We start from the raw sequence: 55,703 nt of genomic DNA, 5'->3' as shown, positions 1-55,703 counted from the left end.
TCTGCGGCCGGTCATCGCGCTGCTCGTGATCAACCTGATCTTCACGTTCAACCCGGCCTTCAACATCGCCTGGCAGGCGCACATCGGCGGCCTCGTCGGCGGTCTGATCGTCGGCTACGCCATGGTCCACGCCCCGCGAGAGCGTCGGGCGCTCGTGCAGTACGGGACCTGTGCGCTGGTTCTGATCGCCGTGCTGGTCACCGTCGTCGTCAGGACCGCGCAGCTCACCTGAGCCCGGTTGTCCACGGATGATGACCGGGGTTGTCCACAGCGTGTGCCGGATCTTGTGCATCCTGTGGGGAACAGCTGTGCCCCTTGTCGTCAACCCGGGTTTGACCAGGAGGGACAAGGGGCGAACAGGTGGTCGAGTGGAGTCGATCCAGTCACACCGGCGTCAACACTCAGTGGGTTATCCACAGATCATGCGACCTTTTCCACGGCTGTGGAAAATCGCCGAAAGTCTGTGGATAACTCAGTGGATAGCTCAGGGCAGAGCTACTTCCACGGCTACTTCCACAGCCGCGGCAGGGCTACTTCCACTGGGTGGAGACGCCGAAGCCTCCGGCGATGAAGCCGAAGCCCACGACGATGTTCCAGTTGCCGAGCGCCTTGATGGGCAGCGTGCCGTCGGCCACGTAGAAGATGACGATCCAGACGAGCCCGATGAGGAACAGCGCCAGCATTACCGGTGCCACCCAACCGCGGTTGGTCAGCTTGATATTGGCTGCCTGCTTCGACGCCGTCGGCGGCGTGTAGTCGGCCTTCTTGCGGATACGTGACTTCGGCACGAGGGTCTCTCCTGTCGATGCGCTGCGTGGCCGCGCAGAGTACGTGGGCTGGCTCCGGAGCAGCGTACAAGGGGAAGTTGTGGGGATTCCCCGTGCTCCTCCGGGCGTCCGTTAGCGTAGTGCTTCCGTGGCGTCGAAGGAGATAAGGGTACGTTGAGCAATTCCGTCGACCCTGCCAAGAGTTCCGCCCGTGGGCGCCTGCGGCCCGTGCGGTTGCTCACCATTGGCGTTTTCGCGCTCGCCGGCCTCATCTTTTTCACCAGTTTCAATACGGCCAAGGGCACCAATATCCGGACGGACGGGTCCCTGCTGAAGCTCTCGGACCTCATCCAGGAGCGCAGCCGCAAGAACAAGGACCTGGAAGCGGTCAACGGCGGGGTCCGCGGCGACGTCGAGCGCCTCGCCGAGCGCGACAACGGCTCCACCAAGGCCGACGACGAGAAGGTGGACGCCCTGGAGAAGGCGTCCGGGACGAAGAAGCTGAAGGGCGAGGCGATCTCCGTCACACTCGACGACGCCCCGCCGAACGCCGCCCCCAAGCTCCCCGGCTACCCCGACCCCCAGCCCAACGACCTGGTCATCCACCAGCAGGACCTGCAGGCCGTGGTGAACGCCCTGTGGCAGGGCGGCGCCAAGGGCATCAAGGTCATGGACCAGCGCCTCATCTCCACGTCCGCCGTCCGCTGCGTCGGCAACACCCTGATCCTCCAGGGCCGGGTCTACTCACCCCCGTACAAGATCACCGCGGTCGGGGACCCGGAGAAGCTGAAGCAGGCGGTCGCGGCCTCGCCCGAGATCCAGAACTACATGCTGTACGTCAACGCGTACGGGCTCGGCTGGAAAGTGGAGGACGACGGGGCGATGACTCTTCCCGGTTACTCGGGCACAGTGGATCTCCACTACGCGAAGCCCGTGAACTAGCCATGGAGTAGCCGCCGTACTGGGGGGCCTGTGTCGGTACGTGTCGCCATCAGGACATTCAGCGAACTCTGCATCACCGTCGGCGCCGTGATCGTGCTGTTCGTCGCGTATGTGCTGTTCTGGACCGGTGTGAAGGCTGACAGCGCCATGGGCAGCCAGATCGACGACCTCCAGGACCAGTGGGCGAAGCGGCCGGTGGCCAGTGCGGCGCCCGATGACCGGACCAGTGCGGCGCCGCCGGAGCAGGGCCCGTACAAGGATGGCAAGCCCTTCGGTGTGATGTACATCCCGCGGCTTGGTTTCACGTGGAACAAGCCCGTCCTCCAGAACACGAAGGTCGACACCCTCAAGAAGGGGCTCGGGCACTACGCCGGCACGGCCCGGCTCGGGGAGAAGGGGAACTTCGCGGTCGCCGGCCATCGGCGCACGTACGGCGACCCGTTCAAGGACTTCCCCAAGCTCAGGCCGGGTGACCCGGTGGTGCTCACCGACGGGACCACGTGGTTCACGTACGTCATCGACACCAAGCCGTACAAGACGCTGCCCAGCGATGTCGGAGTGATCGACCCGGTGCCGCGCAAGTCCGGTTACCAGGAGCCGGGGCGCTATCTGACGCTGACGACGTGTGAGCCGGAGTGGGGCCACAGTCACCGTCTGATCGTCTGGGCGCATCTCGATGCCACTCAGCCTGTGGAGGCAGGCAAACCGAAAGCGCTACGCCGTTAGTCTGGTGCCGTAATCGCAGAACGGTGGAAGGGGAGCCCGGCATGTACGGCTGGATCTGGCGGCATCTGCCGGGGAACACCTGGGCGAGGGCGGGGATCTCGGTCCTGCTGATCCTGGCGGTCGTGTATGTCCTCTTCCAGTACATCTTCCCCTGGGCCGAGCCGCTGCTGCCCTTCAACGATGTGACGGTGAACGGCCAGTGAGCACCCGAAAGACCCGCATTCTCGTCGTCGACAACTACGACAGCTTCGTCTTCAACCTCGTCCAGTACCTGTACCAGCTGGGTGCCGAGTGCGAGGTGGTGCGCAACGACGAGGTGACGACCTCGCACGCGCTAGGGGGCACCTCCCGCTCGAAGAGTGGGGGAGGGTTCGACGGCGTGCTGCTCAGCCCGGGTCCCGGCGCCCCCGAACAGGCCGGTGTCTGCATCGAGATGGTGCGGCACTGCGCGGCGACCGGTGTGCCCGTCTTCGGTGTCTGCCTCGGCATGCAGTCGATGCAGGTGGCGTACGGCGGCGTCGTGGACCGCGCGCCCGAGCTGCTGCACGGCAAGACCTCGCTCGTCGGCCACGGGGGCAAGGGCGTCTTCGCGGGCCTCCCCGACCCGTTCACGGCCACCCGCTACCACTCGCTGGCCGCGGAGCCCGGCACCGTACCGGAGGAGCTCGAGGTCACGGCGCGCACCGAGGACGGCATCATCATGGGCCTGCGCCACCGTGAACTGCCCGTCGAGGGCGTGCAGTTCCACCCCGAGTCGGTGCTCACCGAGCACGGGCACCTGATGCTCGCGAACTGGCTCGTCGAGTGCGGGGACAAGGACGCGGTGGCCAGATCGGCCGGGCTCGCGCCGGTCGTGGGCAGGGCCTCGGCGTGACCGCGTTGCGCCCCGAGCAGGACGGTGAGGCCGGCGGGTTCGAGGACGCCGTGCGTCGCCTCGACGACCCGCTGAACGACCCGTTGCCGGGGCAGCACCCGTCGCCGTGGTTCCGGCCGTCGGGAGCGCAGGAGCAGGACCCACAGCCGGAGCCCCAGCAGGAGCAGCGGCCGGCCGCGGAGGCGAAGCGCCGCCCCGAGCCGGAGCCCGAGTGGTACGACCCGCAGGGGTACGCCCAGAACTGGTACGGGGGCGGGCGTGAGCAGGCCCCGGAACCGGCCGCGCCCGTAACCGCGCAACACACCCCGGAGCAGGCCTCTGAGCCCGCCTACGCCCCCGTACAGGAAGAACCGGAGCCCGAGCCCGTCGAGCCGGTGCGGGACGACGAGACCGTCGCCCTGCGCACCGCGGACACCCGGCGAATAGTCGAGACCGCGCCGCCCACCGGTGGGCGGGCCGCGCGCAGGAAGGCCGCCAAGCGGGGCGGCGGACGGCACTCGGCGGCGGTGACCGCCACCGAGCAGGAGCCGGAGGCGGGAGCGGACGGCAAACCGCTGTCCCGCGTCGAGGCGCGCGCCGCGGCGCGTGCGGCCAAGCCGGGTGCCGGGGTGATCGCGAGCCGGGCGGTCGGCGAAGTCTTCATCAGCATCGGGGTGTTGATGCTGCTGTTCGTCACCTACCAGCTCTGGTGGTCGAACATAAGGGCAAACAACATCGCCGGCAGCGCCCGGCACAGCCTCGAGGACGACTGGGCCAACGGCAAGCGCAAGCCCGGCGCGTTCGAGCCGGGGCAGGGTTTCGCGATCCTCTACATCCCGAAGCTGGACGTCGTCGTGCCGATCGCCGAGGGCATCAGCAAGCCCCAGGTCCTCGACAAGGGCATGGTCGGGCACTACGACAAGGACAGCATTCCGACCGCGATGCCGGACGCGAAGAAGGGGAACTTCGCGGTCGCGGGACACCGCAACACCCACGGTGAGCCGTTCCGCTTCATCAACCGTCTCGAACCGGGCGACCCGATCGTGGTCGAGACGCAGGACAAGTACTACGTGTACAAGATGGCGAGCATCCTGCCGCAGACACCGCCGTCGAACACGGCCGTGCTCAACCAGATCCCGGCGGGCTCCGGATTCACCAAGCCGGGCCGCTACATCACTCTGACGACGTGCACTCCGGAATTCACCAGTACGTATCGAATGATCGTCTGGGGCAAGATGGTCGAGGAGCGTCCGCGGAGCAAGGGCAAGCCGGACGCGCTCGTCGAATAACCGGGGACCACCGGGCACCAGGCATCGGGCAGTACGGCGCACAGAGACGGGGCATGACGCAGTGGCAGCGACGACCGACCATGGGGAAGAAGCCGCACCGAAGGGCCCCTCGCATTCGCCCTCACCCCGGCGCGGCCGGATCGCGACCGCCGTCAGCGTCTTCGGTGAACTGCTCATCACCGCGGGCGTGATCCTCGGTCTCTTCGTCGCCTATTCACTGTGGTGGACGAACGTCGTCGCCGATCGTGCGGCGGGCAAGCAGGGCGACAAGGTCCGCGACCAGTGGAAGGGCAGCAGCGGCCCCGGCGCCCTGGACACCAAGAACGGCATCGGCTTCCTGCACGTGCCCGCGATGAGCAAGGGCGAGGTGCTGGTCGAGAAGGGCACCGACACCAAGATCCTCAACGACGGTGTCGCCGGCTACTACACGGACCCCGTGAAATCGGCGCTGCCGACGAACGGGAAGAACGGCAACTTCTCGCTGGCCGCGCACCGGGACGGGCACGGCGCCAAGTTCCACAACATCGACAAGATCGAGAAGGGTGACTCGATCGTCTTCGAGACGAAGGACGACTGGTACGTCTACAAGGTCTACAACACCCTCCCGGAGACCTCGAAGTACAACGTGGACGTCCTGGACCGGGTGCCCGAGGAGTCGGGGAAGAAGAAGGCCGGGAAGTACATCACGCTGACGACGTGCACGCCGGTCTACACGTCCACGTACCGGTACGTGGTGTGGGGCGAGCTGGAGCGGGTCGACAAGGTGGACAGCGACCGGACGCCGCCGAAGGAACTGCGCTGACCGGCTGCGCCCACCAACTGCGCTGACCAACGCACTGCGCCCGCTGTACGGAGTCCGTACAGCGGGCGCAGTGCGTTGCGGCGGGGCATCAGCCTCCGAGGTTGCCCCCGAAGATGCCGCCGTTGTCGTTACCGCCGTTGTCCCCGCCGCCGCCGACCGTGGTCAGCGTGACCGTGGTGTTGGCGGGGTCGGACGCGGTGTTGGCCGCCGGGTCCTGCGTGATGACCCGGGCCTCGTCGCTCTGGTCGGCGCCGTCGGCGAACTGGACGTTCTTGAAGCCGGCGTCGTTCAGGATCTTCTTGGCGTCCTTGACCTTCTGCCCGACCACGTTCGGAGCAGGGGTCTGGGCGCCTTCCTTGGCGACCTTCAGCGTGACCGTGGAGCCGGGCTCCGCCTGGCTGTCCGCGGGGAGGCTCTGGGCGAAGACCTTGCCGGGCTCGGCCGCGGTGCTCTCCTCCTCGGTGCAGCTCGCCTCCAGCTTGCTGTCCTTGAGCTGCTGGGTGGCCTCGTCGCAGGAGAGGTTGCCGCCGGCCACGTTCGGGACGGTGACGAGCGCCTTCTTCTTCGCGACGGTCAGGGTGATCTCGGTGCCCTTTTCGACCTTGCCGCTGGAGGGGTCCTGCTTGGTCACCGTGCCGGGCGTCCGCTCGGACTCCTCGGTCGTCCGGGTGACGTTCTCGAAGCCCTTGTTTTTCAGCTCGGAGCGGGCCTCGTCGTACGAGAGGCCTGTGACGTCCGGGATGGAGACCTTGGGAGCGCCCGTGGAGACCGACACCGTGACCGTGTCGTTCTTGTCGACCTGGGTGCCGGACTCCGGGGTCTGCGAGCAGATCTGGCCCTTGGGGTAGTCCTCGCAGGGGCCCGACTTGCTGGAGTCCAGCTTGAGGTCGCGGTTCTCGGCCATCTTCTCGGCCTCGTCGACCGTCTTGCCGACGAAGTTCGGGGCCTTGAACGACTCGTTCGCCACGCCCCCGCTGCCGAAGATCTCCCTGCCGATCAGGACGGCGCCGACGAGCACCAGGATGCCCGCGAGCACCAGGAAGATCGTCGACGTGCGGTTCTTGCCCTGTCTGCGCCGGTCGGACCGCTCGTCGTAGCCGAAGCCGCCGTCGTCCGGGTTGGTCGGCGGCAGCATCGACGTCTGGCCCGCACCGTTCTGCGGGCGCAGCATCGCGGTCTGCTGGTCGTCGGGGTGGCCGCCGCCGTAGCCGACCGCGCCCATGGCGGCGGTGGCGGCGACGGGCTGGCCGTCGAGGCAGGCCTCGATGTCGGCGCGCATCTCGTCGGCCGACTGGTAGCGGTAGTCGGGGTCCTTGGTCAGCGCCTTGAGGACGATCGCGTCCATCTCGGGCGTGATCTCGGAGTCGAAGACCGACGGGGCCTGGGCCTCCTCGCGGACGTGCTGGTACGCGACGGCGACCGGGGAGTCGCCGACGAACGGCGGCCGCACGGTCAGCAGCTCGTACAGCAGGCAGCCCGTCGAGTACAGGTCGGAGCGCGCGTCGACCTGCTCGCCCTTGGCCTGCTCCGGCGACAGGTACTGCGCGGTGCCGATGACCGCGGCGGTCTGCGTCATCGTCATGCCGGAGTCGCCCATCGCGCGGGCGATGCCGAAGTCCATGACCTTCACCTGACCGTTGCGGGTCAGCATGACGTTGGCCGGCTTGATGTCGCGGTGCACGATGCCCGCGCGGTGCGAGTACTCGAGAGCCTGGAGGATGCCGACGGTCATCTCCATGGCGCGCTCGGGCAGCAGCTTGCGGCCGGAGTGCAGCAGCTCTCTGAGCGTGGATCCGTCGACGTACTCCATCACGATGTACGGGATGGAGATCTGGTCGACGTAGTCCTCGCCCGTGTCGTACACCGCCACGATCGCGGGATGGTTGAGCGAGGCGGCCGACTGGGCCTCCCGGCGGAACCGGGCCTGGAACGACGGGTCGCGCGCGAGGTCCACCCGCAGCGTCTTCACCGCCACGGTGCGGCCGAGCCGGGTGTCATGGGCGAGGTAGACCTCCGCCATGCCACCACGGCCGAGCACCTGGCCCAGCTCGTACCGGCCGCCGAGGCGACGCGGCTCTTCCATTACCTACCAGCCCTCTCCGTCGGTCCCGACCGTCCCGTGCGGGGTCGGGCGGTGTGCTGTCCGGGCATACCGTACCCGGCTTGCCCAGCGTGACCTGGCCACCACCGTGACCCGTGACAGGACCGGTATCGCCACGTGCATCTATGTGAACAACGAGTGACCGGGCTCACAAGGCGCAGTGAAGCCGAGTTCCGTCGCGTCATTCCTTGCTGTCCACGACCGCCTTCATCACGTCCCGCGCGATGGGCGCGGCCAGACCGCCACCGGAGACGTCCTGACGGCTGGCGGCGCTGTCCTCGACGACGACGGCCACCGCGACCGGCGAACCGGAGTCGGTCTTGGCGTAGGAGACGAACCAGGCGTACGGCTTCTCGCTGTTGTCGACGCCGTGCTGCGCGGTACCGGTCTTGCCGCCGACGGTGACGCCGGGGATCTTGGCGTTGGCGCCGGTGCCGTCGTTGACGACCGTCTCCATCATCGACTGGAGCTTCTGCGCGTTCACCTTGGAGAGCGGCCGGCTCATCTCCTTCGGGTCCGTCTTCTCGATCGTGTCGAGGTTCGGGGCCTTCAACTCGTCCACCATGTACGGCTCCATGAGCTTGCCGTCGTTGGCGACCGCGGAGGCGACCATGGCCATCTGCAGCGGAGTCGTGGCGGTGTTGAACTGGCCGATCGAGGAGAGCGCGGTCTCCGACTTGTTCATGTCCTTGTCGAAGTTCGACTTGTTCGAGCGGACCGGGATGAACTGCTCCTTGTTGAAGCCGAACTTGTCGGCTTCCTCACGCATCGCGTCGACACCGAGGTCCGAGCCGATCTTGCCGAAGACGGTGTTGCAGGAGACCTTCAGGGCGACCCGCAGCGTCGCGTTCTTACAAGGGATGTTGCCCTCGTTCGGCAGCGGCGTCGTCGTGCCCGGCATCGTCCACGGCAGCGGGGTGTCGGTCTTCTGGTCCGGGTCGTAGTTCCCGCTCTCCAGCGCGGCCGCGGCCGTCACCAGCTTGAACGTCGAACCGGGCGGGTACGTCTCGCGCAGCGCGCGGTTCAGGAGCGGCTTGTCCTTGTCCTTGTCGAGCCGCGTGAACGTCTGGCTGTCGTCGGTGGAGTTCCCCGCGAAGGACGAGGGGTCGTACGACGGCGTGGACGCGAGCGCGAGGATCTTGCCGGTGGACGGCTCGATGGCGGCGACGGCACCCTTGCCGCGGTTCTTCAGGCCGTCGTAGGCGGCCTTCTGCGCGTCGGCGTTGAGGGTGGTGACGACGTTGCCACCCTCCTTCTGCTTGCCCGTGATCATGTCGAGGGTGTTGCGGAAGAAGAGGCGGTCGTCGTTGCCGCTGAGGATGCCGTCCTCGAGGTTCTCGATCTGGCTGGCGCCGACGACTTGCGAGGCGTAACCGGTGACGGGCGACCACATGGGCCCGTCCTTCCAGGTGCGCTTGTACTTCAGGTCGGTGCCGGTGGTCGCCTTGGAGCCGGTGACCGACTTGCCGTCGACGATGATGTCGCCGCGCGGCGTCGAGTACCGCTCGATGGCGACGCGACGGTTCTCCTTGTCGGAGGCGAGCGAGTCGGCCTTCACGTACTGGAGCCAGTTGTCCCGGATCAGGAGGCCCAGGACCAGGAGGCCGCAGAAGATCGCGATGCGGCGCAGGGGCTTGTTCACGGTCGGACCACCTGGGTCATCTCGGCGTCGGGACTTGGCGTGGGGCTCGGGGCGGGCCGCCGCGCGGTGTCGCTGATGCGGATCAGGATGCCGATGAGCGCCCAGTTGGCGATGACGGAGGAACCGCCGTACGCGAGGAAGGGCATCGTCATACCGGTCAGCGGGATGAGCCCCATGACACCGCCCGCGACGACGAAGACCTGCAGCGCGAAGGCGCCGGACAGGCCGACGGCGAGCAGCTTGCCGAAGGGGTCGCGGGCCGCGAGGGCGGTGCGCACGCCGCGCTCCACGATCAGTGCGTAGATCAGCAGCAGCGCCATCAGGCCTGCCAGGCCCAGCTCCTCACCGAAGGTGGCGAGGATGAAGTCGGAGTTCGCGGCGAAGCGGATCAGCTCGGAGTGACCCTGGCCCCAGCCGGTGCCGAGGGTGCCGCCGGAACCGAAGGCCCACAGCGCCTGCATCGCCTGCTCGGAGTGGCCCGGCACGCCCTGCCGGCTGAGCATGTACTCCTTCATCGGGTCGAGCCAGGCGTCGACGCGCTGCTGGATGTGCGGCTCGAACGTGGCCACACCGACGGCGCCGACCGCGGACATCATCAGACCGAAGACGATCCAGCTGGTCCGCTCCGTGGCGACGTACAGCATGATGACGAACATTCCGAAGAACAGCAGCGACGTACCGAGGTCGGTCTCGAAGACCAGGATGAGGATCGAGATTCCCCAGACGACGAGGATCGGGCCGAGGTCGCGGCCGCGCGGCAGGTACAGGCCCATGAAGCGGCGCGAGGCGAGCGCCAGGGCGTCCCGCTTCACCATCAGGTAGCCGGCGAAGAAGATCGCGAGAACGATCTTCGCGAACTCACCGGGCTGGATGGAGAAACCGCCGACGTGGATCCAGATCTTGGCGCCGTAGATGTTCTGGCCGAGGCCCGGAACCAGCGGGAGCAGCAGCAGGACGACGGCGCCGAGCATGGAGATGTAGGTGTAGCGCTGAAGGGCGCGGTGGTCCTTGAGGAAGATCAGGACCACGATGAACAGCGCGATGCCCATGGCTGTGTACATCAGCTGCTTCGGCGCGGCGCTGCCCGCCTGGTCGATCGACTGCAGCAGCTTCGACTGGTCGAGTCGCCAGATGACCACCAGGCCGAGCCCGTTGAGCAGCGTGGCCAGCGGCAGCATCAGGGGGTCCGCGTACGCCGCGAACTTCCGTACGACGATGTGGGCGACGCCCGCGAGCAGGCCGAGGCCGAGACCGTAGCCGAGCAGGCCCGTGGGGACCTCGCCGTCGAGGGCGAGGCCGACATTGGCGTACGCGAACACCGGGATGATCACGGCGAACACCAGGAGCGCGAGCTCGGTGTTGCGCCGGCTGGGTGCTCCGATCGCTCCAATGGTCGACGTATGGGTCGTGGAGTTACTACTCATGGCGTGCTGGGGCCCCCAACGGCTTCTACTGCTGCGCGCACGCCTTGGCCAGCTGCTGCTCTTCGTCGGAGAGAGTGGGGCCAGGGGTGGGCTTGGGAGAGGTCTTGGACTTGCCGGACGAGGACTCCGACGGGTTCGGCGTGGGTGTGGCGGTTTCCGCGACGCGGTACGACGCCTTTGACGTCGTGCCCCCCGTGGAGGTTCCGCCGGCTTCGCCCTCGCCGGTCTTCGCGTTCTTCTCGTTCTCGGCCTTGTCCCGTGCGGCCTGCTTCTCGCATGCGGTGGCCTGCGCGGAGAGTTCCTGGATCTTGTCCTGGGCGGCCGCCAGGTCGCCTTCGGCGATGGTCGCGTCGACCTGCTTGCGCTGGTACGGCGGCAGGTACTTGAGCTCGATCTCCGGGTGGTCCTTCTCGACGTCGGACAGGCTCACCCAGGCGAGGTCCTGACTGATGCCGCGGTACAGCGCCACGTGCGCCTCGTTGGTGCCGACGTAGTACTGCGTCTGCGTCCAGCGATAGCCGCCGTAGAGTCCGCCGCCGATGACGGCAAGCGCGAGCACCGTGTAGAGGGATCTCTTGAGCCACCTCAGGCGGGGCCGCGGCTTCACGAAGTCCTCGTCCGAGTAGGAGAAGCCCTCCACGGCGCCGCTGTCGGGCGGGCCGAACTCGCCGCCTCCGCCGGCGGATCCACCGGGGGCCTGGCGGCCGAGTCCGGCGGCGCGGCCCGCGGGCGTCTCCATCGCGCTGCCTTCGTGCAGCGCCTGCTGGTTCTCGGCGACCGCGCCGACGATGACGGGTGCGTCCGAGAGATGACCGGCGAGAGTGTCCCCGCTGTCGATGTCCAGGACGTCCGCGACGATCACGGTGATGTTGTCGGGTCCGCCGCCGCGCAGCGCCAGCTGGATCAGGTCCTGGACCGTCTCCTGCGGGCCCTGGTAGCTGGCGAGCGTCTCCTCCATCGTCTGGTGGGAGACGACGCCGGACAGGCCGTCGGAGCAGATCAGATACCGGTCGCCGGCCCGGACCTCACGGATGGAGAGGTCGGGCTCGACGTGGTCGCCGCTGCCCAGCGCGCGCATGAGCAGCGAGCGCTGCGGGTGCGTGGTGGCTTCCTCTTCCGTGATGCGGCCCTCGTCGACGAGGCGCTGCACCCACGTGTGGTCCTGGGTGATCTGCGTCAGCACGCCGTCGCGCAGCAGGTACGCGCGCGAGTCGCCCACGTGTACGAGGCCGAGTCGCTGGCCCGTCCACAGCAGCGCGGTCAGGGTGGTCCCCATGCCCTCGAGCTGGGGGTCCTCCTCGACCATCATCCGGAGCTGGTCGTTGGCCCGCTGCACGGCGGTGCCGAGCGAGGTCAGGATGTCCGAACCGGGCACGTCGTCGTCGAGCGCGACGATGGTGGAGATCACCTCGGACGAGGCGACCTCACCGGCGGCCTGGCCGCCCATTCCGTCGGCGATCGCGAGCAGCCGGGGGCCGGCGTAGCCGGAGTCCTCGTTGCCCTCGCGGATCATGCCTTTGTGTGATCCGGCGGCGAAGCGCAGTGACAGACTCATGCGCACCTGCCCAGCTGGCTCAGACTCCGGGTACAGCCGGTCGTGTCGAACCACACTGCCCACCCTCCGGTCGGGAGCGCGCCGGTGTCCGGGGCAGCAAGGGCCCGGACGTCCGCGTCGGCCCGCTCGCTCCGCTCGCGCTCATTCATGACGTAGCACTACTTCCGCAGCTCGATGACGGTCTTGCCGATGCGGATCGGCGCACCCAGCGGAATCGGCTGGGGCGTCGTGAGGCGGGTCCGGTCGAGATATGTGCCGTTGGTGGACCCGAGATCCTCGACGATCCACTGACCGTCCCGGTCCGGGTAGATCCTGGCATGCCGGCTCGACGCGTAGTCGTCGTCGAGCACGATCGTGCTGTCGTGCGCACGGCCGAGCGTGATCGTCTGCCCCTGCAGCGCCACCGTGGTTCCGGTGAGCGTGCCTTCGGAGACGACCAGCTTGGTGGGGGCACCGCGCCGCTGGCGGCCACCGCCCCCTTGCTGCTGCTGCCGCTGCTGCGGAGGCGCAGCGGCCTGTCGTGCGGCCTGTTGCGTGCGCCCGCTTTCACGGCGCGAGCCGCGTGCGGTGACGCGCGTACCGAACAGGTCGCTGCGGATGACCTGGACGGCCACGATCACGAACAGCCACAGAACGGCCAGGAAACCCAGCCGCATGACCGTCAGGGTCAGCTCTGACATTGCCCCCGCTTCACCCTTCGGCTTGCCGGTAAACGATGGTGGTTTGGCCCACGACGATCCGCGAGCCGTCGCGGAGCGTAGCGCGGGTGGTGTGCTGCCCGTCCACCACGATGCCGTTGGTGGATCCGAGATCCTGGATCGTCGAGGGCGTTCCGGTCCGGATCTCGCAGTGCCGGCGCGATACGCCGGGGTCGTCGATCCGCACGTCGGCCTCGGTGGACCGGCCGAGCACGAGGGTGGCGCGAGAGATCTGGTGGCGTGTGCCATTGATCTCGATCCAGTGGCGCACGCGGGCACCGGGCAGCGGGCCCGCATCGGGCTGCTGTCCCTGTGCCGCGGGCGCCGACTGCGGTGCATGCTGCGGTGCCTGCGCCGGACGGCCCGGCGGCGGGGCCGCGGGCATCGGCGGGGCCGCGGTGGGCCCCGGGTAGCCGTAGCCACCGGGCGCCTGGCTCGCCTGGTTCGGCCGGGCGGCCGGGGCGGGGCGCTGCTGTTGCTGGGGCCGGTCCTGGCTGGTGGAGGACGCGAGGGTGCGGCTGCGTACGCGGTACAGACCCGTGTCCAGGTCGTCCGCCTTCTCCAGGTGCACCTTGATGGGGCCCATGAAGCTGTAGCGCTGCTGCTTCGCGTAGTCGCGCACCATGCCGGACAGCTCGTCACCGAGCTGGCCCGAGTAGGGGCTCAGCCGCTCGTAGTCGGGCGCGCTGAGCTCCACGATGAAGTCATTGGGGACGACGGTCCGGTCGCGATTCCAGATCGTGGCGTTGTTGTCGCACTCGCGCTGCAGCGCTCCGGCGATCTCGACGGGCTGCACCTCGGACTTGAAGACCTTGGCGAAGGTGCCGTTGACCAGCCCCTCCAGGCGCTGTTCAAACTTCTTCAGGACTCCCATGGGGCACCTCCTCCTTCTTTGCCGTCCTGCCTACTTGGTACTGCTTACTGATCGTATCCACGCGTCGGGAAATCGGCTGGTTCCCCCTGTCCGCCTGCTCGATGAGTGTCGACGCTCACAGCCCCTCACGCGGGCCCCTTGTCTGGGGATCGTAGAGGTGGCCTCCACACAGTGTCCCGTACGCGGCTGTGGACCGTGGGCGATCCAGGCCCCGGGTGCCCGCCGAGAGCCCCTAGGAACGGATGTGAATCCACCCTTCGCAGCGTGCTAATGTTTTGTTCGTCGGAAGGCACAGGGTCCGCAAGGGCACAGGGTTCGGAAGACACACTCGATTGCGCGAGTGGCGGAACGGCAGACGCGCTGGCTTCAGGTGCCAGTGTCCTTCGGGACGTGGGGGTTCAAATCCCCCCTCGCGCACAGTGAAAAGCCCCGCAGATCTTCGGATCTGCGGGGCTTTTGCGTTGCCCGCAGTTGGCGGGTGCGCATACCCACAGGGCCCCACGACCGACTGGTCGTGGGGCCCTGTGGGTTATGTCACGTCGCTACGCGCGCGTGCTCAGGTGCGTGCGCTTGCTCAGGTAGGTACGCGTCCTCAGGCGGCGAAGCGGGAGGCGAGCGCCTTGCCCTTCTCCTCGGCGTCCGCGAGGGCCTTGGTGCGGGAGGCCTCGAAGAGCGGGATCAGCTCGGACATCGCCGGGTTCTGCGGGGCCATGGTCAGCTCCGGGACGATGAAGTCCAGGTCGAGACCGAGGCCGTCGCGCAGGGCGGCGCCCAGGAAGTTCTGCACGTACTCGAAGCCCTCGCGCGGGGTGCCCGGCGCGTAGGAGCCGCCGCGGCTGGCGACGACGGTGACCGGGGTGCCCTTGGCGGACTGGGTCTCGGGGCCCGAGGTGCGGCCCATGAGGATCACGTTGTCCAGCCACGCCTTCAGCGTGGAGGGGATCGAGAAGTTGTACATCGGGGCGCCGATCAGGATGGCGTCCGCCTGCTCCAGCTCCTCTATGAGCTTGACGCGCTCGGCGAAGGCGGCGGCCTGCTCCGGCGTGTGCGCGTCGGCGGGGACGAAGCCGGCCACGTGGGCGTCGGCGGTGATGTGGGGCACCGGGTTCGCGGCCAGGTCGCGGTAGACGACGGTGCCCTCCGGGTGCTGCTCCTCCCAGGCCTTGCGGAAGGCGTCCGTGACGGCACGGGACGCGGAGGCCTGGCCGTCGAAGACGGAGGAGTCGATGTGGAGCAGGGTGGCCATGGTTCTCTCCCGTGAGGGTTGAGGGCGCCCTGTCAGGATGGGACCGAGGGCGCGGTAATTGAGTATGTAACTAGTAATAGCACAGGGGCTTACTTTTTTTCACCCCCATACGAGAACGCAGTACCCTGGAGGCATGGTGGGCAACGGGGAAGACATGAGCGAGGCGTGTGCGGGAGGCGCCGTGACCCACGAACCCCAAAGGTGTTCGACGGTCGACATCGGCATGACGCGCGTCTTCGGACTGCTGGGCAAGCGCTGGACGGGGCTGATCGTGTCCGTCCTGATGAGCGGCCCGAGACACTTCGCGGATCTGCGCAGGGCCATCCCGGGCATCAGCGAGCGGATGCTCTCCGACCGGCTGACCGAGCTCGGCGCGGCCGGTCTCGTTGTGCGGCAGGTCGACGAGGGGCCGCCGCTGCGCGTCTCGTACCGGCTCTCGGCGGCGGGCGCGGCGTTGCAGCCGGCGCTGGGGGAGTTGGGGGACTGGGCCGAGAAGTATCTGGGGGCCGAGGGCGGGACGTGTCCGGAGGAGTTCCGGAAGTAGCGGGGCCGGAGGCGTCGCGGGGTGACGGGAGTGGAGGCGCCCTGGGGGACGGCGCTGGAGGCTTCCCGGAGTGACGGGGCCGGAGAGGTTCCGGAGCAACGGGCTCGCGGAGTGAGCGAGTTGTGCACGTGCTGAGGGTTTTCCACAGGCCCTGACGGGTTTTCCGGCCCGGCGGTACGGTCGTGACCGATTGCACGCGACGTGCGGGGACGGCCTCGTGCGTGACGTTCGTACGGAGCGGGGGAGGCGGTCGGTCATGGGCGGATCGGATCACGTGGCGGTGCCGAGGCAGGGCGGGGCGCCGGAGGCCGGGGCGCGGTTGCTGCCGCGGGTGCCGGGGTTCGCGGCGGCCGCGGGTAGCTCGGGCAGCACACCGAAGGCTGCGGGCAAGGCGCTGCGCGAGAAGGTGCCGCGGACCGCGCACCGGGACTTCGCGGCGGACCCGGACCGGCCCGACGGTTCGGCCGCCGTCGAGGAGTCCAACCGCGGCAGGATCCCCGAGCTCACGCCGATACGCGTCGGGCGCATGGCCGCCACCCCCTTCGCCTTCCTGCGCGGCTCCGCCGGCCTGATGGCGTACGACCTCGCGCGCACCCCCGTGACCGGCATCGGAGCCCAGATCTGCGGTGACGCGCACGCGGCCAACTTCGGCCTGTACGCGGACGCGCGCGGCGGCCTCGTCATCGACCTCAACGACTTCGACGAGACGGTGCACGGCCCCTGGGAATGGGACCTGAAGCGGCTCGCCACCTCGCTCGTGCTCGCCGGCCGGGAGGCGGGGGCCGACGAGGACACCTGCAAGGAAGCGGCGCACGACACCGTCGGTGCCTACCGGCGCACTATGCGCCTCCTCGCGAAACTCCCCGCCCTGGAGGCGTGGAACGCGATCGCCGACGAGGAGCTCGTCTCCCACGCGAACGCCCGGGATCTGCTCGGCACCCTGGAGCGGGTCTCCGAGAAGGCCAGCAGGAACACCAGCGGACGGTTCGCGGCCAAGTCCACGGTCGCCGTCGAGGGCGGTGGACGGCGGTTCGTGGACGCGCCGCCGGTGCTGCGCTCGGTGCCCGACGAGGAGGCCGCGGCCGTCGCGAGCGCGCTGGGCCCCTATCTGGACACCCTGTCCGCGGACCGGCTGCCGCTGCTCGGGCGGTACGCGATCCATGACGTGGCGTTCCGCGTCGTCGGCACCGGCAGCGTCGGCACCCGCTCCTACGTGGTGCTGCTCCTCGATCACCGGGGCGAGCCGCTCGTGCTGCAGGTGAAGGAGGCGCGGGCATCGGCGCTGCTTCCGCACCTGCCGACGGCCGGGTTCGCGGCGGAGCCCGTCGAGCACGAGGGGCGGCGGGTGGTGCTCGGGCAGAAGCGGATGCAGGTCGTCAGCGACATCCTGCTCGGGTGGACCACGGTCGACGAGCGGCCTTTCCAGGTGCGGCAGTTCAGGAACCGCAAGGGCAGCGTCGACCCGGCCGCCCTCGCCGCCGACCAGATCGACGACTACGCCCGGATGACCGGCGCCCTGCTCGCCCGCGCCCACGCGCACAGCGCCGACCCGCGGCTCGTCGCCGGGTACTGCGGCAAGAACGAGGAGCTGGACGAGGCGGTGGCCGCGTTCGCCGTCGCCTACGCGGACCGGACCGAGGCCGACCACGGGGAACTGGTGCGGGCCGTGCGCGAGGGGCGGGTGGCGGCCGAGGCGGGCGTCTGAGGAGCGGGGCGCCGCAGCCGTTCCGGTCCGGTCAACACCGTGCCCTACGCTGGTCGTGTGACGACCCCGGAGACCGACGATGTGGCAGGGCAGCCGGAGGAGCAACCTCGGGAGCGCCTCAAGGACCGCCTGAAGGAACGCCTCAACGAGCGGGCCCAAGAGCGGAGCGCGGAGCGGCCGGAGGCGCGCCTCGAGCGGGCCGTGCGCGCCGCCGAGCAGGCGTTGATCGAGTTCGAGATCGCCGTGGAGACCTTCCGCGTCGAGGTGGAGAACTTCTCGCGCCTGCACCACCAGAAGCTCGGGCCGATGTACAGCCGGCTCGACGAGCTGGAGGCGCTGATCGCGGAGGCGACGGCGGCCCGCACCGGTGATCCGGAGGACCACCGCAAGGCCGACGAGGCGCGGGCGCGGGTGATGCCGATGCCGGGCGTCGAGGAGCTGTTCCACGGGTGGATGGACGGGGACGGGCTGTTCCCCGAGGCCAGCGCGATGCTGACCGACCAGCCGGTGCGGCCGCCGCAGCGGGTGCGGCCCAGCGAGGAGGCGCGCAAGCTCTACCGCGCGCTGGCCCGCAAGGCGCACCCGGACCTGGCGCAGGACGAGCGCGAGCGGGAGCGCCGCGACGAGTTCATCGCACGGGTGAACGCGGCGTACGGCCGGGGTGACGCGGCGTTGCTGCGCGAGCTGGCCGAGGAGTGGGACGCGGGCCCGGTGCCGCCCGAGCAGCAGCCGAGCGAGAGCGAGGAGCTGTACGCCCGCCTCGAGTGGCTGGCGCAGCGCAAGGAACTGCTCACGGCGGTGGCGCAGGAGCTGGAGGAGAGCGCGATCGGCTCCATGCTGAAGATGGCTCCCGACGACCCGGACACCTTGCTCGACGAGATCGCCGAGAAGCTGCTGGCGCAGGTCGCCGAGCAGGAGGCGGAGCTGGAGCGGCTGACCGCCTCCTGAGCTCCGCGGCCCGAGAGGGTAGCGTCGGGGGCATGGTTTTCGGTTCTGGTGTGCCCACGGTCGCTGTCGACGAGCTCAAGGAAGAGGACTTCCTCCTCGACGTCCGTGAGGACGACGAGTGGCAGGCAGGTCACGCGGCGGGTGCGCTGCACATTCCGATGAGCGAATTCGTCGCCCGCTACGGCGAGTTGACGGAGGCGGCGCCGCAGGACGGCCGCGTCAACGTGATCTGCCGCTCCGGCGGACGCTCCGCCCAGGTGACGATGTACCTGGCGCAGCAGGGCGTCGACGCGGTGAACGTCGACGGGGGCATGCAGGCCTGGGAGGCGGCCGGCCGCGCCGTCGTGGACGACAACGGGCAGCCGGGCGCAGTGGCCTGAGAGCTGTTCTAGCTGTTCTAGCTGTTCTTTCGGCTTTCGGGGCCTGACATTTGCTTTTTGGGGTTGATCACCCCAGGGGATGCGCCGCCAGCAGGTCGCCGAGTGCCTCCTCGTGGGCGGCGGCCGGGCCGAGCGAGAGCTCCAGGTGCTTGGCCCACGCGTGATAGCGGTGCAGCGGGTAGTCAGTGTCCGCGCCGAAGCCGCCGTGCAGATGCTGTGCGGTCTGCACGACGCGTCGTACGCCGTCGGACGCCCAGGTCTTGGCGACCGCCACGTCCCCCGCGACCGGCAGTGGGCCGCTCGCGTTGCTGCTGATGCGCCAGGCCGCCTGCCACAGGGTGGCCTCCATGGCGCGCAGATCGATATAGCGGTCGGCGGCCTGCACGGCCACGGCCTGGAACGTGGCGATGGGGTGGCCGAACTGCTCGCGCTTGCCCGCGTAGTCGCTGGTCATCTTGAGCACGCCTTCCCCGAGACCGAGCGCGAGCGCGCAGGTGCCGGTGGCGAGCAGGTTGTGCAGGCGGGACCAGGCCGTGTCGTCCTCGATGAGGTGCGGCCCCTCGACGCGCACGCCGTCCAGGCGCAGCTCGGCCTGGCGCTCGCCGGTCGTCGATATCTGCTCGGCGAACGTGAGCCCCGGTACGTCGGTGGACGGCCCGGGGAGTACCGCGAGCACCGCTTCGCCCTCGCCGGTGTGCGCCGGGACGAGGATCAGGTCGGTGCCGAAGGCCCAGGGCACGGCCGTCTGTACGCCGTCGAGCACCCAGGTGTCCGGTCCCGCGCCGGCCTCCTTGCGCGCGGTGACCGCCAGTTCGGCCGGGTCGTGTCCGGTGTGGCCCGCGGAGGCGACGGTCAGCACGAGCTCGCCGCGTGCGGCGCGGGGGAGGATCTCCTGCCGCAGCTGGTCCCCACCGCATGCCTGTACGACCGTCGCGGCCGCGCTGTGTTCGAGCAGCGGGATCCGGGCGAGGACTTTGGCCGATTCGCGCAGCACCAGGCAGAGCGCGATGGCGTCGAGTCCCGCTCCGCCGTGTTCCGGCCCGATCAGCAGGCTGAGCAGATCGGCGTCGGCGGCCTTCGCCCACAGCGCCCGGTCGAAGTCCTCGGCGACCGCGCCCGAGGTGAGTGAGGGGCTGGGCACACCGTCCGGCGCGACCGGCCCGAACACCGCTTGCGCCGCCTCTACGGCCGCCTGTTGCTCCTCGGAGAAGGTGAAGTCCACTGGCCTTTCCTCCCGTTACGCCATTCCTGCCGTGCCTGCCGTACCGCGCCCGCGATCTGACGGGTCGTCAAGATAGAACAGGTTCTACGAGAAGGGAACAGTGTCCGGCGGGGCGCCGGGGTCAGCGGTCGAAGTCCAGCTCCACCTTCTCCGTGGTCGGATGCGACTGGCAGGCCAGCACATAGCCCGCCTCGGTCTCCTCGGCCTCCAGAGCGAAGTTCCGGTCCATGCGGATCGATCCGGAGACCAGGAACGCGCGGCAGGTCCCGCAGACGCCGCCCTTGCAGGCGTACGGCGCGTCCGGACGATTGCGCAGCACGGCCTCCAGGAGGGACTCGCCGTCCTGGACGGGCCAGCTGCCCGAGCGGCCGTCGAGCTGCGCCGTCACCGTGCTGTGCGCGGGCGTCGGCGCGGCCACCCGGTCCCGGTCCTGGCCGCCGTCGTCGACGTGGAAGATCTCCTCGTGGACGCGCTCGCGCCGCACGCCGAGTGCGCGCAGCGCCCGCTCGGCGCTCTGCACGAGCCCGTACGGTCCGCACAGGTACCAGCCCGCCACGCGCTCCATCGGCAGCAGCGCGGGCAGGAGCGCGGTGAGCCGCTCCTCGTCGAGCCGGCCGGATGCCAGGCCCGCCTGCTGTTCCTCCCGGGAGAGCACGGTGACCAGCTGGAACCGGTCCGGGTACCGGTCCTTCAGGTCGGCGACCTCCTCCAGGAACATCGTCGACGCGGTGCTGCGGTCGCTGCGTATCAGGCAGAACCGGGCGTCCGGCGCCCGCTCCAGGAGGGTGCCGGCGATGGACAGGACGGGCGTGATGCCGCTGCCGCCGACCACCGCGGCGTAGTGGCCGGAGGTGGCGGCTGGTGCGGAGCCGGAGGTGGGGGCGGGTGCGGAGCCGGTGGCGGCGGTGTCGGAGGCGGGGCTCGGGTCGAGGGTGAAGCGGCCGGCCGGGGTCATCACCTCCAGCTCGTCGCCGACGGCGATCTCCTTGTGCGCGTACGTGGAGAAGGCGCCGTCGTCGACCAGGCGCACGCCGACCCTGAGGCTGCTCGGTGCCTCGTGCGCCGGGGCGGTCGAGCAGATCGAGTACGTGCGCCGGATCTCCGCTCCGTCCACGGTGCGGCGCAGGGCGAGGTGCTGTCCCGGAGTGAAGCGGTACGCCTCGCGCAGCTCGGGCGGTACGGCGAGGGTCAGTGCCACGGAGTCGTCGGTGAGCCGGTCGACCGCCGCGACGCGGAGCCGGTGGAAGCGGGCCCGTCCCCCTTCGTGCGCCATCACAACTCCTTGAAGTGGTCGAAGGGCTCGCGGCAGGACAGGCAGCGGCGCAGCGCCTTGCAGGCGGTGGAGGAGAACCGGCTCAGCAGCTCGGTCTCCGTCGACCCGCAGTGCGGGCAGGCGATGGGCTCCGCGGTGGCCGGGGCGGCGGTGTGCCGGGTCGGGCCGAGGGAGAGCGTGACCGGGCCCGCCGACGCGTGGGTGGTGCGCGGCGGCGCTATGCCGAATTCCCGCAGCTTGCGGCGGCCTTCGGGCGTGATGTCGTCCGTCGACCAGGCCGGGGTGAGCACCGGGCGGACGGTGACCTCGGGGATGCCGTGCTCGTGCAGCACCTGCTCGATGTCGGCCGACATCGCCTCGATCGCGGGGCACCCGGTGTACGTCGGGCTCAGCTCGACCTCCACGCGGCCGGACCCGCGCGTGTGCACGGCGCGCAGTACGCCCAGCTCCTCCAGGCTGAGGACGGGCAGCTCGGGATCGGGCACGGACCCGGCCAGCCTGCGCAGTTCGGCTTCGAGCGGGGTCTCCTGCTGAGTCCGGGACTGCTGGTCCTGCCGGGACTGCCGGTCCTGCTGGTCTTCGTGGGTGCGCGCCGTGGTCACCATGACGCCCCCGGGTGGCTGCGGTGCAGATGCTGCATCTCCGCGAGCATCCGGCCGAAGGACTCGGTGTGCACGCCCTGCCGACCGGCTCCCGCGCTCCATGCGCCGAGCTGCGGGCCCTCGGGCACGGTCAGCGTCGCCTCTTGCAGCGTGTCGGCGACAATCGTGGTCCAACTCGCTTGCAGCCCCTGCGGGTTGATGTCCAGGCCGGGGATCGGCTGGAACATCTCGCCGGTGTACCGCCACAGCGAGTCGACCGCGCGCTGCATCCGCGTGTGGCTCTCCTCCGTGCCGTCACCGAGGCGCAGTGTCCACTGCCGGGCGTGGTCCTGGTGGTAGACGACCTCCTTGACCGCCTTGGCGGCCAGGGGAGCGAACTCGGATCCGGTCCCGGCCAGTTGGGCGTAGAGGAGCTGCTGGTAGGTCGAGAAGCAGAGCTGCCGGGCGATGGTGTGGGCGAAGTCCCCGTTCGGCTGCTCGACCAGTTGCACGTTGCGAAAGGCGCGCTCCTCGCGCAGGTACGCCAGCTCGTCCTCGTCGCCCACCAGGCTCAGCAGGACGCGGGCCTGGCCGAGCAGGTCGAGCGCGATGTTCGCGAGGGCCACCTCCTCTTCGAGGACCGGTGCGTGGCCCGCCCACTCCCCCAGGCGGTGCGAGAGCACCAGGGCGTCGTCGCCGAGGGCCAGGGCCGCGGACGCGGTGTCCGTCGTGCCGTGCGCGCGGGGCTGCTTCGTATCGGGCTGCGTCGTTCCAGGCTGCGTCACAGGTGCTTCACCCCTTCCGGGATCTCGTAGAACGTCGGGTGCCGGTAGGGCTTGTCGGCGGCGGGCTCGAAGAACGGGTCCTTCTCGTCCGGCGACGAGGCGGTGATCGCCGCCGACGGCACGACCCACAGGGAGATGCCCTCGCCGCGGCGGGTGTAGAGGTCGCGCGCATTGCGCAGTGCCAGTTCCGCGTCCGGGGCGTGCAGGCTGCCGGCGTGTGTGTGGGAGAGGCCGCGGCGGGAGCGTACGAAGACCTCCCACAGGGGCCAGTCCGCGGTGCCGGAGGAGCTGCTCGGGGTGTCGCTCATGCCGCCCTGCCTTCTCGCGTCGCCGTGGTGGAGTGCTTGGCCGCGTGGGCCGCGGCGGCCTCGCGCACCCACGCGCCCTCGTCGTGGGCGCGCCTGCGCTGGGTGATGCGCTGTTCGTTGCACGGCCCGTTGCCCTTGAGGACCGCCTTGAACTCCGACCAGTCGATCGGTCCGAAGTCGTGCTGCCCCCGCTCCTCGTTCCACTTCAACTCCGGGTCGGGGAGCGTGAGTCCGAGGGACTCGGCCTGCGGGACGCAGATGTCCACGAAGCGCTGGCGCAGCTCGTCGTTCGAGTGCCGCTTGATCTTCCACTCCATCGACTGGGCCGAGTGCGCGGACTCGTCGTCGGGCGGGCCGAACATCATCAGGGACGGCCACCACCAGCGGTCCACGGCGTCCTGCGCCATCGCGTGCTGGGCCTCGGTGCCGCGGCTGAGCGCGAGCAGCAGCTCGTACCCCTGGCGCTGGTGGAAGGACTCCTCCTTGCAGATCCGCACCATCGCCCGCGCGTACGGACCGTAGGAGCAGCGGCACAGCGGCACCTGGTTGGTGATCGCCGCGCCGTCCACGAGCCAGCCGATCGCTCCGACGTCGGCCCAGGTCAGCGTCGGGTAGTTGAAGATCGAGGAGTATTTCTGGCGACCGCTGTGCAGCTTGTCGAGCAGCTCGTCGCGGCCGGTGCCGAGGGTTTCCGCGGCGCCGTAGAGGTAGAGGCCGTGCCCCGCCTCGTCCTGGACCTTCGCCATCAGGATCGCCTTGCGGCGCAGCGAAGGGGCGCGCGTGATCCAGTTCGCCTCCGGCTGCATGCCGATGATCTCGGAGTGGGCGTGTTGGGCGATCTGGCGCACGAGCGTCGCGCGGTAGGCGTCGGGCATCCAGTCGCGGGGCTCGATGCGCTCTTCCGCCGCCACCGCCGCGTCGAACACGGCCTGGAACGCGGCGTCGCCCGGCTCGGCGGTGCCGCCGGTGGTGTCCGGCCGCGCTCCGGCCGCGCGGTGCTGCGGGGTTGCTGTCGCCATGCCCGGTCCCCCTCGACCTTGGGTGCCCGACCTCGGGTCGGGGGCCTCACCGGCTCCCGACCGATCGTTCGGTTCGTCGGATTCAATGGTGGGTCTAGGCGCCGTAAGGTGTCAACCCTGTGCAGTCGGCCTGTGGATAACCTCGGACGTCTGTGCCGTGCGGGCGCTCCCCAGTACGGTTCCGGTGCGTCGTCCCGTGGGGCGACGGCTCGGAACCGGTTCGTCGCGGGGCCGCCGATCGGCGGATGGACCGGGAACCGGCAGCACCGGATCGGGATCGGGGAGCACCGATGGAGACAGAAGCAGGCGCCGCGGACGAGGGCGCGCGGCTCACGACGGAGCCGTCGGCTCCGCCGCGACCCCGCCTGCCCGAGCCATCGGGGCCGTCGGGGCACTCGGGGTCGTCCGGGCCATCAGGGTCATCAGGTCCGTCGGGTCCGTCGGGTACGGAATCGGGCGGGGGACCGTCCGGGACACCCGAGCGACGCGGGCTCGCGGCGCTCTCCCCCGGTCATCAGCTGACCGCCGTCCTCGCGCTCATCGGCATCGCGCTCGTCACCTGCGTGCACATCCTGATGGTGTTCCTGCACGTCGCGCCGTCGAACACGATCACCAAAAAGCACGGTGAGCTGGTCGGCGCGTGGGTCTACCCGGAGTTCGAGCAGAACTGGAAGCTGTTCGCGCCCAACCCGCTGCAGCAGAACATCGCGGTGGAGGCCCGCGCCGAGGTCCGCACGCCCGACGGCGAACTGCGTGCGACCCACTGGTACGGACTGTCCGCTCAGGACGGCGCCGCCATCGACGGGAACCTGCTGCCCAGCCACACCCAGCAGAACGAGCTGCGCCGCGCCTGGGACGTCTACACGGGCACCCACGACGCACAGAACCGGCCGAACGGTCTGCGCGGCACCCTCTCCGAGCAGTATCTGCGCCGCATCCTCGTGCTGCGCCTCGACCGGCTCGGGGCCGCGGGCAAGGGCGAGACCGTCGAGCGCGTCCAGATCCGCTCGAAGACGACCATGGTCGAGCCCCCGAAGTGGAGTGACGAGAAGGTGAACCAGAAGCCGGTGTACCGGCAGGTGCCGTGGTGGACGGTCACCTCCAGCGACGCACCGCTCGACAGCGGCACGCGCGTGCGGGTGCAGTCGTCGGTGGACTCGGCGGGCGGTGACCGATGAACGGCGCACCTTCCATGGGACTCATGGACCGCATGCAGCAGAGGCTCGGCGACGGCCTCCAGTGGATCACCGCGTCCGCGCTCGCCCCCTATCAGAGCGCCGTGATCCGCATCGGGTTCTCCGCGACCTGGCTGCTCTTCCTGCTGCGCGAGTTCCCGCACCGCCAGGAGATGTACGGCCCCGACGGGCCGTGGAGCTGGGGCATGGCGCAGCAGCTCACCGAGGACAACCACGCGTTCAGCGCGCTCATGTGGTCCGACGGGCAGGGCTGGTTCGAGCTGGTCTACATAGTGGCGGTGGTGTCGTCCGCGCTGCTGATGCTGGGCTGGCGCACCCGCACCATGTCGGTCGTCTTCATGATCGGCGTGCTGTCCCTGCAGAACCGCAGCGTCTTCATGGGGGACGGCGGCGACAACGTCATCCACCTCATGTCGATCTACCTTGTCTTCACGCGGTGCGGGCAGGTCTGGTCGCTGGACGCCCGCAGGCTGCGGCGCGGGGCCGAGGACCGGTTCGGCATCGTGCTGTGGTGGGTCATGGGGCTCGTGCTCGCCGCGATCACGTTCACGGGGAAGGTCGGCGGCGGCTGGCTGCTGTTCTTCTGGGGGATGTGGGCGGCCCAAGCGGTGTGGTGGTCCGTGAACCGCCGCGATCGACAGGGCGATTCCCGCCTCCTGTGCGACGTCGTCGCCAACCTGCTGCACAACGCCGGGCTGCTCGTGGTGATGGTCGAGGCGTGTCTGATCTACGCGACGGCGGGCTGGTACAAGATCCAGGGCAGCCGATGGCAGGACGGCTCCGCGGTCTACTACCCGCTTCACCTGGACTACTTCTCGCCCTGGCCCGCATTGGGCGATCTGCTGACCCAGTTCGGCCCGATGGTGCTGCTCGTGACGTACGGGACCGTGGCGGTCCAGGTCGCCTTTCCGTTCACCGTCTTCAATCGGCGCCTCAAGAACGTCCTGTTGGTGTTCATGATGCTGGAGCACGCGGTCATCGCCGTCGTGCTCGGGCTGCCCTTCTTCTCGCTCGCGATGATCGCCGCGGACGCGGTGTTCCTGCCGACGTCCTTCCTGGTGCGCGTCGGCGGCTGGGTGGCACGCGCGCGTAGTCGCGTTTTCTCCCCTACGAAGGATGTGGCCGAGCCCGGCCGGCCCGTGGAGGACGAAGGCGAACCGGTGGCGGCGGAGCCGTCGGCCGTGCGCACGTAGGCTTCCTGCCGTGAACGGGACGAGTACGGCGGACGGCGCGGGCGGCATGCGGGACGAGCGGCCCGAGGGCCCACAGGGCGCGGACGCCGCCGAGGACGCCGTGCGCGCCTGGCGGCGGCTCGCGGACTCCGCGGTGCTGCTCGACGGTTTCCACGCCCTCAAGCACGCCGTACGCTTCGGCGCCGACGTCCCGGTCGCGCTCGCCGTCGACCGTGCGTCCGCGCTCGCCCTGGCCGACGAGCTCGCCCCCGATGTCGTACGGGACCTGGCGGGGCTCCTCGTGGAGGTTCCGGACGAGCTGCTGCGCGGGCTCGTGCCGCGGCTGCACCCCACCGGGGTCGCCGCGCTCGCCGGGCGCCCCGCGCGGGCCGACAACCTGGCCGCCCTCGGGCGCCAGGCACGCACCACCCCCGTCGTCGTGCTCGACAACCCGCGCAACCTCGGCAACGCGGGCGCCGTGATCCGCCTCGCCGCCGGCTACGGCGCCACCGGGGTCGTCACCACCGGCGATCTCGACCCCTGGCACCCCACCGTCGTACGAGGCGGGGCGGGGCTGCACTTCGCGACCGCCGTGGAGCGGCTCGCGGTCGCCGAGCTGCCGAGCGGGCCGCTGTACGCGCTCGACCCCGAAGGCGCGGACATCCGCGGCCTGAAGCTGCCCGACGACGCCCTGCTCGCCTTCGGGTCCGAGCGCAGTGGCCTCTCCGCCGAACTACGCGCGCGTGCCGACCAGCTGGTGTCGCTGCCGATGCGGCCCCAGGTCTCCAGCTACAACCTGGCCACCAGCGTCGGCATGACGCTCTTCCACTGGAGCGCGCACAGCACCCAGGCCCCTTAGCTGGCCTCCCGTCGTACCTCCACGACCCGGAAGCGGTTCGCCACGAAGGCGCTGTCGCACAGGGCCGCGTTCGCCGCGGGGTTGCCGCCCGAGCCGTGAAAGTCGGAGAACGCCGCGGTCTGGTTCACGTACACCCCGCCCGTCAGGTTGAGCGAGAGCTGCGCGCACTCCTCCAGGCAGACGTCCTCGACGGACTGCGCCACTTCTTCGGAGGTGGTGTACGCGCCGACCGTCATGGCGCCCTTCTCGCGCACCGTGCGGCGCAGGAGGTGCACCGCGTCACCGGTCGAGTCGACGCAGACCGCGAAGGACACCGGGCCGAAGCACTCGCTCATGTAGGCGGCTTCCGCGTCCGCCCCCTCCCAGTACTTCCGCGCGCCGTCCTGCTTCACGATCACCGGCGTACGGACCACGGCGTCGGGGAAGTCCGGGTTGCTGATCTCCCTTGAGGGCAGGGCGACTTCGCCGATGCCGGGGGCCGCGTCGAGCCGGGCCTTCACGTCCGGGTTGACCAGCGCGCCCAGCACCCCGTTCGCCCGGGCGTCGTCGCCGAGCAGGCCGCCGACCGACTTCGCGAGGTCGGCCACCACCTCGTCGTACGCCTTGGGGCCCTCGTCCGTGGTGATGCCCTCGCGCGGCACCAGAAGGTTCTGCGGCGTCGTGCACATCTGGCCGCTGTACAGGGACAGCGAGAACGCCAGGTTCGCCAGCATGCCCTTGTAGTTGTCGGTCGAGTCGATCACCACCGTGTTGACGCCGGCCTTCTCCGTGTAGACCTGCGCCTGCCGGGCGTTCGTCTCCAGCCAGTCGCCGAAGGCCGTGGACCCCGTGTAGTCGATGATCCTGATCTCGGGGCGTACGGCCAGGGTCTTGGCGATGCCCTCTCCGGGCCGCTCGGCCGCCAGCGCCACCAGGTTCGGGTCGAAGCCCGCCTCGGCGAGGACCTCGCGGGCCACCCGCACGGTGAGCGCGAGGGGCAGCACCGCGCGCGGGTGCGGCTTCACCAGGACCGGATTGCCTGTGGCCAGGGAGGCGAAGAGGCCCGGATACCCGTTCCACGTAGGGAACGTGTTGCAGCCGACCAGCAGGGAGATGCCGCGCGCCACCGGCGTGAACTCCTTGGCCAGGACCAGGGGATCGCGCTTGCCCTGGGCCTTGGACCACTCCGCGGCGCCCGGGGTCCGCACCTGCTCCTCGTACGCGTACGCCACCGCCTCCAGGCCGCGGTCCTGCGCGTGCGGGCCGCCCGCCTGGAACGCCATCATGAAGGCCTGGCCGCTGGTGTGCATGACCGCGTGCGCGAACTCGTGCGTCCGCGCGCCGATCCGGGCCAGGATCTCCAGGCACGTCACCGCGCGCACCTCGGCGCCCGCCTCGCGCCACGCGCGCATGCCCGCGCGCATGGCCGGAAGCAGCACGTCGATGTCGGCGTGCGGATACGTGACGCCCAACTCGATCCCGTACGGCGACACTTCACCGCCCACGAACTCATCCGTACCGGGCTGGCCGAGGTCGAGGCGGGTGCCGAGCAGGGCGTCGAAGGCGGCCTTGCCCTCGGGCATGCTCAGGCTCCCGTTCTCCCCATAGGCCTTGGGGTGCTCCGGGTGCGGGGACCAGTACGCGCGCGTACGGATCGTTTCCAGCGCCTGGTCGAGCGTCGGCCGGTGCTTGGCGATCAGGTCGTGCGCGGTGAGTTCGGCGGCGGCCATGGGGGACCAACTCCTCCTGGGCTGCGGCTCCTCGTCGAGCCGGCGAGCTGGGCGGGACTGGACGGGACTGGGCAGGCTGGTCTGGGCAGGGACGAACCAACAGAGTTAGAGTAACCGAACGATCGGTCGGGACAAGGGGGTGCGGAAAAGCTGTGGAAAAGCCGGAGAAGATCGGCCGCACGAGCCCCCGAACCCCATGGCTCGGCCCGGTACGGGAGGATCACGTGCATGACAGCACATGACCGCCTCGTCGGCGTGGTGGGCACCGGCACCATGGGGCAGGGCATCGCCCAGGTCGCCCTCGTCGCCGGGCATCCCGTCCGGCTGTACGACGCCGTGCCAGGGCGTGCGAGGAGCGCCGCCGAGTCGATCGCCGCGCGCCTCGACCGGCTCGTCGAGAAGGGCCGCTTGGACGCCGCCGAGCGGACGGTCGCCGTCGCCCGGCTCGAACCCGCGCAGACGCTCGGCGAGTTGGCGCCCGCGACGCTCGTGGTCGAGGCCGTCCTGGAGCGACTCGACGTCAAGCAGGACCTGTTCCGCGAGCTGGAGGACGTCGTCGCGGAGGACTGTCTGCTCGCGACCAACACCTCGTCCCTGTCCGTGACGGCGATCGGCGGGGCGCTGCGCCGGCCGGGCCGCTTCGTGGGGCTGCACTTCTTCAACCCGGCGCCCCTGATGCCGCTGGTGGAGGTCGTCTCCGGCGCCGCCACCGACGTCACCGCGGCCACGCGCGCGTACGAGACCGCCCGCGCCTGGGGCAAGACCCCGGTGGCCTGTGCGGACACCCCCGGCTTCCTGGTCAACCGGATCGCGCGGCCCTTCTACGCGGAGGCGTTCGCCGTGTACGAGGAGCAGGGCGCCGACCCCGCCACCATCGACGCCGTGCTGCGGGAGAGCGGCGGGTTCAGGATGGGGCCGTTCGAGCTCACCGACCTGATCGGGCAGGACGTCAACGAGGCCGTGACGCGTTCCGTGTGGGACGGCTTCTTCCAGGACGCGAAGTTCCGGCCCTCGCTGGCCCAGCGCCGCCTGGTGGAGGCCGGCCGCCTGGGCCGCAAGTCGGGCCAGGGCTGGTACGCGTACGGGGAGGACCCCGAGCGTCCCGAGCCGCACACCGCGGGGCTGGCCGGGCCGCCCGCGCGCGTGACCGTCGAGGGCGACCTGGAGTCCGCGGGCGAGCTGATCCCGATGATGCGTGAGGCGGGCATCGAGGTCGTCCAGGAGGACGAGGACAAGGGCACGCGCATCATGCTGCCCAGCGGCGGCCAGCTCGTGCAGGCGGACGGCCAGACGTCCGTCGAGTTCCGCGACGTCGTCTACTTCGACCTCGCCTTCGACTACCGCAAGGCCACCCGCATCGCCCTGGCCACCAGCCAGGAAGGCAACCCGCGCACCATCGGCGAGGCCGTCGGCCTCTTCCAGGCGCTCGGCAAGGAGGTCAGCGTCATCGGCGACGTGCCCGGCATGATCGTGGCCCGCACCGTGGCGCGGATCATCGACCTGGCGCACGACGCCCTCGCGCGCGGGGTGGCCACCGAGGGTGACATCGACACCGCGATGCGCCTGGGCGTCAACTACCCGCTGGGGCCCCTGGAGTGGGATCGCAGGCTCGGCCGGGGCTGGGCCTGCGGGCTGCTCGAGGAACTGCACGAACGCGACCCCTCGGGGCGGCACGCGCCGTCCCTGGCCCTCTTCCGGCACTCGTACACCCCCAAGAAGTGGGAGGGCTCCGCATGACCACCGCACGACGGGACACGGGCGCGCGCCGCGACACCTACACGCCCGAAAGCCTCCTCGCGGTCGCGGTCACCGTCTTCAACGAGCGTGGCTACGACGGCACGTCCATGGAGCACCTCTCCAAGGCGGCCGGCATCTCCAAGTCGTCGATCTACCACCATGTGACGGGCAAGGAGGAGCTGCTGCGCCGCGCCGTGAGCCGCGCGCTCGACGGTCTCTTCGGGATCCTCGACGAGCAACCCGCGCGCGCGGGACGCGCGATCGAGCGCCTGGAGTACGTCACGCGGCGCATGGTCGAGGTGCTCACCGGTGAACTGCCGTACGTGACCCTCCTGTTGCGGGTGCGCGGCAACACCGACACCGAGCGGTGGGCCATGGAGCGGCGCAGGGAGTTCGACCACCAGGTCGCCCAGCTGCTCAGGGCGGCCGCTGCCGACGGGGACGTACGCGGTGACATCGAGGTGCGGCTCGCCACGCGGCTCGTCTTCGGGATGATCAACTCGCTGGTGGAGTGGTACCGGCCGGACGGCGGCGGGCTCGGCGACCGTGAAGTGGCGGACGCCGTGGTCGAGCTGGTCTTCCAGGGGCTGCGCAAGGCCGGCTGACCCTGAGGGGCCCGCGAGGGCCCTCAGTGCGCCCTCGCGGGCCCCTCAGGAGTCCGGCGAGCTCCCTTCGAGGTCTTCCTCGTCGAAGACCAGCAGCGTGCGCGTGCTCAGCACCTCGGGGATGGACTGGAGCTTGGTGAGGACCAGTTCGCGCAGGGCGCGGTTGTCCTCCGTGTGCACCAGGATCAGGACGTCGAAATCGCCGCTGACCAGTGCGATGTGCGAGGCCTCCGGGAGTCGGCGCAGCTGCTCGCGCACGGTCCGCCAGGTGTTCTGGACGATCTTGAGCGTGATGTAGGCGGAGGCGCCCTGGCCGGACCGCTCGTGGTTGACGCGGGCGCCGAAGCCTCGGATCACGCGGTCCTCGATGAGGCGGTTGATTCGCGCGTAGGCGTTCGCCCGGGACACATGGACCTGCTCGGCGACGGAGCGTATCGACGCGCGCCCGTCCTTCAGCAGCAGCTGCAGGATGTCCCGGTCGATGGCGTCCAGCGGGCGGGCCGCGGGGCCCTGGACCGGGCTCCCGGAGCCTTCGGCCATTTGTTCAGATGCCATCCGCCCCCGCCTCCTTACCATGGACGTACTGCATTCATCTCAGGCTGTGGAGAACCGATTGTCCACAGCCTGGAGGTGCCTGTAGCCAAAATGTGCCGTCGACCGAACAATCGGTAGGTGAGGCGCATCACATCCGACGCGCCGTCCGAGCCGCTCCCACGAGGAGGTGCCGTCATGACGGTCATGGACCAGCGGGCCACGCGCGAGGGCAGGCCCGTCCCGCCGCCCGCCTGGCAGCCCCGCACGGATCCCGCGCCGCTGCTGCCCGACGCCGAGCCCCACCGGGTCCTGGGCACCGACGCCGCCGCCCGCGTCGACCCGGAGCTGCTGCGCCGCCTGTACGCGGAGGTGGTGCGCGGCCGCAGGTACAACGCGCAGGCGACCGCGCTGACCAAGCAGGGCCGCCTCGCCGTGTACCCCTCGACGACCGGCCAGGAGGCCGCAGAGGTCGCCGCGGCGCTGGTCCTCGAGGAGCGGGACTGGCTCTTCCCCAGCTACCGCGACACCCTCGCGGCCGTCGCCCGCGGCCTCGACCCCGTACAGGCGCTGACGCTGCTGCGGGGCGACTGGCACACCGGATACGACCCGCGCGAGCACCGCATCGCGCCGTTGTGCACCCCGCTCGCGACGCAGCTCCCGCACGCCGTGGGCCTCGCACATGCCGCGCAGCTAAAGGGCGACGATGTGGTGGCGCTCGCCATGGTCGGCGACGGCGGCACCAGTGAGGGCGACTTCCACGAGGCGCTGAACTTCGCCGCCGTGTGGCAGGCACCGGTCGTCTTCCTCGTACAGAACAACGGGTTCGCCATCTCCGTGCCGCTGGCCAAGCAGACCGCGGCGCCGTCCCTGGCCCACAAGGCCGTCGGGTACGGGATGCCGGGCCGCCTGGTCGACGGGAACGACGCCGCGGCCCTGCACGAGGTGCTCAGGGACGCGGTCTCCCGCGCGCGTGAGGGCGGTGGCCCGACGCTGGTCGAGGCCGTCACGTACCGGATGGACGCGCACACGAACGCCGACGACGCGACCCGCTACCGCACCGAAGCCGAGGTCGAGATGTGGCGCGCGCACGACCCGGTCCTGCTCCTGGAGCGGGAGTTGACCGGGCGCGGGCTCATCGACGAGGACGGCATCCGGGCCGTGCGCGACGGCGCGGAGGAACAGGCGGCCGAGCTGCGCGCGCGCATGAACCAGGACCCCGCCCTCGATCCGATGGACCTGTTCGGCGACGTGTACGCGGAGCAGACCCCCCAACTGAGGGAGCAGGCGGCACTGTTGCGTGCCGAGCTGGACGCCGAGGCGGAAGGGGATCAGGCATGACGACCGTGGCCCGGCCGCCCAGGAGCAAGCCCGCGACCAAGCCCGCCACCATGGCGCAGGCGCTCGGCCGCGCGCTGCGCGACTCCATGGCCGCGGACCCGGCCGTGCACGTCATGGGCGAGGACGTGGGCACCCTGGGCGGCGTCTTCCGGATCACCGACGGGCTCGCGAAGGAGTTCGGCGAGGACCGCTGCACGGACACCCCGCTCGCCGAGGCGGGCATCCTCGGCGCCGCCGTGGGCATGGCGATGTACGGTCTGCGCCCGGTCGTGGAAATGCAGTTCGACGCGTTCGCGTACCCCGCCTTCGAGCAGCTGATCTCGCACGTCGCGCGGATGCGCAACCGCACGCGCGGCGCCATGCCGCTGCCCATCACCGTGCGGGTGCCGTACGGCGGCGGGATCGGCGGAGTGGAGCACCACAGCGACTCCTCCGAGGCGTACTACATGGCGACGCCCGGCCTGACCGTCGTCACGCCGGCCACGGTCGCGGACGCGTACGGGCTGCTGAGGCAGTCCATCGCCTCGGACGACCCGGTCGTCTTCCTGGAGCCCAAGCGCCTTTACTGGACGAGGGATTCCTGGAACCCCGAGGCACCGGAAGACGTTCTTCCGATAGGTACGGCAGTGGTTCGCCGCCCCGGCACCAGTGCCACGCTGCTCACGTACGGACCGTCCGTCCCCGTCTGCCTGGAGGCGGCCGAGGCGGCCCGAGGGGAGGGGTGGGATCTTGAAGTGGTCGACCTGCGCTCGCTGGTGCCGTTCGACGACGCGACGGTCACCGAGTCCGTCCGGCGCACGGGACGCGCGGTCGTCGTGCACGAGTCGGGTGGCTTCGGCGGGCCCGGCGGGGAGATCGCCGCGCGCGTGACCGAGCGCTGCTTCCACCACTTGGAGGCGCCGGTGCTGCGGGTGGCCGGTTTCGATATTCCGTATCCGCCGCCCATGCTGGAGCGGCACCATCTGCCCGGAGTGGACCGGGTACTGGATGCGGTGGCTCGGCTGCAATGGGATCAGTGAGGGACGGTGGGGTAATGGCGCAGGTGCTCGAGTTCAAGCTGCCCGACCTCGGGGAGGGTCTCACCGAGGCGGAGATCGTGCAGTGGCTGGTGGGAGTCGGTGACGTCGTCGCCGTCGACCAGCCCGTCGTCGAGGTGGAGACCGCCAAGGCGATGGTCGAGGTGCCGTGCCCGTACGGCGGTGTGGTCACGGCCCGCTTCGGTGACGAGGGCAGCGAACTGCCGGTCGGGGCGCCGCTGTTGATGGTGGCCGTGGGCGCGAAGTCGTCGTCGGACGTGCCGCTGTCGGACGTTCCCGCATCGTCTTCGGCCGCCGCGGAAGAGCCCGCGAAGGCGCGCCAGGAGGTGCGACGGGAGGCTCCCCAGGGGGCTCCTGAGAAGGCCGAGAAGGCCGAGAAGGCCGAGAAGGCCGAGAACGCGGACAAGGCCGAGAACGCGGACAAGGCGCAGAAGGCCGAGGGCTCGGGGAACGTGCTGGTGGGGTACGGAACCACCACCGCGCCGACCCGGCGCAGGCGGGTGCGGCCCGCGCCGCTGGACAGCGTGCCCGCCGCACCGGAGAGCGCACCGCGCGCCCAGGGCCCTGTCCCCGTGATCTCCCCGCTCGTCCGCAAGCTCGCCCGCGACCGCGGCGTGGACCTCAGAGAGCTGACCGGGTCGGGGCCCGACGGGCTCATCCTCAGGGGAGACGTGGAAAACGCGGCCAACGCCGCCAGCACGGCAGACGCCACGAGCACGGCCAACGCCACGAACGCCGCCCCTGAGCGCACCCCTGCGCCCGCCCCCGCTCCGGCCGCCACTCGGCAGGAGCACCGCACCCCCCTGCGCGGCATTCGCGGCGCCGTGGCCGACAAGCTGTCCCGCAGCCGGCGCGAGATACCCGACGCGACCTGCTGGGTGGACGCCGATGCCACGGAACTCATGCACGCGCGCGTGGCGATGAATTCCGCGACCGGCCCCTCCGCGGGCCCCAAGATCTCCGTGCTCGCGCTCCTCGCCCGCATCTGCACCGCGGCCCTGGCCCGCTACCCGGAGCTGAACGCCACGGTGGACACCGAGCGGCGCGAGATAGTCCGGCTCGACGAGGTGCACCTCGGGTTCGCCGCGCAGACCGACCGCGGCCTGGTCGTGCCCGTCGTACGGGACGCCCACGCACGCGGTGCCGAGTCGCTGAGCGCCGAGTTCGCCCGGCTGACCGAGGCGGCCCGGTCAGGGAAGCTGTCGCCCTCGCAACTCACCGGCGGCACCTTCACGCTGAACAACTACGGGGTGTTCGGCGTCGACGGCTCCACGCCGATCATCAACCACCCCGAGGCGGCCATGCTCGGCGTCGGCCGCATCGCCGCCAAGCCCTGGGTGCACGAAGGGGAGTTGGCGGTCCGCCAGGTCGTCCAGCTCTCGCTCACCTTCGACCACCGGGTGTGCGACGGCGGCACGGCGGGCGGCTTCCTGCGGTACGTCGCGGACTGCGTGGAACAACCGGCGGTGCTGTTGCGCACCCTGTGACCGGCCGACCGGTGGCAAGGATCGCCCGCCCGCCTGGTGGCAATGATCGCCCGTGAGCCCATACTCGGGGGATGAACGCGTACGACGCCATCGTCCTCGCCGGGGGCGGCGCGCGCCGGCTCGGCGGCGCGGACAAGCCGGGTGTGCGGGTCGGCGGTCGCGCGCTGCTCGACCGGGTCCTGCACGCGTGCGCGGGGGCCCGCGCCACCGTGGTGGTCGCCGAGCCGCGCCGCACCGCGCGCCCCGTCGTCTGGGCCCGCGAGGAGCCGCCGGGCGGGGGGCCGCTCGCCGCTCTGGAGGCGGGGGTTCGGGGACTCGAGGCCGCACCGGAACCGGTGGCGGAGAGCATCCTCGTGCTCTCCGCCGATCTGCCGTTCCTGGGCGACCGCACCGTACGAGGCCTCCTCGACGCGCTCGAAGCCGAAAGCGAACTCGGCGGCGCGAACGACGGCGTGAACGGCGATGCGATCGACGGCGCGCTGCTGGCCGACGCCGACGGCCGTGACCAGCCGCTCGTCGCCGCCTACCGGTACGCGGCACTGCGACGTGTCCTCGGCGAACTCAAGGCCCAACACGGTGACCTCACGGGCCTTCCGCTGCGCCTGTTCACCCGTAACCTCAGGCTGACCCGCATCACCGACCCCGTCGCGTCGTTCGACTGCGACACCTGGGACGACATCGCCGCCGCCCGGTCACGTATCAGGGAGCATGGACGAGTGCTTGACGAATGGATCACCGCAGCCAAGAACGAACTGGGCATCGACCTGGACGTCGACACGGGCGTCCTGCTCGACCTCGCCCGTGACGCCGCGCACGGCGTCGCGCGCCCCGCGGCACCGCTGACGACGTTCCTCGTCGGATACGCGGCGGCGCAGGCAGGAGGCGGCCCCGAAGCCGTGGCATCGGCCGCGGCGAAGGCGGCCGAGCTCGCCAATCGCTGGGCGCAGGAGGCCGAGGCCAAGTCGGACGACGCGGGATGAGCGCCCCCAACGGGCGGTCGCCGCAGGCCGTCCCGGTGGGCGTCGATCCGATGGACGTCGACGTGGACGAGGCACTCGCCCTGGCCAACGACAACCGCCCCCACGGCGGCCGGCACCACGGAGAGCAACGCCACGGAGAACCGCACCAGGACGACCGGCGCCGCGACGAACAGCCCAAGGGCGAGCGGACCACCGAGCGGACCACCCCGAAGAGCCCCGCCACACCCGGGACTCCGGTCCCCGCCCCATCGCACCGACATGCCGCGACCTCCTGGGCAACGGCCCGCCGCACCGCCGCACGGGCCGAACGCGGCCCCCGCGCAGCGCGCAGCGTCCCGCTCGACCAGGCGCTCGGCCTGGTCCTCGCCGCACCGCTGACCGCCCTCACGGACCTGCCCTCCTTCGACACCTCGGCGATGGACGGCTGGGTCGTCGCAGGCCCGGGCCCCTGGGCCGTGGGCGGCGAAGGGCTGCTCGCCGGACACGAGCCGCCCGCCCCGCTGACCGACGGCGAGGCCGCGGCGATCGCGACCGGCGCCCGCGTGCCCTCGGACGCCACGGCCGTCATCCGCAGCGAGCACGGACACCTCGACGCGGGCGGCCAGTTGCACGCGCTGCACGCCGTCGCCCACGGTCAGGACATCCGCCCCCGCGGCCAGGAGTGCCGCAGCGGCGAGCTGCTGCTGCCCTCAGGCGCCCTCGTCACCCCGGCCGTCCTCGGTCTCGCCGCCGCCGCGGGCTACGACACCCTGACCGTCGTCCCGCGACCGACGGTCGAAGTCCTGATCCTCGGCGACGAGTTGCTCACCGCCGGTCTCCCCCGCGACGGCCTCATCCGGGACGCGCTCGGCCCGATGCTCCCGCACTGGCTGCGCGCGCTCGGCGTCGAGGTGACCGCCGTACGCAGGCTCGGCGACGATGCGAAGGCGCTGCTCAAGGCGGTACGAGAGGCCGGCACCGACCTGGTCGTGACCACCGGCGGCACCGCGTTCGGGCCCGTCGACCACGTGCACCCCACCCTGCGCGCCCTCGACGCCGAACTCCTCGTCGACGGGGTCGCCGTCCGCCCCGGCCACCCGATGCTGCTGGCCCGGCTCAAGGAGGGGCAGCACCTCGTCGGCCTCCCCGGCAACCCGCTGGCCGCCGTCTCCGGTCTGCTCACGCTCGCCGAGCCGCTGCTCCGAGTGCTCTCGGGCCGGGCGCAGGACCAGACGCACAGCTCCGCGCAGCGCCAAACCAACGGCGGACAACGGCAGTTGGACGGGGGCCGGAACGCGGACGCGTACACCGCACCCCTGCACACGCCCGCCCCCGGCCACCCTCATGACACCCGCCTCATCCCCATCGTGCTGCGGCAGGACGACGGCAGTGGGCACGAGTGGGCGGTGCCGCTGCACTACAACGGTCCGGCCATGCTGCGCGGCATCGCAGCCGCCGATGGGCTCGCCGTCATCCCGCCCGGCGGCGCCACGGAGGGCCAGGAGGTGGAGATCCTCGACCTGCCGTGGTCGTGGAATCCTGGCCTGCCCGGTCTCAACCCGGCGGGAAACGAAGGGTGTTTCACGTGAAACTGGCCGGCGATGACGCCATCGCACGCCAAGAGGAAGAGCGGACCGCGACCTACCGGGTGAAACTTCCCCGGCAGGTCGTCGAGCGTCCGCTCCTCCAAGTGGCCCGGCGCGTGCTGATAGCGCTCACCGTGCTCGTCGTCACCGCACTGATCGTGTGGATCGACAGAGACGGCTACAACGACAACTCAGATGGCCATGTCGACCTGCTCGACTCGTTCTACTACGCGACCGTCACGCTCTCCACCACGGGATACGGCGACATCACGCCGGTCAGCGACGCGGCGCGGCTCACCAATATCTTCGTCATCACGCCGCTGCGTGTGCTCTTCCTGATCATCCTGGTCGGCACCACGCTCGAAGTCCTCACCGAACGGACGCGGGAGGAATGGCGCCTGAAACGCTGGAGGTCCACCTTGCGTGACCACACTGTCGTCGTCGGCTTCGGAACCAAGGGTCGCAGCGCCGTGGAGACCGTCTGCGCGAGTGGCCTGAAGCCCGAGCAGGTCGTCGTGGTCGACCCCAGCCCCAAGGTCGTCGAGAGCGCCAACGCCCATGGATACGCGGGCGTGACGGGCGATGCCACACGCAGCTCGGTCCTGTTGCAGGCCGAGGTGCAGCGGGCGCGGAAGATCATCATCGCGACGCAGCGCGACGACACGGCGGTCCTCGTGACGCTCACCGCGCGGCAGTTGAACCGCGGGGCGAAGATCGTCGCCGCGGTCCGCGAGGAGGAGAACGCGCCGCTGCTGCGCCAGTCCGGCGCCGACGCCGTCATCACCAGCGCCAGTGCGGCGGGGCGGCTGCTCGGCCTGTCCGTGCTCAGCCCGCACGCGGGCATGGTCATGGAGGACCTCATCCAGAAGGGCTCCGGCCTCGACATGGTCGAACGCCCGGTCACCAAGGCCGAGGTCGGCCTGCAGCCGAAGGAGACGGAGGACCTGGTCGTCAGCGTCATCCGCGGGCATCGGGTACTCGGCTACGACGACTCGGCCGTCGGCTCGCTCAAGCTGACGGACCGCCTCATCACGATCACCCGCGTCACGCCCAAGACCCAGCTGGCACCGGACATGAAGCCCACTCCGCGCAGCTGATCCTCTCCGCACGGGCCGACCCTCTCCACGCGGCTGATCCACGGGAGTAGCCTCGCGGCCATGCATGCGATCACGATCACGGAACCCGGCGGACCCGAGGCGCTCGTCTGGACGGAGGTCCCCGACCCCGTACCCGGCGAGGGCGAGGTCCTGGTCGAGGTGGTCTCCAGCGCCGTCAACCGCGCCGATCTGCTCCAGCGGCAGGGCTTCTACAGCCCGCCGCCCGGCACCTCCCCCTATCCCGGCCTGGAGTGCTCCGGCCGGATCGTCGAGCTCGGCACCGGCGTCTCCGGCTGGTCGGTAGGCGACGAGGTGTGCGCGCTGCTCGTGGGCGGCGGGTACGCCGAGAAGGTCGTCGTCCCCGCGGGGCAGCTCCTCCCGGTGCCGGGGGGCCTCGACCTGGCCACGGCCGCCGCGCTGCCCGAGGTGACCTGCACCGTCTGGTCCAACGTCTTCATGATCGCCAACCTGCGGCCCGGCGAGACCTTCCTCGTGCACGGCGGCTCCAGCGGCATCGGCACCATGGCGATCCAGCTCGCGAAGGCGGTCGGCGCCAAGGTGGCGGTCACGGCCGGAACCAAGGAGAAGCTCGACTTCTGCGGGGAGCTCGGCGCGGACATCCTGATCAACTACCGCGAGCAGGACTTCGTGGAAGAGATCAAGAACGCCACGGGCGGGGCGGGCGCCGACGTCATCCTCGACAACATGGGCGCCAAGTACCTGAACCGGAACGTCGACGCCCTCGCCACCAGCGGCCGGCTCGCCATCATCGGCATGCAGGGCGGAGTGAAGGGCGAGCTGAACATCGCCACGCTGCTCGGCAAGCGCGGCGCCATCACCGCGACCACGCTGCGGGCCCGCCCGCTGACCGAGAAGGCGGCGGTCGTCGCGGCCGTGCGCGAGCACGTGTGGCCGCTGGTCGAGGGCGGCCATGTGCGGCCGATCGTGGACCGGACGCTTCCGATGAGCGACGCCGCGCAGGGCCACCGGGTCCTGGAGGAGTCGGGTCACATCGGCAAGGTCCTGCTCACCAACCAGTAGCCGGCAGGCGTCACCGGCGCAGCCGCAGCGCCAGGAACCCGAGGCCGAGCCCGGTGAGCAGCAGCCCTGCCCCCAGCGGCAGCACGTTCACCAAGGGCCCGGTCCCGGGCTCGCCGACGGCCTGCCCTTCGGGGGCGGTGGGCCGCTCGGGGCGCGGCTCCTGCGACACGGCGGGCGGCGGCTCGGTGGGAGCCGGGGGCAGCACGGCCCCGGTGGTGTCCGGCATGGGCAGCTCGCGCCCCGGCGGGATCCGGCCCACCCCCGCACGGCTCCCCGCGAGGGACCCGTGCGGCGAGGGCTCGGCGACGTACGCATGGGGCCCGGCGGCGCCCGAGCGAGCCTCGACGGCGTACGAAGAGGACCCGGCAGCGTAAGACGAGGATCCGGCGACGTACGAAGAGGACCCGGCGGCGTACGACAGGGACACGGGCGCCGCCAGGAACAGCAGCGCGGAGAAGAGAAGCCCGGCCACCCACCGAAGCCGTCGCATTCCCAGCCCCCTTCCGCTCCCGGTTCGTCCAGATGCCTGCGCTAAGCCTCACATAGCGGGAAAAAACAGGCACGCCGGATTTCGTCCCGCCCGGCATGGTGGATCAGCTCCGAACGGGGGCACCACCGAGATGTGACAGCGACGTACGAGAGAATGGCGGCATGGAGATGCCGAGGAACGAACAGTCGCCGGAGAACCCGCAGGTCCTGGTCGTGGGCCAGGACGGCATGGCGCTTGGCGGCGGTGGCGGCGACGAGTCCCGCGAGATCCCGGTGACCGACATGGTGGAACAGCCCGCCAAGGTGATGCGCATCGGCAGCATGATCAAGCAGCTGCTCGAAGAAGTGCGCGCGGCTCCCCTCGACGAAGCGAGCCGGCAGCGCCTCAAGGAGATCCATTCCAGTTCGGTCAAGGAGCTCGAGGACGGTCTCGCCCCCGAACTTGTCGAGGAACTGGAGCGGCTCTCCCTGCCCTTCACGGAGGAGGCGACCCCGAGCGACGCCGAGCTGCGCATCGCGCAGGCCCAGCTGGTGGGCTGGCTCGAGGGGCTCTTCCACGGGATCCAGACGACGTTGTTCGCCCAGCAGATGGCGGCGCGCGCCCAGCTCGAGCAGATGCGCCGGGCCCTGCCGCCCGGCGTCGGCGGCGGCGAGGAAGAGGACGAGGACCCGCGCGCGGGCGGCCGCTCGGGCGGCCCGTACCTCTAGGTCGGCGGACAGGTAGGCCGGCGGACAGGTCAACCTCCAGGTCAACAAGTACACAGGTGCACATACGTAGGGGCCCGTCTTCAAGACGGGCCCCTACGTATGCGTGAACTTGGCCACCGGACGACAGATGCCGATCGCCCCAAGTGATCACGAATTCGTCATCGGCCGCCTACAAATATCCTGCTCACGATTTGCAAGGCCTGCACGGCAACGGGTTGGATGTCCGGTCCATCTCGGAACAGCGACATGGCCGATGCCTGTAGCGTGGCCCGACGGAGTCGGTATTTCGCAACCGCGCGTACTCCGATATGGATCCGGCAGCACGGACAGAAACGACGGCGAGGACTGATGGCACAGCAGCAGCGCGCTCAGGGCCCGTCCGACCCCGAGGCGACTGGCGGCGGTATGTCAGATGCGCCGGAGATGTGGGGTAACGGCGGGCTCGTCGGGGACGGTCGGTATCGACTGACCGGCAGACTCGGCCGGGGTGGCATGGCGGAGGTCTTCGCGGCCGAGGACGTACGCCTCGGGCGCACGGTCGCCGTCAAGCTGCTCCGCTCCGATCTCGCCGAGGACCCGGTCTCCAAGGCCCGCTTCACCCGCGAGGCACAGTCGGTCGCGGGGCTCAACCACCACGCGGTCGTGGCGGTCTACGACTCCGGCGAGGACGTCGTCGCCGGGAGCACCGTCCCGTACATCGTCATGGAGCTGGTCGAGGGCCGCACCATCCGCGACCTCCTGCTCAGCGCGGAGGCTCCGGGTGCCGAACAGGCCCTGATCATCGTCTCGGGTGTCCTGGAAGCGCTCGCCTATTCGCACCAGCACGGCATCGTGCACCGCGACATCAAGCCCGCGAACGTGATCATCACCAACACCGGCGCGGTGAAGGTGATGGACTTCGGCATCGCGCGCGCCCTGCACGGCGCGCAGTCGACCATGACGCAGACCGGCATGGTCATGGGCACCCCGCAGTACCTCTCGCCCGAGCAGGCCCTCGGCAAGGCCGTCGACCACCGCTCCGACCTGTACGCCGTCGGCTGCCTGCTCTACGAACTTCTCGCGCTGCGCCCGCCGTTCACCGGTGAGACCCCGCTGTCCGTGGTCTACCAGCATGTCCAGGACACCCCCGTGCTGCCGTCCGAGGTCCTGGACGAGGTGCCGCCGGAGCTGAACGGCCTCGTCATGCGCTCGCTCGCCAAGGACCCGGACGACCGGTTCCAGACGGCCGAGGAGATGCGCGGGCTCGTCCAGTACAGCCTGCAGATGCTGTACGAGCAGGGTGGCCACACCGGCACCTGGAACACCGGACCCATCGACTCCCACGAGGGCGGCTCGACGCCCGCGATGGGTGTCGCAGCCACCACGGCGATGCAGCACCCCGGCGACTCCGGCACGGCCCAGCAGCCGATGCTGCGCCCGCCGGGCGGCGACGACGGCGGCTTCGACGGGAACGGGGGCAAGGGAGGCGGCCGCGGCAAGCTGTGGATCGTCGCCGTGCTCGCGGTCATCGCGATCGCGGTGGGTGTCGCCTGGGCGCTCAGCGGTGGCGACGGCAAGGACAAGACCCCCAGCGACAAGAAGTCGCCGAGCGTTACGAAGTCCGAGAAGAGCTCGGAGCCCAGCGAGACGGCCTCGGACGACGCCTCTGACGACGCGACCGAGGAGCCGGGTACGAGCACGGGCGGCGACACCGGCTATACGCCGACGCAGCAGCCCACGACGACGAACCCGTCGCCGACGCAGTCCGACGAGCCGACGGGCGACCCGACCAGCGCGGACCCGACGCCGACGCAGACGGCGACCAAGCCGACCCCGACTCCGACGCCCTCGCAGCCCGACGACGGCAACGGCGGCACGGGTGGTGACGACGGCGGCATCATCGGTGGTGACACCGGCGGCGACACGGGTGGTGACACCGGCGGCGACAGCGCCGAGTAGTCCGCCCGGCCACACCACGGGGCTCCGCCCCGGACCCCGCTGAATCAGCTCCGCTGAGCCGAACCGCCCCGCAGCTCGTGCACCGTCACGAACTGCGGGGCGACGTGCAGGTAGACCGGGTCGAAGGGCTCGTCGTCCGCGTAGTGCGGGGCGGGACCGAAGAGTTCGAGGTCGGCCGTGGTCGGCTCGACCTGCTCGCAGGTGCCGACGCACTGCACGGACCACTGGCCCGCGTCCTCGGGGCGCTCCTGCCCCAGGTTGTCCGCCCCGTAGGCGACGACGCTGCCGATGCACGCCTCGTGGTAGCCGAGGCCGCGGTGCATGCGCAGCAGAAGCCGTCCGTCGGCCACGATGTGGCGGGTGGAGGCGAGGAAGGGCAGGGCGCGCATGCTGGTCGCGACGCGGCCGTAGGGCACGCGGGCGAGCAGTTCGAAGGCGAGGTCCCGGTCCTGCCGCCCGGCCGCCGCCTTCTGCGGCGGCTGCGGGGGCGCCTGCTGCGGGTCTTTCTGCGGGTCGGAGGGCATGTCACCACTCTGCGCCGCAGGCTCATCCGTAAACCAGAGGAGCCCGCCCCCAGGACGCGTGACCTAGGTCCTGTGCGGGCGGGCATCCCGGGAGGGGGACGGGGGAGCCGTCAGTGCTTCTCGGCCTGCATACGGGCCACGTACGCGGCCGCCTGGGAGCGGCGCTCCATGCCGAGCTTCGACAGCAGGCTGGACACGTAGTTCTTGATCGTCTTCTCGGCGAGGTGCAGACGCTCGCCGATGACCCGGTTCGTCAGGCCCTCACCGATCAGGTCGAGGATCTTGCGCTCCTGGTCGGTGAGGCCGGAGAGCTTGTCGTCACCCTTGCGGCCGCCGTCGCGCAGCCGCTCCAGGACGCGGGCCGTGGCGACCGGGTCGAGCAGCGACTTGCCGGCGGCGACGTCCCGTACGGCGGTGAGCAGCTCATTGCCGCGGATCGCCTTCAGTACGTATCCGGAGGCGCCGGCCATGATCGCGTCGAAGAGCGCCTCGTCGTCCGCGAACGACGTCAGCATCAGGCACTTGACCGACTCGTCCTGGGAGCGGATCTCCCGGCACACCTCCACCCCGCTGCCGTCCGGCAGGCGCACGTCGAGCACCGCCACGTCGGGCCGGGTCGCGGGGATGCGCACCAGGGCGTCGGCGGCCGTTCCGGCCTCTCCGACCACCTCGATGTCGTCCTCTACGGACAGCAGCTCGTGGACGCCGCGGCGGACCACTTCATGGTCGTCGAGCAGAAATACGTGGATTTTTCCGTCTTCGCGCACGGCATCAGTCTCACATACGAACCTTGGCCGCGCCCTAGATGACCGTGGGGTGACCGGGATAACGTGCCGGTGTTCCGGCCCCCTGCCAGGCTGAGATCCAGGACCCGTCGCACAGCTGTGACCTGCGACGCTTCGTCTTCCCTCGCGATACTAGGAAATCCAACCAACCACTTACTTGGAAATCCAAGCAAAATCGCAGGTCAGATGGGGTTTCGCAGATGTGTGACCCACTGGGTAACGTGCTGGGTGAAGGGTGTTTGCCGGAGCACTTGTCACGCCTGTTGCCGGCGCCTCGCACCCACCCCGTGCGTGGACGGATCAGGCGAGCCGAGCCGACTGGCCATCCGGCAATCCCGGGGCCGGACCGACGGAGGAGCACACGTGACCGTAGACAGTGCGGACAGCACTGCCGCAGCGCAGAAGGCACAGCCGCCGCGCAAGCGGACCGCTGCGAAGAAGTCTGCGAAGAAGTCCCCCGGCAAGACGCCCGCGAAGACCACCGCGGCCAAGGCGCCTGCGAAGACGCCGGCCAAGGCCGGAGCGCCGCAGAGCGACCTGGTGCAGCTGCTGACCCCTGAGGGCAAGCGGGTCAAGAACGCCGAGTACGACCGGTACGTCGCCGACATCACGGACGACGAGCTGCGCGCCCTGTACCGCGACATGGTCCTCACCCGCCGCTTCGACGCCGAGGCCACCGCGCTTCAGCGCCAGGGCGAGCTGGGCCTGTGGGCGTCGCTGCTCGGGCAGGAGGCGGCCCAGATCGGTTCTGGGCGGGCCACCCGAGAGGACGACTACGTCTTCCCGACCTATCGCGAGCACGGCGTCGCCTGGTGCCGCGGGGTCGACCCGACGAACCTGCTCGGCATGTTCCGCGGCGTGAACCACGGCGGCTGGGACCCGAACAGCAACAACTTCCACCTGTACACGATCGTCATCGGCTCGCAGACGCTGCACGCCACCGGCTACGCGATGGGCGTCGCCAAGGACGGCGCGGACAGCGCGGTGATCGCGTACTTCGGTGACGGCGCGAGCAGCCAGGGCGACGTCCTGGAGGCCTTCAACTTCGGGGCCGTCTACAACGCCCCCGTGGTGTTCTTCTGCCAGAACAACCAGTGGGCGATCTCCGAGCCCACCGAGCGCCAGATGCGTGTGCCGCTGTACCAGCGCGCGCAGGGCTTCGGCTTCCCCGGCGTGCGCGTCGACGGCAACGACGTGCTGGCCTGCCTCGCCGTGACGCGCTGGGCCCTCGACCGGGCCCGCCAGGGCGAGGGACCGGCGCTGATCGAGGCGTTCACGTACCGCATGGGCGCGCACACCACCTCCGACGACCCGTCGAAGTACCGGTCCGACGACGAGCGCGTGTCCTGGGAGGCGAAGGACCCGATCCTGCGCCTGCGCGCGTACCTGGAGTCCCAAACCGACACGGATGAGGGATTTTTCGCGGAACTCGACGCCGAGAGCGAGACGTTGGGCAAGCGAGTACGCGATGTCGTACGGGCCATGCCGGACCCGGACCTCATGGCGATCTTCGAGAACGTGTACGCGGACGGGCACGCGCTCGTCGATGAGGAGCGCGCACAATTCGCCGCCTACCAGGCGTCGTTCGCGGATGGGGAGGCCTGACGGTCATGGCTGTACAGAAGCTTCCGATCGCCAAGGCGATCAACGAGTCGCTGCGCACCGCGCTCGACAATGACCCGAAGGTCCTCGTCATGGGCGAGGACGTCGGCAAGCTGGGCGGCGTCTTCCGCGTCACCGACGGCCTGCAGAAGGACTTCGGCGAGGACCGGGTCATCGACACCCCGCTCGCCGAGTCCGGCATCGTCGGCACCGCGATCGGCCTCGCGCTGCGCGGCTACCGGCCCGTCGTGGAGATCCAGTTCGACGGTTTCGTCTTCCCCGCGTACGACCAGATCGTCACGCAGCTCGCGAAGATGCACGCCCGCGCGCTCGGCAAGGTCAAGACGCCGGTCGTCATCCGCATCCCGTACGGCGGCGGCATCGGCGCGGTCGAGCACCACAGCGAGTCGCCCGAGGTGCTGTTCGCGCATGTGCCGGGCCTGAAGGTCGTCTCGCCCTCGAACTCCAGTGACGCGTACTGGATGCTCCAGCAGGCGATCCAGAGCGACGACCCGGTGATCTTCTTCGAGCCCAAGCGCCGCTACTGGGACAAGGGCGAGGTCGACACGGAGGCCGTGCCCGGCGACATGCACAAGGCCGCCGTCGCGCGTGAGGGCAGCGACCTGACGCTCGTCGCGTACGGGCCGATGGTGAAGGTCTGCCTGGAGGCGGCCGCGGCCGCCGAGGAGGAGGGCAAGTCCCTGGAGGTCCTCGACCTGCGCTCCATCTCGCCGATGGACTTCGACGCCGTGCAGAAGTCGGTGGAGAAGACGCGCCACCTCGTGATCGTGCACGAGGCGCCCGTCTTCCTCGGCTCCGGTGCGGAGCTGGCGGCCCGGATCAGCGAGCGGTGCTTCTACCACCTGGAGGCGCCCGTGTTGCGGGTCGGCGGGTACCACGCGCCGTATCCGCCGGCGCGCCTGGAGGAGGAGTACCTGCCGGGGCTTGACCGGGTGCTCGATGCCGTCGACCGTTCCCTTGCGTACTGAGAGGAGGCTGCATCATGGCTCGTGAGTTCAAGATGCCCGACGTGGGCGAAGGCCTGACCGAGGCCGAGATCCTCAAGTGGTACGTCCAGCCGGGCGACTCCGTCGAGGACGGGCAGGTCGTGTGCGAGGTCGAGACCGCGAAGGCGGCCGTCGAGCTGCCGATCCCGTACGACGGGGTGGTGCGGGAGCTGCTCTTCCCCGAGGGGACGACGGTTGATGTCGGCCAGGTGATCATTTCGGTCGACGTGGCCGGGGAGGAGCCTGCGCCCGCGGCGGCTGAGCCGGAGGCTGCTGAGGCCGAGGCGCCGAGTGGCCGCCAGCCCGTGCTCGTTGGATACGGCGTTGCCGAGTCCTCTACGAAGCGTCGGGCCCGCAAGGGGGCCAACGGGGTTGAGGCCTCGGTGTCGGACGCTGCACCGGGGGCTGTGCCCACCGCTTCCGCCCCTGCGGAACAGTTGCCCACAGCGGCGGTGAATGGCAACGGCAATGGAACGGCCGCCCTGGACCGGCCGCTTGCCAAGCCGCCCGTGCGGAAGCTTGCCAAGGATCTTGGGGTCGACCTCGCCACCGTGATTCCCTCCGGCTCCGACGGGATCATCACGCGCGAGGACGTGCACGCGGCCGTCGCGCCCGCGCCCGAGGCCCCTGCACAGGCACCGGCCCCGGCTCCGGTGGCCGCCGCCCCCGCCTCGTACGACTCCGTTCGCGAGACCCGGATCCCGATCAAGGGTGTGCGGAAGGCGACCGCGCAGGCGATGGTGAACTCGAAGTTCACGGCGCCGCACGTCACGGAGTTCGTGACCATCGACGTCACGCGCACGATGAAGCTCGTCGAGGAGCTCAAGGGCGACAAGGACATGGCGGGTCTGCGGGTCAACCCGCTGCTGCTCATCTCCAAGGCGCTGCTCGTCGCGATCAAGCGCAACCCCGAGGTCAACGCGGCCTGGGACGAGGCGAACCAGGAGATCGTCCAGAAGCACTACGTGAATCTGGGCATCGCCGCGGCCACCCCGCGCGGGTTGATCGTGCCGAACATCAAGGACGCGCAGGCCAAGACCCTGCCCGAACTGGCGTCCGCGCTGGGCGATCTGGTGTCCACCGCGCGTGAGGGCAAGACGTCCCCGGCCGCGATGCAGGGCGGGACGGTCACCATCACCAATGTGGGCGTCTTCGGCATCGACACCGGTACGCCGATCCTGAACCCCGGTGAGTCGGCGATCCTCGCCGTCGGAGCGATCAAGCTTCAGCCGTGGGTCCACAAGGGCAAGGTCAAGCCGCGTCAGGTGACGACCCTGGCGCTGTCCTTCGACCACCGGTTGGTGGACGGGGAGCTGGGCTCCAAGGTGCTGGCCGATGTGGCGGCGATTCTGGAGCGGCCGAAGCGGCTCATTACCTGGGCGTAACCGTAAGCCCCTCCGGCACCGGGGCTGAGGACCTGGGGCTCTGCCCCAGACCCCGCTCCTCAAACGCCGGAGGGGCTTGAATCGGCCGTATGGCCAACGGCTACTTCTTGAACCCGTAGTCCATCAGCTTCTTGGCGTCGGACGTCCGCGCGCTCACGGACGTCGACTTCAGCACCGTCCCGATCACGGTCTTCCCGCTCCGGGTCGCCGCGAAGACGAGGCAGTACCCCGCCTCCGGGCCGGAGCCCGTCTTGACGCCGATGGTGCCGGAGTACGTACCGAGCAGGCTGTTCGTGTTGGACCACGACATGTTGCGGTAGCCGCCGGACTTCGTCGTGACCTTCTGCTTCGTCGACTTCGTCTTCACGACCGAGCGGAAGGTCGAGCTCTTCATCGCCGAGGACGCGATCTTCGTGAGGTCGCGCGGCGTCGAGTAGTTGGCGCCCTTGCCGATGCCGTCGAACGAGTCGAAGTGGGTGTTCTTCAGGCCCATGTCGGTGGCGGACTTGTTCATCTTGCCGATGAAGGACTTCACGCGCGCCGAACGGGTCGAGCCCGAGCCGAACTTGTCCGCGAGCGCGTACGCCGCGTCGCAGCCGGAGGGCAGCATCAGGCCGTACAGCAGCTGGCGGACGGTGACCTTGTCGCCGACGATCAGGCGGGCCGACGACGCGGTGTTCTTGACGATGTAGTCGCTGTACGCCTTCTGGACCGTGACCTTGGAATCCAGGTTCAGGTTCTTCTGGGCCAGCACCACCTTGGCGGTCATGATCTTGGTGGTGGAGCCGGTGGACCTACGGGTGTCCGCGGCCTTCGTGTACAGGCTCGAACCCGTCCCGTTGTTCATCACATAGCCGCCGACCGCGGCGACCGAAGGCTTGGCCGGAGCCGTGGCGGCCTGCGCGGTGGTGGCCAGCGCGCCGCTGGTGATCACGGATCCCGCGACGAGAACGGCTACGCCCGCAATGCGAGTTTTCAAGTCGAGTGCTCCAAATGTCCCTGGAATCGGGCCCCTTGGGGCGGGGCCGCGTTGTGTGAGACACGTGAGGAGCCCCGACGGTTGCGTGGGGCGGGTGTCCCGAATCATGGACGCCCGTCGGCTTGCGTACGTGTTGTATCTATGATGTGCGCATGCCCGCAGCAGCTGTCACGGAAAAGCGACCACCCGCCGCCGAGCGCGTCTACGACCACGTAAAACGAGGCGTTCTCGAGCGCCGCTACGAGGGCGGGACGCTGCTCACCGAGGGCGAGCTCGCCGAGGCCGTGGGGGTCTCCCGCACGCCCGTGCGGGAGGCGCTGCTCAAGCTGGAGGTCGAGGGGCTGCTCAAGCTCTACCCGAAGAAGGGCGCCCTGGTCCTGCCGGTCTCCGCGCAGGAGATCGCGGACGTCGTGGAGACCCGGCTGCTCGTCGAGGAGCACGCGGTGCGCAAGGCCCTGCCGGCGCGGCCGCAGCTCATCGCGCGCCTTGAGGAGCTCCTGGAGGAGCAGCGGGCGCAGGCCGCCGCCGGACAGTTCACGGAGGCCGCCACCACCGACCGCTGCTTCCACGCGGAGATCGTCCGCAGCGGGGGCAACGAGATCCTCTCCCGCCTCTACGACCAGTTGCGCGACCGGCAGCTGAGGATGGGCGTCGCCGTGATGCGCTCGCACCCCGACCGCATCGCGAAGACGCTCTCCGAGCACAGCGAGATCCTCGACGCCCTGCGGGCCGCGGACGAGGAGGCCGCCGTCGCCGTCGTGCGCCGGCACGTGAGCTGGGTGCGGGGTCTGGCGCGGGGTGACGAGCGATGAGCTCAGCCACCTCCCCGTCGATGTCCCTGCCCGGCGATCCGCCCGGCGGGCGGCGGGCCGTCGCCGTCTGGTCGATCGGCGTCGCCGTCTACTTCGTCGCCGTCATCTTCCGTACGTCGCTGGGTGTCGCGGGTCTCGACGCCGTCGAACGCTTCCACATCAACGCCTCGGCCCTGTCCACCTTCTCCATCCTCCAGCTGCTCGTGTACGCGGGCATGCAGATACCCGTCGGCCTGATGGTCGACCGGTTCGGCACGAAGAAGGTCCTGACCTTCGGCGTCGTCCTGTTCACGGTCGGACAGCTCGGCTTCGCGTTCTCCTCCTCGTACTCGATGGCGCTCGTGTCGCGCGCGCTGCTCGGCTGCGGTGACGCCATGACCTTCATCAGCGTGCTGCGGCTCGGCACGCGGTGGTTCCCGGCGCGGCGCGGGCCGCTGGTCGCGCAGCTGGCCGGGCTCGTCGGGATGGCGGGCAATCTGGTCTCTACGTTGGTGATCGCGCGGCTGCTGCACGGCATCGGGTGGACGGCCGCGTTCGCGGGCAGTGCGCTCGCGGGTGTCGTGGTGCTCGTGCTGATGCTGCTGTTCCTCAAGGACCACCCCGAGGGGTACGAGCCCGCTCCGCCGGCCGGTACGCACAAGGGCGCCGCGTATCTGCGGGGGCAGATCGCGGCGACGTGGCGGGAGCCGGGGACGCGGCTCGGGCTGTGGGTGCACTTCTCGACGCAGTTCCCCGCGATGGTGTTCCTGTTGCTGTGGGGGCTGCCGTTCCTGGTGGAGGCGCAGGGGCTCTCGCGGGGGACGGCCGGGGAGCTGCTGACCCTGGTCGTGCTCTCCAACATGATGGTCGGCCTGGTGTACGGGCAGATCGTGGCGCGGCACCATGCGGCGCGGTTGCCGCTCGCGCTGGGGACCGTGGCGATGACCGCGGTGCTGTGGGCGATGCCGATTGTGTGGCCGGGGCGGGCGCCGATGGCGTTGCTCGTGGTGATGTGTGTGGTGCTGGGGGCGTGCGGGCCGGCGTCGATGATCGGGTTCGACTTCGCGCGTCCTGCGAATCCGCCGGAGCGGCAGGGGACGGCGTCCGGGATCGTCAACATGGGCGGGTTCATCGCCTCGATGACGACGTTGCTCGCGGTGGGGGTGCTGCTCGATGCGACCGGCGACAACTACCGGGTGGCGTTCTCGGCGGTGTTCGTGTTGGAGGCGCTCGGCGTGAGCCAGATCCTGCGGTTGCGGGGGCGGGCGGCGCGGGCCGAGCGCGAGCGACTGGTCGCGTCCCGGGTGGCGTCGGTTCACGTTCCCGTGTGACGGGGCGGGGGCCTGCGGCCTGCGCCGCGGTCCTGGGGCTGCGCCGGGGTGGACGCCTTCGTGATGCGCGGCCCGCACCGTCGACCTGGCTGTGCCGGGGTCGGCGCCTGACGTTCCTGTTACGCGGCACCGGGCGCCGCCTTGCCCACCCTGCCGCCCCAGGCGGCAGATTGCCCAAGGCGGGGGCGGCGTGGGCCGTAACGGGTGGGGAGCCGTGGCCGGGTGGGCAATTCAAGCCCCTGCGGCGTTTGAGCAGCGGGGTCCGGGGCGGAGCCCCGTGGCGTGGGGTACGGGGGCCGGCCCGTCGCGTCAGGGCGTGACCCTGAGGGCCGGCAGGATCGCGGACGCGAGATCCGCGTCGCCGTCCGTCTTCACCCGGTCCGCCACCGCGTCCACCGTGACCCGGCCACACGACAGCCGTACGTACGTCTCCCAGTCCAGGGCGATCGTCACCGCCGGGCCGAGCGACGGGGAGCCGTCGATCGTGCCCTTGCCATCGGCATCCACGCGCACCGTGCGCAGGAACTCCACGGGGCCGTGCACATCGAACACGACGGCCGAGTCCGCCGGGGCGCCCGCGTCCTTCGTGACGATCTTCGGGAGGATCGACAGCAGCAGGTCACGGGTGACGTACGCGCCCGGGGAGTCGAGGTTGCCGGGCTTGCCGAGGGACCAGCGCAGGTCCTGCTCGTGCGCCCAGATGTCGAACGCCCGCCTGCGCATGGCGAATTCGAGGGTCTCCTCGATGCCGCGCGGGCCGCGCACGATGGTCGAGGGTTCGCGGGACTCGTTCCGCAGGTGCCGGTTGCGGCGGATGATCGTGTACTCGAGCTCGGAGACCATTTCGGGTGCCGTGTGGTGCCGGCGGATGTCGACCTGGATCTCCTGGTACCGCTGCGACTCGGTCTGCACGTGGTAGAGGTCGCGGGGCAGCGTGTGGATGGGCCGCGGGTCGCCGAGCATCTCGCAGTCGACGCCGATCACGTGCGAGACGAGGTCGCGCACCGACCAGCCAGGACACGGTGTGGCCCGGTTCCACTCACCCTCCGCGAGCGGTGTGACCAGCTCGGATATCGCTTCCACGGAGTGGGTCCAGGCGTCGGCGTAGGTCTGAAGGCTGGGGTGGAGACTCACGGAAGGGGACCCCTCGAGCGGTGGTACACGGGCGTTTAGACAGTCGTCGGGCACGGGCGTGGGTGTCTTGAGAGGCTAAGTTACGCTGCCCGTAGGCACCCCGGCAGTGCTTTGGTGTGACGGACGTAGGGCTGTTGTTGACGTAGAGCCGACGGCTCGAATGCCAGGACGGTGGTAGTGTGCGCGCCTCGCTCATCCAGGTCGCGGTAAATGACGACAAGGCGACCAAATCGGTCAACGCCCGTCGGGAACGCGTGAGTTCACTGGTACGAGCGGAGGCGGGGGCCGCCGACCTCGTCGTACTACCCGAGCTGTGGACGACCGGGGCCTTCGCCTACGAGTTGTTCTCCGAGGAGGCCGAGCCCCTGGAGGGGTCGACCTTCGAAGCGATGGCCAAGGCCGCGCGGGACGCGGGGGTGTGGCTGCACGCGGGATCGATCCCGGAGCGGGCAGCGTCCGACAGCGGCTCCGCCGGAGAGGGCCCCCTCTACAACACCTCGCTCGTCTTCTCCCCCGACGGTGAACTCGCCGCCACCTACCGGAAGATCCACCGGTTCGGGTTCGACAAGGGCGAGGCCGTGCTGATGGGGGCCGGCGAGGAACTGGTGACGGTGCGGCTGCCGGAGACCGTGGCGGGCGTGACCACCTGCTACGACCTGCGGTTCCCCGAGCTGTACCGGGGCCTGGTCGACCGCGGCGCCGAGACGCTGATCGTGTCCGCGGGCTGGCCCGATCGCCGCCGCTCGCACTGGACGCTGCTCGCGCAGGCCCGCGCCGTGGAGAACCAGGCGTTCGTGCTGGCGTGTGCAAGTGCCGGTACGCACGCGGGGGTTCCACAGGCGGGGCACAGCATCGTGGTCGACCCGTGGGGCGCGGTGCTCGCGGAGGCGGGGGCCGGGGAAGAGGTGCTGCGGGTGGAGTTCGACCCGGCGAAGGTCGGCGTCACGCGCGAGCAGTTCCCGGCCCTGAAGGACCGCCAACTGGGGCTCGCCGAGCCGACCCGCCGAGCCTGAGCCGACCCCTCTGCTCAGCCCCGCCGGCGATCGAGGCGCGGGGTCCGGGCCCGAGCCCCGCGAGCGGGCGTCAGTCCACCACCCCCCGCTCCTTCTCCGCCAGGTGGATCACGCACACCGCCACCGCGATCAGCAGCGCCGGATCCGCGTCCTCACGGACCACGTTGACGCCGTAGGTGTCCCGCACCCGCAGCCACCGCCGCGAGATCTCGGCGAGGAGCTCGCCCTCGTACTCGACGGCGAACTCCCGGTCCAGGATCTTGCCGCTGACGTCGAGCTCCGTGTCGCCGTCGGCGAGCTGGACGCGGTAGTGGTTGCGCAGCAGGGAGAGCCGCTTGCGCTTGATTCTGGCCAGCTCCTCGTCGCCGCGCTCGATGACCATCGTGTCGCGCAGCGCGAACACCTTCTTGTGGATGTCGATGAGGACCCGGCCGTCGGGGCCCTTGATCTCGAACGTGTCCCGAAGGCGCATCGCCTTGCCGTCGACGAGGAAGGCCTTGCTGCCCTGCTCGTCCTCGATCCAGTAGTCCTCGCCGATCCCGAAGATCCGCTCTCTCACTTCGTAGCGCATACGTCGAACAGTGCCCGAAAGTCGCGCGGGGGACCCCCGTCGCGACGTCCTTCGGGACCGGATGGGGGAACTCGCAGGGAAGCGCAAAGGAATCCATGGGGGAGCCCGGGGTTCCGGTTGACGCCCAACGGGCCCTCGGGACAATACAGTTACATGGTGCGTGCAACCGTTCGAGGGATTAATGGGTCGTATGAGGTGGACGTGACCTTACGACCAAAGGAACCGCATGTTGCGCGCACGACCCCACAGTGTCCGCAGGACCCGGATCGGCCTGCTGTCCGCGGCCCTCGTCGCGGGCGGCCTGACCGCCGTGTCACTGGCCCCGGCCCAGGCGGCCACCGGGGCAATCTCCACCGGAACCGCCACCGCCGGAAAGGCGGCCGCGGGACAGGCCGACGCCGCCGATGACTTCAACGGCGACGGGTACGCCGACCTCGTCACCGCCGCGACCGGAGGCACGATCTCCGGCCAGGCGGGAGCCGGCTACGTCGCGGTGACGTACGGCTCGGCGAACGGGCTGGACCCCGCGAACAAGAAGCTGATCTCCCGTTCCACCAGCGGGATACCGGGCTCCGCCGCGGCCAAGGAGGCGTTCGGCCAGTACCTCACCAAGGGGGACCTGGACGGCGACGGCTACAGCGACCTCGTCATCGGCTCCAAGAGCAAGGACGCCGGCAGCGTCATCGTCTGGGGCTCGGCCTCAGGCCTGACCGGCGGCACGAAGATCGCCACGTACGGAAGATCGCCGCAGATCGGCGACTTCGACGGCGACGGCAAGGCCGACCTGGCCCTGCTCGCCGACATGGGCAGCTACGGCGACGACCCCGAGACCGAGGGCGCCGCCCTGTGGAAGGGGCCCGTCTCCAAGGCCGGCGCCCCGGCCCAGAAGCTGAACTTCATGGACAAGTCCGAGTGGTGGGGCTACGGCCAGTCCGACGCGACCTGCGTCGACGACCAGTACGGCTGCGTGGACGGGCCGGACTCGACCACGGGACCCGTGTTCTTCAACGCGGTCGGCGACCTCAACGGCGACGGCCGCGACGACCTGGCCCTGCGCTCGTACAACGGCGACGGCATGTGGAACAACACCGTGCTGTACGGCAGCGGTTCGGGCTTCAAGCGCGGTTGGGCACCGGAGACCCAGGGGGAACTGGCCTCCGGTGACATCAACGGCGACGGGATCGACGACCTGGTCGTCGGCTCCGACCCCGAGGAGTCCGACATCGGCGAGACGAACCAGAAGGTCACCGTCGCGTTCGGCACGAAGGACGGCCTGAAGGGCGACCGCACCCAGGAGTTCGACCAGTCCCTGCCCGGCTTCTACGGCGCCCAGGAGGACGGCGACAAGCTCGGCTCCTGCGTCTCCGTGGCCGACGTGGACGGCGACGGCAAGGCCGAGGTCGCC

Annotated in this window: 54 protein-coding genes and 1 tRNA gene (2 of these 55 cut by a window edge); 33 read left to right on the top strand and 22 right to left on the bottom strand. The window is 70.2% G+C overall.

Annotated features, from left to right (window positions below):
* Positions 1 to 232: the final stretch of a rhomboid family intramembrane serine protease gene (locus OG746_RS05040; RefSeq protein WP_266711941.1), read on the top strand. It extends 668 nt beyond the left edge of the window; 232 of the gene's 900 nt are visible here — the last part of the coding sequence; its start codon lies off the left edge, out of view; it ends in the stop codon at positions 230 to 232.
* A 298-nt stretch (positions 233 to 530) separates the two neighbouring features.
* Here OG746_RS05040 and crgA read toward each other — a convergent pair whose 3' ends face one another.
* Positions 531 to 788: a cell division protein CrgA gene (gene crgA / locus OG746_RS05035; RefSeq protein WP_266711939.1), complete on the bottom strand. Its 258-nt coding sequence runs from the start codon at positions 786 to 788 to the stop codon at positions 531 to 533.
* A gap of 153 nt (positions 789 to 941) precedes the next feature.
* Between crgA and OG746_RS05030 the strand changes: the two genes are divergently transcribed.
* From OG746_RS05030 to OG746_RS05005, 6 genes are all read left to right on the top strand, one after another.
* Positions 942 to 1,709 (top strand): DUF881 domain-containing protein, encoded by a 768-nt coding sequence (locus OG746_RS05030; protein ID WP_266711937.1) that lies wholly within the window; start codon positions 942 to 944, stop codon positions 1,707 to 1,709.
* A gap of 30 nt (positions 1,710 to 1,739) precedes the next feature.
* The gene (locus tag OG746_RS05025) at positions 1,740 to 2,435 is read left to right on the top strand and encodes a class E sortase (protein ID WP_266711934.1); all 696 of its coding nucleotides are present in this window, start codon (positions 1,740 to 1,742) and stop codon (positions 2,433 to 2,435) included.
* Between the two features lie 41 nt (positions 2,436 to 2,476).
* Positions 2,477 to 2,638 carry a hypothetical protein gene (locus OG746_RS05020; RefSeq protein WP_266711932.1) on the top strand — a complete coding sequence of 54 codons (162 nt, stop codon included), beginning with the start codon at positions 2,477 to 2,479 and terminating at the stop codon, positions 2,636 to 2,638.
* Positions 2,635 to 3,309: an aminodeoxychorismate/anthranilate synthase component II gene (locus OG746_RS05015; protein ID WP_266711930.1), complete on the top strand. Its 675-nt coding sequence runs from the start codon at positions 2,635 to 2,637 to the stop codon at positions 3,307 to 3,309. The genes OG746_RS05020 and OG746_RS05015 overlap by 4 nt, the downstream gene beginning before the upstream one ends.
* Entirely contained in the window at positions 3,306 to 4,577 is a 1,272-nt protein-coding gene (locus tag OG746_RS05010; RefSeq protein ID WP_266711928.1) for a class E sortase, read from the top strand. Before OG746_RS05015 ends, OG746_RS05010 begins: the two co-directional genes overlap by 4 nt.
* Before the next feature lie 61 nt (positions 4,578 to 4,638).
* The gene (locus tag OG746_RS05005; protein WP_266711926.1) at positions 4,639 to 5,379 is read left to right on the top strand and encodes a class E sortase; all 741 of its coding nucleotides are present in this window, start codon (positions 4,639 to 4,641) and stop codon (positions 5,377 to 5,379) included.
* An 88-nt stretch (positions 5,380 to 5,467) separates the two neighbouring features.
* On the opposite strand, the gene pknB is transcribed toward OG746_RS05005, so the two are convergent.
* From pknB to OG746_RS04975, 6 genes are all read right to left on the bottom strand, one after another.
* The gene (pknB, locus tag OG746_RS05000) at positions 5,468 to 7,462 is read right to left on the bottom strand and encodes a Stk1 family PASTA domain-containing Ser/Thr kinase (protein WP_266711924.1); all 1,995 of its coding nucleotides are present in this window, start codon (positions 7,460 to 7,462) and stop codon (positions 5,468 to 5,470) included.
* Positions 7,463 to 7,661: 199 nt separating this feature from the next.
* Complete coding sequence (locus tag OG746_RS04995) at positions 7,662 to 9,122, bottom strand: peptidoglycan D,D-transpeptidase FtsI family protein (protein WP_266711922.1); 1,461 nt, start codon at positions 9,120 to 9,122, stop codon at positions 7,662 to 7,664.
* Positions 9,119 to 10,546, bottom strand: a complete 1,428-nt coding sequence (locus OG746_RS04990) for an FtsW/RodA/SpoVE family cell cycle protein (RefSeq protein WP_266711920.1) — start codon at positions 10,544 to 10,546, stop codon at positions 9,119 to 9,121. The genes OG746_RS04995 and OG746_RS04990 overlap by 4 nt, the downstream gene beginning before the upstream one ends.
* A 25-nt stretch (positions 10,547 to 10,571) precedes the next feature.
* Entirely contained in the window at positions 10,572 to 12,101 is a 1,530-nt protein-coding gene (locus OG746_RS04985; RefSeq protein WP_266711918.1) for a Stp1/IreP family PP2C-type Ser/Thr phosphatase, read from the bottom strand.
* Positions 12,102 to 12,259: 158 nt separating this feature from the next.
* Positions 12,260 to 12,781, bottom strand: a complete 522-nt coding sequence (locus OG746_RS04980) for an FHA domain-containing protein FhaB/FipA (protein ID WP_266711916.1) — start codon at positions 12,779 to 12,781, stop codon at positions 12,260 to 12,262.
* 10 nt (positions 12,782 to 12,791) lie between these two features.
* The gene (locus OG746_RS04975; RefSeq protein ID WP_266711914.1) at positions 12,792 to 13,673 is read right to left on the bottom strand and encodes an FHA domain-containing protein; all 882 of its coding nucleotides are present in this window, start codon (positions 13,671 to 13,673) and stop codon (positions 12,792 to 12,794) included.
* 334 nt (positions 13,674 to 14,007) lie between these two features.
* Here OG746_RS04975 and OG746_RS04970 point away from each other — a divergent pair.
* Positions 14,008 to 14,090 (top strand) — tRNA-Leu (locus OG746_RS04970).
* A 175-nt stretch (positions 14,091 to 14,265) separates the two neighbouring features.
* On the opposite strand, the gene OG746_RS04965 is transcribed toward OG746_RS04970, so the two are convergent.
* Positions 14,266 to 14,919 carry an FMN-dependent NADH-azoreductase gene (locus OG746_RS04965; RefSeq protein WP_266711912.1) on the bottom strand — a complete coding sequence of 218 codons (654 nt, stop codon included), beginning with the start codon at positions 14,917 to 14,919 and terminating at the stop codon, positions 14,266 to 14,268.
* A 154-nt stretch (positions 14,920 to 15,073) separates the two neighbouring features.
* Between OG746_RS04965 and OG746_RS04960 the strand changes: the two genes are divergently transcribed.
* The 4 genes from OG746_RS04960 (at position 15,074) to OG746_RS04945 (ending at position 18,496) form a co-directional block, all read left to right on the top strand.
* A complete protein-coding gene (locus OG746_RS04960) occupies positions 15,074 to 15,463 on the top strand; it encodes a winged helix-turn-helix transcriptional regulator (RefSeq protein WP_266718726.1) in 390 nt (129 codons plus the stop codon).
* 256 nt (positions 15,464 to 15,719) lie between these two features.
* Entirely contained in the window at positions 15,720 to 17,168 is a 1,449-nt protein-coding gene (locus tag OG746_RS04955) for a DUF2252 domain-containing protein (RefSeq protein ID WP_266711910.1), read from the top strand.
* Positions 17,169 to 17,225: 57 nt separating this feature from the next.
* The gene (locus OG746_RS04950; RefSeq protein WP_266711908.1) at positions 17,226 to 18,116 is read left to right on the top strand and encodes a hypothetical protein; all 891 of its coding nucleotides are present in this window, start codon (positions 17,226 to 17,228) and stop codon (positions 18,114 to 18,116) included.
* Positions 18,117 to 18,166: 50 nt separating this feature from the next.
* Complete coding sequence (locus tag OG746_RS04945; protein ID WP_266718725.1) at positions 18,167 to 18,496, top strand: rhodanese-like domain-containing protein; 330 nt, start codon at positions 18,167 to 18,169, stop codon at positions 18,494 to 18,496.
* A 67-nt stretch (positions 18,497 to 18,563) separates the two neighbouring features.
* Here OG746_RS04945 and OG746_RS04940 read toward each other — a convergent pair whose 3' ends face one another.
* The 6 genes from OG746_RS04940 to paaA all read right to left on the bottom strand — a co-directional run bounded on the left by OG746_RS04940 (position 18,564) and on the right by paaA (position 23,684).
* A complete protein-coding gene (locus tag OG746_RS04940; RefSeq protein ID WP_266711906.1) occupies positions 18,564 to 19,718 on the bottom strand; it encodes an acyl-CoA dehydrogenase family protein in 1,155 nt (384 codons plus the stop codon).
* A 121-nt stretch (positions 19,719 to 19,839) separates the two neighbouring features.
* Entirely contained in the window at positions 19,840 to 20,991 is a 1,152-nt protein-coding gene (paaE, locus tag OG746_RS04935; RefSeq protein ID WP_266711904.1) for a 1,2-phenylacetyl-CoA epoxidase subunit PaaE, read from the bottom strand.
* Positions 20,991 to 21,596, bottom strand: a complete 606-nt coding sequence (paaD, locus tag OG746_RS04930) for a 1,2-phenylacetyl-CoA epoxidase subunit PaaD (protein WP_266711902.1) — start codon at positions 21,594 to 21,596, stop codon at positions 20,991 to 20,993. The genes paaE and paaD overlap by 1 nt, the downstream gene beginning before the upstream one ends.
* Positions 21,590 to 22,357: a 1,2-phenylacetyl-CoA epoxidase subunit PaaC gene (gene paaC / locus OG746_RS04925; protein WP_524540375.1), complete on the bottom strand. Its 768-nt coding sequence runs from the start codon at positions 22,355 to 22,357 to the stop codon at positions 21,590 to 21,592. The genes paaD and paaC overlap by 7 nt, the downstream gene beginning before the upstream one ends.
* On the bottom strand, positions 22,354 to 22,665 hold the full coding sequence (gene paaB / locus OG746_RS04920) for a 1,2-phenylacetyl-CoA epoxidase subunit PaaB (protein ID WP_266711900.1): 312 nt from the start codon (positions 22,663 to 22,665) through the stop codon (positions 22,354 to 22,356). Before paaB ends, paaC begins: the two co-directional genes overlap by 4 nt.
* The gene (gene paaA / locus OG746_RS04915; RefSeq protein WP_266711898.1) at positions 22,662 to 23,684 is read right to left on the bottom strand and encodes a 1,2-phenylacetyl-CoA epoxidase subunit PaaA; all 1,023 of its coding nucleotides are present in this window, start codon (positions 23,682 to 23,684) and stop codon (positions 22,662 to 22,664) included. The genes paaB and paaA overlap by 4 nt, the downstream gene beginning before the upstream one ends.
* 290 nt (positions 23,685 to 23,974) lie before the next feature.
* Here paaA and OG746_RS04910 point away from each other — a divergent pair, with 290 nt between their 5' ends.
* From OG746_RS04910 to OG746_RS04900, 3 genes are read left to right on the top strand one after another with little or no spacing between them, the layout of a single operon-like run.
* Positions 23,975 to 24,862 (top strand): DUF5819 family protein, encoded by an 888-nt coding sequence (locus tag OG746_RS04910; protein ID WP_266711896.1) that lies wholly within the window; start codon positions 23,975 to 23,977, stop codon positions 24,860 to 24,862.
* 23 nt (positions 24,863 to 24,885) lie between these two features.
* Positions 24,886 to 26,073 (top strand): HTTM domain-containing protein, encoded by a 1,188-nt coding sequence (locus OG746_RS04905; protein WP_266711894.1) that lies wholly within the window; start codon positions 24,886 to 24,888, stop codon positions 26,071 to 26,073.
* A gap of 46 nt (positions 26,074 to 26,119) precedes the next feature.
* Positions 26,120 to 26,911, top strand: coding sequence for a TrmH family RNA methyltransferase (locus OG746_RS04900; protein WP_266718720.1), 792 nt, complete (start codon positions 26,120 to 26,122; stop codon positions 26,909 to 26,911).
* Here OG746_RS04900 and paaN read toward each other — a convergent pair.
* Positions 26,908 to 28,620 (bottom strand): phenylacetic acid degradation protein PaaN, encoded by a 1,713-nt coding sequence (paaN, locus tag OG746_RS04895; RefSeq protein WP_266711892.1) that lies wholly within the window; start codon positions 28,618 to 28,620, stop codon positions 26,908 to 26,910. The genes OG746_RS04900 and paaN overlap by 4 nt on opposite strands.
* Before the next feature lie 228 nt (positions 28,621 to 28,848).
* Here paaN and OG746_RS04890 point away from each other — a divergent pair, with 228 nt between their 5' ends.
* Complete coding sequence (locus OG746_RS04890; protein ID WP_266711890.1) at positions 28,849 to 30,357, top strand: 3-hydroxyacyl-CoA dehydrogenase; 1,509 nt, start codon at positions 28,849 to 28,851, stop codon at positions 30,355 to 30,357.
* Positions 30,354 to 30,962, top strand: coding sequence for a TetR/AcrR family transcriptional regulator (locus OG746_RS04885; protein WP_266711888.1), 609 nt, complete (start codon positions 30,354 to 30,356; stop codon positions 30,960 to 30,962). The genes OG746_RS04890 and OG746_RS04885 overlap by 4 nt, the downstream gene beginning before the upstream one ends.
* 45 nt (positions 30,963 to 31,007) lie before the next feature.
* Here OG746_RS04885 and OG746_RS04880 read toward each other — a convergent pair whose 3' ends face one another.
* Entirely contained in the window at positions 31,008 to 31,517 is a 510-nt protein-coding gene (locus OG746_RS04880; protein WP_266711886.1) for an Lrp/AsnC family transcriptional regulator, read from the bottom strand.
* 174 nt (positions 31,518 to 31,691) lie between these two features.
* On the opposite strand from OG746_RS04880, the gene pdhA (OG746_RS04875) reads away from it, so the two are divergent.
* From pdhA (OG746_RS04875) to OG746_RS04845, 7 genes are all read left to right on the top strand, one after another.
* Entirely contained in the window at positions 31,692 to 32,834 is a 1,143-nt protein-coding gene (gene pdhA, locus OG746_RS04875) for a pyruvate dehydrogenase (acetyl-transferring) E1 component subunit alpha (RefSeq protein ID WP_266711884.1), read from the top strand.
* Entirely contained in the window at positions 32,831 to 33,853 is a 1,023-nt protein-coding gene (locus tag OG746_RS04870) for an alpha-ketoacid dehydrogenase subunit beta (RefSeq protein WP_266711882.1), read from the top strand. Before pdhA (OG746_RS04875) ends, OG746_RS04870 begins: the two co-directional genes overlap by 4 nt.
* Before the next feature lie 14 nt (positions 33,854 to 33,867).
* Positions 33,868 to 35,358, top strand: a complete 1,491-nt coding sequence (locus tag OG746_RS04865; RefSeq protein ID WP_266711880.1) for a dihydrolipoamide acetyltransferase family protein — start codon at positions 33,868 to 33,870, stop codon at positions 35,356 to 35,358.
* A gap of 71 nt (positions 35,359 to 35,429) precedes the next feature.
* Positions 35,430 to 36,338 (top strand): DUF6457 domain-containing protein, encoded by a 909-nt coding sequence (gene mobA / locus OG746_RS04860; protein ID WP_266711878.1) that lies wholly within the window; start codon positions 35,430 to 35,432, stop codon positions 36,336 to 36,338.
* Positions 36,335 to 37,906, top strand: a complete 1,572-nt coding sequence (locus tag OG746_RS04855) for a molybdopterin molybdotransferase MoeA (RefSeq protein WP_266711876.1) — start codon at positions 36,335 to 36,337, stop codon at positions 37,904 to 37,906. Before mobA ends, OG746_RS04855 begins: the two co-directional genes overlap by 4 nt.
* Positions 37,903 to 39,000, top strand: a complete 1,098-nt coding sequence (locus OG746_RS04850; RefSeq protein ID WP_266711874.1) for a potassium channel family protein — start codon at positions 37,903 to 37,905, stop codon at positions 38,998 to 39,000. The genes OG746_RS04855 and OG746_RS04850 overlap by 4 nt, the downstream gene beginning before the upstream one ends.
* A gap of 60 nt (positions 39,001 to 39,060) precedes the next feature.
* Complete coding sequence (locus OG746_RS04845; RefSeq protein ID WP_266711872.1) at positions 39,061 to 40,041, top strand: NAD(P)H-quinone oxidoreductase; 981 nt, start codon at positions 39,061 to 39,063, stop codon at positions 40,039 to 40,041.
* A gap of 10 nt (positions 40,042 to 40,051) precedes the next feature.
* Here the strand turns inward: OG746_RS04845 and OG746_RS04840 are convergent, their stop codons facing one another.
* Complete coding sequence (locus tag OG746_RS04840; RefSeq protein WP_266711870.1) at positions 40,052 to 40,267, bottom strand: hypothetical protein; 216 nt, start codon at positions 40,265 to 40,267, stop codon at positions 40,052 to 40,054.
* Between the two features lie 425 nt (positions 40,268 to 40,692).
* On the opposite strand from OG746_RS04840, the gene OG746_RS04835 reads away from it, so the two are divergent.
* Both OG746_RS04835 and OG746_RS04830 read left to right on the top strand, forming a co-directional pair.
* Positions 40,693 to 41,238: a bacterial proteasome activator family protein gene (locus tag OG746_RS04835; protein WP_266711868.1), complete on the top strand. Its 546-nt coding sequence runs from the start codon at positions 40,693 to 40,695 to the stop codon at positions 41,236 to 41,238.
* A gap of 348 nt (positions 41,239 to 41,586) precedes the next feature.
* Positions 41,587 to 43,176 (top strand): protein kinase domain-containing protein, encoded by a 1,590-nt coding sequence (locus OG746_RS04830; RefSeq protein WP_266711866.1) that lies wholly within the window; start codon positions 41,587 to 41,589, stop codon positions 43,174 to 43,176.
* A gap of 44 nt (positions 43,177 to 43,220) precedes the next feature.
* Here OG746_RS04830 and OG746_RS04825 read toward each other — a convergent pair whose 3' ends face one another.
* Positions 43,221 to 43,700 (bottom strand): pyridoxamine 5'-phosphate oxidase family protein, encoded by a 480-nt coding sequence (locus tag OG746_RS04825; RefSeq protein ID WP_266711864.1) that lies wholly within the window; start codon positions 43,698 to 43,700, stop codon positions 43,221 to 43,223.
* A gap of 110 nt (positions 43,701 to 43,810) precedes the next feature.
* Positions 43,811 to 44,467, bottom strand: coding sequence for a response regulator (locus OG746_RS04820; protein WP_266711862.1), 657 nt, complete (start codon positions 44,465 to 44,467; stop codon positions 43,811 to 43,813).
* A 381-nt stretch (positions 44,468 to 44,848) separates the two neighbouring features.
* Between OG746_RS04820 and pdhA (OG746_RS04815) the strand changes: the two genes are divergently transcribed.
* Genes pdhA (OG746_RS04815) through OG746_RS04805 form a run of 3 tightly spaced genes read left to right on the top strand, consistent with a single transcriptional unit; the run spans position 44,849 to position 48,479 of the window.
* Complete coding sequence (gene pdhA, locus OG746_RS04815) at positions 44,849 to 46,090, top strand: pyruvate dehydrogenase (acetyl-transferring) E1 component subunit alpha (RefSeq protein WP_443063111.1); 1,242 nt, start codon at positions 44,849 to 44,851, stop codon at positions 46,088 to 46,090.
* Positions 46,091 to 46,095: 5 nt separating this feature from the next.
* Positions 46,096 to 47,076, top strand: coding sequence for an alpha-ketoacid dehydrogenase subunit beta (locus tag OG746_RS04810; RefSeq protein ID WP_266711858.1), 981 nt, complete (start codon positions 46,096 to 46,098; stop codon positions 47,074 to 47,076).
* Positions 47,077 to 47,090: 14 nt separating this feature from the next.
* Positions 47,091 to 48,479 carry a dihydrolipoamide acetyltransferase family protein gene (locus tag OG746_RS04805; RefSeq protein ID WP_266711856.1) on the top strand — a complete coding sequence of 463 codons (1,389 nt, stop codon included), beginning with the start codon at positions 47,091 to 47,093 and terminating at the stop codon, positions 48,477 to 48,479.
* A 100-nt stretch (positions 48,480 to 48,579) separates the two neighbouring features.
* Here the strand turns inward: OG746_RS04805 and OG746_RS04800 are convergent, their stop codons facing one another.
* Positions 48,580 to 49,458 carry a D-alanyl-D-alanine carboxypeptidase family protein gene (locus OG746_RS04800; protein ID WP_266711854.1) on the bottom strand — a complete coding sequence of 293 codons (879 nt, stop codon included), beginning with the start codon at positions 49,456 to 49,458 and terminating at the stop codon, positions 48,580 to 48,582.
* 152 nt (positions 49,459 to 49,610) lie between these two features.
* Between OG746_RS04800 and OG746_RS04795 the strand changes: the two genes are divergently transcribed.
* The gene (locus tag OG746_RS04795) at positions 49,611 to 50,270 is read left to right on the top strand and encodes a GntR family transcriptional regulator (RefSeq protein WP_266711852.1); all 660 of its coding nucleotides are present in this window, start codon (positions 49,611 to 49,613) and stop codon (positions 50,268 to 50,270) included.
* Positions 50,267 to 51,580, top strand: a complete 1,314-nt coding sequence (locus tag OG746_RS04790; protein WP_266711850.1) for an MFS transporter — start codon at positions 50,267 to 50,269, stop codon at positions 51,578 to 51,580. Before OG746_RS04795 ends, OG746_RS04790 begins: the two co-directional genes overlap by 4 nt.
* 309 nt (positions 51,581 to 51,889) lie before the next feature.
* Here OG746_RS04790 and OG746_RS04785 read toward each other — a convergent pair whose 3' ends face one another.
* Positions 51,890 to 52,714, bottom strand: coding sequence for a maleylpyruvate isomerase family mycothiol-dependent enzyme (locus OG746_RS04785; protein ID WP_266711848.1), 825 nt, complete (start codon positions 52,712 to 52,714; stop codon positions 51,890 to 51,892).
* A gap of 179 nt (positions 52,715 to 52,893) precedes the next feature.
* Here OG746_RS04785 and OG746_RS04780 point away from each other — a divergent pair, with 179 nt between their 5' ends.
* Positions 52,894 to 53,727: a carbon-nitrogen family hydrolase gene (locus OG746_RS04780; protein WP_266711846.1), complete on the top strand. Its 834-nt coding sequence runs from the start codon at positions 52,894 to 52,896 to the stop codon at positions 53,725 to 53,727.
* A 70-nt stretch (positions 53,728 to 53,797) separates the two neighbouring features.
* Here OG746_RS04780 and OG746_RS04775 read toward each other — a convergent pair whose 3' ends face one another.
* Positions 53,798 to 54,298, bottom strand: coding sequence for an LURP-one-related/scramblase family protein (locus OG746_RS04775; RefSeq protein ID WP_266711844.1), 501 nt, complete (start codon positions 54,296 to 54,298; stop codon positions 53,798 to 53,800).
* A 226-nt stretch (positions 54,299 to 54,524) separates the two neighbouring features.
* On the opposite strand from OG746_RS04775, the gene OG746_RS04770 reads away from it, so the two are divergent.
* On the top strand, positions 54,525 to 55,703 hold the 5' portion of the coding sequence (locus tag OG746_RS04770) for an FG-GAP repeat domain-containing protein (protein WP_266711842.1). The gene runs 363 nt beyond the window's last position; the window shows 1,179 of its 1,542 coding nt (coding positions 1-1,179); the start codon lies at positions 54,525 to 54,527; the stop codon falls past the right edge of the window.

This window comes from Streptomyces sp. NBC_01016 (assembly GCF_026341035.1).
In the GTDB taxonomy this organism is placed as follows: Bacteria; Actinomycetota; Actinomycetes; order Streptomycetales; family Streptomycetaceae; genus Streptomyces.
This window is presented reverse-complemented; position numbering and strand designations above follow the sequence as displayed.

Excerpts from the sequence above, each read along its gene's own strand:
- OG746_RS04855 (WP_266711876.1), top strand. The coding sequence starts at position 36,335 with ATGAGCGCCCCCAACGGGCGGTCGCCGCAGGCCGTCCCGGTGGGCGTC.
- OG746_RS04910 (WP_266711896.1), top strand. The coding sequence starts at position 23,975 with ATGGAGACAGAAGCAGGCGCCGCGGACGAGGGCGCGCGGCTCACGACG.
- paaE (WP_266711904.1), bottom strand. The coding sequence starts at position 20,991 with ATGGCGCACGAAGGGGGACGGGCCCGCTTCCACCGGCTCCGCGTCGCG.
- OG746_RS04790 (WP_266711850.1), top strand. The coding sequence starts at position 50,267 with ATGAGCTCAGCCACCTCCCCGTCGATGTCCCTGCCCGGCGATCCGCCC.
- OG746_RS04840 (WP_266711870.1), bottom strand. The coding sequence starts at position 40,267 with ATGCCGGACACCACCGGGGCCGTGCTGCCCCCGGCTCCCACCGAGCCG.
- OG746_RS04805 (WP_266711856.1), top strand. The coding sequence starts at position 47,091 with ATGGCTCGTGAGTTCAAGATGCCCGACGTGGGCGAAGGCCTGACCGAG.
- OG746_RS04905 (WP_266711894.1), top strand. The coding sequence starts at position 24,886 with ATGGACCGCATGCAGCAGAGGCTCGGCGACGGCCTCCAGTGGATCACC.
- OG746_RS04830 (WP_266711866.1), top strand. The coding sequence starts at position 41,587 with ATGGCACAGCAGCAGCGCGCTCAGGGCCCGTCCGACCCCGAGGCGACT.
- OG746_RS04845 (WP_266711872.1), top strand. The coding sequence starts at position 39,061 with ATGCATGCGATCACGATCACGGAACCCGGCGGACCCGAGGCGCTCGTC.
- OG746_RS04795 (WP_266711852.1), top strand. The coding sequence starts at position 49,611 with ATGCCCGCAGCAGCTGTCACGGAAAAGCGACCACCCGCCGCCGAGCGC.
- pdhA (WP_266711884.1), top strand. The coding sequence starts at position 31,692 with ATGACGGTCATGGACCAGCGGGCCACGCGCGAGGGCAGGCCCGTCCCG.
- OG746_RS04990 (WP_266711920.1), bottom strand. The coding sequence starts at position 10,546 with ATGAGTAGTAACTCCACGACCCATACGTCGACCATTGGAGCGATCGGA.
- OG746_RS04775 (WP_266711844.1), bottom strand. The coding sequence starts at position 54,298 with ATGCGCTACGAAGTGAGAGAGCGGATCTTCGGGATCGGCGAGGACTAC.
- paaN (WP_266711892.1), bottom strand. The coding sequence starts at position 28,620 with ATGGCCGCCGCCGAACTCACCGCGCACGACCTGATCGCCAAGCACCGG.
- OG746_RS04865 (WP_266711880.1), top strand. The coding sequence starts at position 33,868 with ATGGCGCAGGTGCTCGAGTTCAAGCTGCCCGACCTCGGGGAGGGTCTC.
- paaB (WP_266711900.1), bottom strand. The coding sequence starts at position 22,665 with ATGAGCGACACCCCGAGCAGCTCCTCCGGCACCGCGGACTGGCCCCTG.
- OG746_RS04885 (WP_266711888.1), top strand. The coding sequence starts at position 30,354 with ATGACCACCGCACGACGGGACACGGGCGCGCGCCGCGACACCTACACG.
- OG746_RS04835 (WP_266711868.1), top strand. The coding sequence starts at position 40,693 with ATGGAGATGCCGAGGAACGAACAGTCGCCGGAGAACCCGCAGGTCCTG.
- OG746_RS04985 (WP_266711918.1), bottom strand. The coding sequence starts at position 12,101 with ATGAGTCTGTCACTGCGCTTCGCCGCCGGATCACACAAAGGCATGATC.
- OG746_RS04880 (WP_266711886.1), bottom strand. The coding sequence starts at position 31,517 with ATGGCATCTGAACAAATGGCCGAAGGCTCCGGGAGCCCGGTCCAGGGC.
- OG746_RS04980 (WP_266711916.1), bottom strand. The coding sequence starts at position 12,781 with ATGTCAGAGCTGACCCTGACGGTCATGCGGCTGGGTTTCCTGGCCGTT.
- OG746_RS04890 (WP_266711890.1), top strand. The coding sequence starts at position 28,849 with ATGACAGCACATGACCGCCTCGTCGGCGTGGTGGGCACCGGCACCATG.
- OG746_RS04975 (WP_266711914.1), bottom strand. The coding sequence starts at position 13,673 with ATGGGAGTCCTGAAGAAGTTTGAACAGCGCCTGGAGGGGCTGGTCAAC.
- OG746_RS04960 (WP_266718726.1), top strand. The coding sequence starts at position 15,074 with ATGAGCGAGGCGTGTGCGGGAGGCGCCGTGACCCACGAACCCCAAAGG.
- mobA (WP_266711878.1), top strand. The coding sequence starts at position 35,430 with ATGAACGCGTACGACGCCATCGTCCTCGCCGGGGGCGGCGCGCGCCGG.
- paaA (WP_266711898.1), bottom strand. The coding sequence starts at position 23,684 with ATGGCGACAGCAACCCCGCAGCACCGCGCGGCCGGAGCGCGGCCGGAC.
- paaD (WP_266711902.1), bottom strand. The coding sequence starts at position 21,596 with ATGGTGACCACGGCGCGCACCCACGAAGACCAGCAGGACCGGCAGTCC.
- OG746_RS04825 (WP_266711864.1), bottom strand. The coding sequence starts at position 43,700 with ATGCCCTCCGACCCGCAGAAAGACCCGCAGCAGGCGCCCCCGCAGCCG.
- OG746_RS04870 (WP_266711882.1), top strand. The coding sequence starts at position 32,831 with ATGACGACCGTGGCCCGGCCGCCCAGGAGCAAGCCCGCGACCAAGCCC.
- OG746_RS04955 (WP_266711910.1), top strand. The coding sequence starts at position 15,720 with ATGGGCGGATCGGATCACGTGGCGGTGCCGAGGCAGGGCGGGGCGCCG.
- pknB (WP_266711924.1), bottom strand. The coding sequence starts at position 7,462 with ATGGAAGAGCCGCGTCGCCTCGGCGGCCGGTACGAGCTGGGCCAGGTG.
- OG746_RS05020 (WP_266711932.1), top strand. The coding sequence starts at position 2,477 with ATGTACGGCTGGATCTGGCGGCATCTGCCGGGGAACACCTGGGCGAGG.
- OG746_RS04900 (WP_266718720.1), top strand. The coding sequence starts at position 26,120 with ATGCGGGACGAGCGGCCCGAGGGCCCACAGGGCGCGGACGCCGCCGAG.
- OG746_RS04810 (WP_266711858.1), top strand. The coding sequence starts at position 46,096 with ATGGCTGTACAGAAGCTTCCGATCGCCAAGGCGATCAACGAGTCGCTG.
- OG746_RS04965 (WP_266711912.1), bottom strand. The coding sequence starts at position 14,919 with ATGGCCACCCTGCTCCACATCGACTCCTCCGTCTTCGACGGCCAGGCC.